The organism is Sedimentibacter sp. (assembly GCF_038562225.1).
GTDB lineage: Bacteria > Bacillota > Clostridia > Tissierellales > Sedimentibacteraceae > Sedimentibacter.
Genome location: NZ_JBCFAS010000005.1, coordinates 114,552 through 172,222 on the forward strand (window position 1 = coordinate 114,552; position 57,671 = coordinate 172,222).

Annotated in this window: 53 protein-coding genes and 1 riboswitch (1 of these 54 only partly in view); of the genes, 4 read left to right on the plus strand and 49 right to left on the minus strand. The window is 37.9% G+C overall.

Annotated features, from left to right (window positions below; translation table 11 throughout):
• From AAGU76_RS17065 to AAGU76_RS17085, 5 genes are all read right to left on the minus strand, one after another.
• On the minus strand, positions 1–2,057 hold a 2,057-nt coding region (locus AAGU76_RS17065), incomplete at its 3' end, for an InlB B-repeat-containing protein (RefSeq protein WP_342486733.1).
• Between the two features lie 188 nt (positions 2,058–2,245).
• Positions 2,246–2,331, minus strand: a riboswitch (cyclic di-GMP riboswitch).
• Between the two features lie 161 nt (positions 2,332–2,492).
• The gene (locus tag AAGU76_RS17070) at positions 2,493–4,313 is read right to left on the minus strand and encodes an S-layer homology domain-containing protein (RefSeq protein ID WP_342486734.1); all 1,821 of its coding nucleotides are present in this window, start codon (positions 4,311–4,313) and stop codon (positions 2,493–2,495) included.
• 177 nt (positions 4,314–4,490) lie between these two features.
• A complete protein-coding gene (locus tag AAGU76_RS17075) occupies positions 4,491–5,702 on the minus strand; it encodes a bacterial transcriptional activator domain-containing protein (RefSeq protein ID WP_342486735.1) in 1,212 nt (403 codons plus the stop codon).
• Positions 5,703–5,825: 123 nt separating this feature from the next.
• Positions 5,826–7,703, minus strand: coding sequence for an ATP-dependent helicase (locus AAGU76_RS17080; protein WP_342486736.1), 1,878 nt, complete (start codon positions 7,701–7,703; stop codon positions 5,826–5,828).
• Positions 7,704–7,718: 15 nt separating this feature from the next.
• Complete coding sequence (locus tag AAGU76_RS17085) at positions 7,719–8,141, minus strand: C-GCAxxG-C-C family (seleno)protein (RefSeq protein WP_342486737.1); 423 nt, start codon at positions 8,139–8,141, stop codon at positions 7,719–7,721.
• A 324-nt stretch (positions 8,142–8,465) separates the two neighbouring features.
• Between AAGU76_RS17085 and AAGU76_RS17090 the strand changes: the two genes are divergently transcribed.
• On the plus strand, positions 8,466–9,338 hold the full coding sequence (locus tag AAGU76_RS17090) for a hypothetical protein (RefSeq protein WP_342486738.1): 873 nt from the start codon (positions 8,466–8,468) through the stop codon (positions 9,336–9,338).
• 68 nt (positions 9,339–9,406) lie between these two features.
• Here the strand turns inward: AAGU76_RS17090 and AAGU76_RS17095 are convergent, their stop codons facing one another.
• The 30 genes from AAGU76_RS17095 to AAGU76_RS17240 form a co-directional block, all read right to left on the minus strand.
• Positions 9,407–10,744 carry an MATE family efflux transporter gene (locus AAGU76_RS17095; protein ID WP_342486739.1) on the minus strand — a complete coding sequence of 446 codons (1,338 nt, stop codon included), beginning with the start codon at positions 10,742–10,744 and terminating at the stop codon, positions 9,407–9,409.
• Positions 10,745–10,862: 118 nt separating this feature from the next.
• Positions 10,863–11,207, minus strand: a complete 345-nt coding sequence (locus tag AAGU76_RS17100; RefSeq protein WP_342486740.1) for a CD1247 N-terminal domain-containing protein — start codon at positions 11,205–11,207, stop codon at positions 10,863–10,865.
• A 10-nt stretch (positions 11,208–11,217) separates the two neighbouring features.
• Complete coding sequence (gene efp, locus AAGU76_RS17105; RefSeq protein WP_342486741.1) at positions 11,218–11,775, minus strand: elongation factor P; 558 nt, start codon at positions 11,773–11,775, stop codon at positions 11,218–11,220.
• Between the two features lie 47 nt (positions 11,776–11,822).
• Complete coding sequence (locus tag AAGU76_RS17110) at positions 11,823–12,254, minus strand: type II secretion system protein (RefSeq protein ID WP_342486742.1); 432 nt, start codon at positions 12,252–12,254, stop codon at positions 11,823–11,825.
• Positions 12,255–12,397: 143 nt separating this feature from the next.
• The gene (locus AAGU76_RS17115; RefSeq protein ID WP_342486743.1) at positions 12,398–12,946 is read right to left on the minus strand and encodes a prepilin-type N-terminal cleavage/methylation domain-containing protein; all 549 of its coding nucleotides are present in this window, start codon (positions 12,944–12,946) and stop codon (positions 12,398–12,400) included.
• 12 nt (positions 12,947–12,958) lie between these two features.
• Positions 12,959–13,504, minus strand: a complete 546-nt coding sequence (locus AAGU76_RS17120) for a hypothetical protein (RefSeq protein WP_342486744.1) — start codon at positions 13,502–13,504, stop codon at positions 12,959–12,961.
• Positions 13,505–13,632: 128 nt separating this feature from the next.
• On the minus strand, positions 13,633–14,031 hold the full coding sequence (locus tag AAGU76_RS17125) for a prepilin-type N-terminal cleavage/methylation domain-containing protein (RefSeq protein WP_342486745.1): 399 nt from the start codon (positions 14,029–14,031) through the stop codon (positions 13,633–13,635).
• Complete coding sequence (locus AAGU76_RS17130; protein WP_342486746.1) at positions 14,024–14,593, minus strand: hypothetical protein; 570 nt, start codon at positions 14,591–14,593, stop codon at positions 14,024–14,026. Before AAGU76_RS17130 ends, AAGU76_RS17125 begins: the two co-directional genes overlap by 8 nt.
• Complete coding sequence (gene pilM, locus AAGU76_RS17135) at positions 14,580–16,055, minus strand: pilus assembly protein PilM (protein ID WP_342486747.1); 1,476 nt, start codon at positions 16,053–16,055, stop codon at positions 14,580–14,582. The genes AAGU76_RS17130 and pilM overlap by 14 nt, the downstream gene beginning before the upstream one ends.
• A gap of 13 nt (positions 16,056–16,068) precedes the next feature.
• On the minus strand, positions 16,069–16,818 hold the full coding sequence (locus AAGU76_RS17140) for a prepilin peptidase (RefSeq protein WP_342486748.1): 750 nt from the start codon (positions 16,816–16,818) through the stop codon (positions 16,069–16,071).
• A gap of 360 nt (positions 16,819–17,178) precedes the next feature.
• Positions 17,179–17,565: a type II secretion system protein gene (locus AAGU76_RS17145; RefSeq protein ID WP_342486749.1), complete on the minus strand. Its 387-nt coding sequence runs from the start codon at positions 17,563–17,565 to the stop codon at positions 17,179–17,181.
• Between the two features lie 82 nt (positions 17,566–17,647).
• Positions 17,648–18,856: a type II secretion system F family protein gene (locus tag AAGU76_RS17150; RefSeq protein ID WP_342486750.1), complete on the minus strand. Its 1,209-nt coding sequence runs from the start codon at positions 18,854–18,856 to the stop codon at positions 17,648–17,650.
• Between the two features lie 20 nt (positions 18,857–18,876).
• On the minus strand, positions 18,877–20,553 hold the full coding sequence (locus tag AAGU76_RS17155; RefSeq protein WP_342486751.1) for a GspE/PulE family protein: 1,677 nt from the start codon (positions 20,551–20,553) through the stop codon (positions 18,877–18,879).
• A gap of 324 nt (positions 20,554–20,877) precedes the next feature.
• Complete coding sequence (locus AAGU76_RS17160; protein WP_342486752.1) at positions 20,878–21,258, minus strand: hotdog fold domain-containing protein; 381 nt, start codon at positions 21,256–21,258, stop codon at positions 20,878–20,880.
• A gap of 111 nt (positions 21,259–21,369) precedes the next feature.
• The gene (locus AAGU76_RS17165) at positions 21,370–22,431 is read right to left on the minus strand and encodes a hypothetical protein (RefSeq protein WP_342486753.1); all 1,062 of its coding nucleotides are present in this window, start codon (positions 22,429–22,431) and stop codon (positions 21,370–21,372) included.
• Between the two features lie 41 nt (positions 22,432–22,472).
• Positions 22,473–22,802, minus strand: a complete 330-nt coding sequence (locus AAGU76_RS17170) for a DUF192 domain-containing protein (RefSeq protein ID WP_342486754.1) — start codon at positions 22,800–22,802, stop codon at positions 22,473–22,475.
• Positions 22,802–23,734, minus strand: coding sequence for a type II secretion system F family protein (locus AAGU76_RS17175; protein WP_342486755.1), 933 nt, complete (start codon positions 23,732–23,734; stop codon positions 22,802–22,804). Before AAGU76_RS17175 ends, AAGU76_RS17170 begins: the two co-directional genes overlap by 1 nt.
• A gap of 12 nt (positions 23,735–23,746) precedes the next feature.
• Positions 23,747–24,691, minus strand: coding sequence for a type II secretion system F family protein (locus AAGU76_RS17180; protein WP_342486756.1), 945 nt, complete (start codon positions 24,689–24,691; stop codon positions 23,747–23,749).
• 8 nt (positions 24,692–24,699) lie between these two features.
• Entirely contained in the window at positions 24,700–26,058 is a 1,359-nt protein-coding gene (locus AAGU76_RS17185; RefSeq protein ID WP_342486757.1) for a CpaF family protein, read from the minus strand.
• 17 nt (positions 26,059–26,075) lie between these two features.
• Complete coding sequence (locus AAGU76_RS17190; protein ID WP_342486758.1) at positions 26,076–27,290, minus strand: AAA family ATPase; 1,215 nt, start codon at positions 27,288–27,290, stop codon at positions 26,076–26,078.
• Positions 27,291–27,307: 17 nt separating this feature from the next.
• A complete protein-coding gene (gene cpaB, locus AAGU76_RS17195) occupies positions 27,308–28,051 on the minus strand; it encodes a Flp pilus assembly protein CpaB (protein ID WP_342486759.1) in 744 nt (247 codons plus the stop codon).
• Between the two features lie 29 nt (positions 28,052–28,080).
• Positions 28,081–29,076: a TadE/TadG family type IV pilus assembly protein gene (locus AAGU76_RS17200; RefSeq protein ID WP_342486844.1), complete on the minus strand. Its 996-nt coding sequence runs from the start codon at positions 29,074–29,076 to the stop codon at positions 28,081–28,083.
• A 48-nt stretch (positions 29,077–29,124) separates the two neighbouring features.
• Positions 29,125–29,571, minus strand: coding sequence for a TadE family protein (locus AAGU76_RS17205; RefSeq protein ID WP_342486760.1), 447 nt, complete (start codon positions 29,569–29,571; stop codon positions 29,125–29,127).
• 90 nt (positions 29,572–29,661) lie between these two features.
• Positions 29,662–29,826, minus strand: coding sequence for a Flp family type IVb pilin (locus AAGU76_RS17210; RefSeq protein ID WP_342486761.1), 165 nt, complete (start codon positions 29,824–29,826; stop codon positions 29,662–29,664).
• 272 nt (positions 29,827–30,098) lie between these two features.
• The gene (locus tag AAGU76_RS17215) at positions 30,099–30,263 is read right to left on the minus strand and encodes a Flp family type IVb pilin (RefSeq protein WP_342486762.1); all 165 of its coding nucleotides are present in this window, start codon (positions 30,261–30,263) and stop codon (positions 30,099–30,101) included.
• A 23-nt stretch (positions 30,264–30,286) separates the two neighbouring features.
• Positions 30,287–30,952: a prepilin peptidase gene (locus AAGU76_RS17220; protein WP_342486763.1), complete on the minus strand. Its 666-nt coding sequence runs from the start codon at positions 30,950–30,952 to the stop codon at positions 30,287–30,289.
• 131 nt (positions 30,953–31,083) lie between these two features.
• Complete coding sequence (locus tag AAGU76_RS17225; protein ID WP_342486764.1) at positions 31,084–32,562, minus strand: hypothetical protein; 1,479 nt, start codon at positions 32,560–32,562, stop codon at positions 31,084–31,086.
• Between the two features lie 15 nt (positions 32,563–32,577).
• Positions 32,578–33,492: a glycosyltransferase family 2 protein gene (locus tag AAGU76_RS17230; RefSeq protein ID WP_342486765.1), complete on the minus strand. Its 915-nt coding sequence runs from the start codon at positions 33,490–33,492 to the stop codon at positions 32,578–32,580.
• Between the two features lie 41 nt (positions 33,493–33,533).
• The gene (locus AAGU76_RS17235) at positions 33,534–36,506 is read right to left on the minus strand and encodes a CapA family protein (RefSeq protein ID WP_342486766.1); all 2,973 of its coding nucleotides are present in this window, start codon (positions 36,504–36,506) and stop codon (positions 33,534–33,536) included.
• A gap of 26 nt (positions 36,507–36,532) precedes the next feature.
• Positions 36,533–37,867 (minus strand): O-antigen ligase family protein, encoded by a 1,335-nt coding sequence (locus AAGU76_RS17240; RefSeq protein WP_342486767.1) that lies wholly within the window; start codon positions 37,865–37,867, stop codon positions 36,533–36,535.
• Between the two features lie 509 nt (positions 37,868–38,376).
• Here AAGU76_RS17240 and AAGU76_RS17245 point away from each other — a divergent pair.
• A complete protein-coding gene (locus tag AAGU76_RS17245) occupies positions 38,377–40,086 on the plus strand; it encodes an LTA synthase family protein (RefSeq protein ID WP_342486768.1) in 1,710 nt (569 codons plus the stop codon).
• Positions 40,087–40,176: 90 nt separating this feature from the next.
• On the opposite strand, the gene dnaJ is transcribed toward AAGU76_RS17245, so the two are convergent.
• The 13 genes from dnaJ to AAGU76_RS17310 form a co-directional block, all read right to left on the minus strand.
• Positions 40,177–41,319, minus strand: a complete 1,143-nt coding sequence (gene dnaJ / locus AAGU76_RS17250; protein ID WP_342486769.1) for a molecular chaperone DnaJ — start codon at positions 41,317–41,319, stop codon at positions 40,177–40,179.
• Between the two features lie 272 nt (positions 41,320–41,591).
• A complete protein-coding gene (dnaK, locus tag AAGU76_RS17255) occupies positions 41,592–43,439 on the minus strand; it encodes a molecular chaperone DnaK (protein ID WP_342486770.1) in 1,848 nt (615 codons plus the stop codon).
• Between the two features lie 182 nt (positions 43,440–43,621).
• Positions 43,622–44,215: a nucleotide exchange factor GrpE gene (gene grpE, locus AAGU76_RS17260; RefSeq protein WP_342486771.1), complete on the minus strand. Its 594-nt coding sequence runs from the start codon at positions 44,213–44,215 to the stop codon at positions 43,622–43,624.
• Positions 44,216–44,219: 4 nt separating this feature from the next.
• Positions 44,220–45,281 (minus strand): heat-inducible transcriptional repressor HrcA, encoded by a 1,062-nt coding sequence (hrcA, locus tag AAGU76_RS17265; RefSeq protein WP_342486772.1) that lies wholly within the window; start codon positions 45,279–45,281, stop codon positions 44,220–44,222.
• A gap of 236 nt (positions 45,282–45,517) precedes the next feature.
• A complete protein-coding gene (locus AAGU76_RS17270) occupies positions 45,518–45,655 on the minus strand; it encodes a cyclic lactone autoinducer peptide (protein WP_342486773.1) in 138 nt (45 codons plus the stop codon).
• Positions 45,652–46,224, minus strand: coding sequence for an accessory gene regulator B family protein (locus tag AAGU76_RS17275; protein WP_342486774.1), 573 nt, complete (start codon positions 46,222–46,224; stop codon positions 45,652–45,654). Before AAGU76_RS17275 ends, AAGU76_RS17270 begins: the two co-directional genes overlap by 4 nt.
• Positions 46,225–46,277: 53 nt before the next feature.
• On the minus strand, positions 46,278–47,642 hold the full coding sequence (locus AAGU76_RS17280; RefSeq protein ID WP_342486775.1) for a GHKL domain-containing protein: 1,365 nt from the start codon (positions 47,640–47,642) through the stop codon (positions 46,278–46,280).
• A gap of 3 nt (positions 47,643–47,645) precedes the next feature.
• Positions 47,646–48,356 (minus strand): LytTR family DNA-binding domain-containing protein, encoded by a 711-nt coding sequence (locus AAGU76_RS17285; protein ID WP_342486776.1) that lies wholly within the window; start codon positions 48,354–48,356, stop codon positions 47,646–47,648.
• 345 nt (positions 48,357–48,701) lie between these two features.
• The gene (hemW, locus tag AAGU76_RS17290; RefSeq protein WP_342486777.1) at positions 48,702–49,835 is read right to left on the minus strand and encodes a radical SAM family heme chaperone HemW; all 1,134 of its coding nucleotides are present in this window, start codon (positions 49,833–49,835) and stop codon (positions 48,702–48,704) included.
• Between the two features lie 142 nt (positions 49,836–49,977).
• Complete coding sequence (locus AAGU76_RS17295; protein WP_342486778.1) at positions 49,978–51,216, minus strand: dicarboxylate/amino acid:cation symporter; 1,239 nt, start codon at positions 51,214–51,216, stop codon at positions 49,978–49,980.
• A gap of 274 nt (positions 51,217–51,490) precedes the next feature.
• A complete protein-coding gene (locus AAGU76_RS17300; RefSeq protein WP_342486779.1) occupies positions 51,491–52,228 on the minus strand; it encodes a 16S rRNA (uracil(1498)-N(3))-methyltransferase in 738 nt (245 codons plus the stop codon).
• Positions 52,229–52,236: 8 nt separating this feature from the next.
• Positions 52,237–53,208 (minus strand): 50S ribosomal protein L11 methyltransferase, encoded by a 972-nt coding sequence (prmA, locus tag AAGU76_RS17305; RefSeq protein WP_342486780.1) that lies wholly within the window; start codon positions 53,206–53,208, stop codon positions 52,237–52,239.
• Positions 53,209–53,240: 32 nt separating this feature from the next.
• On the minus strand, positions 53,241–53,660 hold the full coding sequence (locus AAGU76_RS17310; protein WP_342486781.1) for an OsmC family protein: 420 nt from the start codon (positions 53,658–53,660) through the stop codon (positions 53,241–53,243).
• A 179-nt stretch (positions 53,661–53,839) separates the two neighbouring features.
• On the opposite strand from AAGU76_RS17310, the gene AAGU76_RS17315 reads away from it, so the two are divergent.
• Positions 53,840–54,199, plus strand: coding sequence for a hypothetical protein (locus AAGU76_RS17315; RefSeq protein WP_342486782.1), 360 nt, complete (start codon positions 53,840–53,842; stop codon positions 54,197–54,199).
• Positions 54,200–54,285: 86 nt separating this feature from the next.
• Here AAGU76_RS17315 and AAGU76_RS17320 read toward each other — a convergent pair whose 3' ends face one another.
• Positions 54,286–55,428 carry a M20/M25/M40 family metallo-hydrolase gene (locus AAGU76_RS17320; RefSeq protein WP_342486783.1) on the minus strand — a complete coding sequence of 381 codons (1,143 nt, stop codon included), beginning with the start codon at positions 55,426–55,428 and terminating at the stop codon, positions 54,286–54,288.
• Between the two features lie 236 nt (positions 55,429–55,664).
• Here AAGU76_RS17320 and AAGU76_RS17325 point away from each other — a divergent pair, with 236 nt between their 5' ends.
• Positions 55,665–57,671, plus strand: the 5' portion of a protein-coding gene (locus AAGU76_RS17325) for a transglycosylase domain-containing protein (protein WP_342486784.1). The gene runs 999 nt beyond the window's last position; only the first 2,007 of its 3,006 coding nucleotides appear in the window; it begins with the start codon at positions 55,665–55,667; its stop codon lies beyond the right edge, outside the window.

Genomic DNA, 57,671 nt, shown 5'->3' on the forward strand with positions numbered 1-57,671 from the left:
CCGTCATACACGTGTTTCACTGTCAAGTTGTTGCTGTCTCTCGTGTATGTGAAGGTGATAATCACTGACGCATTGGGCATATTGCCTGTAACCGTTCCTGCTGTTATGTTTTCATTCAGCAAGTCCGGTTCTGTTGTTATTCCCGAGAACGTGAAGCCAGTCTTGTCAATCTTGCTCTTGCTTACTGCAGCTTCGTATGGTGTTGATACTGTCGTCGTAAGCGATGTGTCCTCGGTTCCGTCATACACGTGTTTCACTGTCAAGTTGTTGCTGTCTCTCGTGTATGTGAAGGTGATAATCACTGACGCATTGGGCATATTGCCTGTAACCGTTCCTGCTGTTATGTTTTCATTCAGCAGGTCCGGTTCTGTTGTTATTCCCGAGAACGTGAATCCTGTCTTGTCAACCTTGCTCTTGCTTATTGCAGCATCGTATGGTGTCGATACTGTTGTTGTAATCGTTGTATCCTCTGTTCCGTCATACACATGTTTCACTGTCAGGTTGTTGCTGTCTCTCGTGTATGTGAAGGTGATAATCACTGACGCATTGGGCATATTGCCTGTAACCGTTCCTGCTGTTATGTTTTCATTCAGCAAGTCCGGCTCTGTTGTTATTTCCGAGAACGTGAAGCCCGCCTTGTCAACCTTGCTCTTGCTTACTGCAGCATTGTATGGTGTCGATACTGTTGTTGTAATCGTTGTATCCTCTGTTCCGTCATACACATGTTTCACTGTCAGGTTGTTGCTGTTCCTTGTGTAATAGAATGTTATCGTAACAGCAGATAACGGCATTTTTCCGGTCACATTTCCACCAGAAATATTTTCATCAGTCAGATCAGGTGATGTTGTTACGTTGCTGAAAGAAAATCCAGTTTTATCTATCTTGCTTTCATTAACACTTCCATCGTATGGGACATTTGTTGCAGTTCTTAAATCAACATCTTCGGTTCCGTCATAAACATGCTTTACAGTAAGCACAAATGCTTTCGGAACATAGTAAATATTGATATAGTCATCCTTGCCGGTCAAATAAATCTGTGTTGGCTGACCTGCTTTAACTGTATAGTTGGCCGACGTCGGATGCGGCGGAAGATCAACCCATCCTGTTAAAAAAGATGTTTCCATGTCAGGATTTGGTGATATGTCCGGCACCCTTGTTTCAGTACCGTCAATATAGTAATTAATCATATATCCGTTAAGAATGCTGACAGGCACAGAATCAATGCCATGTCCTCCGGTTGCTTCAGTAATTATGCTGAGCGTAAACGGACTTGTGAATGTAATGTCCGAACTCAGGCTGAATCCTACAACTATCCAATAGGAATTGTCTCTCTTGGTAGGCGGATCCAATCCATCAACATAGTAAGGTACTGAATCGATTACCAGAGGCACGCTTCTGTCTGATGCGCTGTAAACGTTGAAGGCACCTACATCCACTCCGTTAAACTCAATCCGCGTTATATCCTTCAGGTAACCTATTGTTGCAACATATATGATGTCATTATGTACCCAAAGCTTTCTGACTTCTGTCTGACCATTCGTGGAATATCCTGTGGTCATTAAAACATCAGTATCAGCATCTTTTGAGAATTCAAGAGATGTACTTACAAAAGACGGCAGCATCAGAGGTGCCATAAGTATGCTTTCGGCTTCCCATTGAGCAAATAGAGTCACATCATGATCAGGCATAATCAATATATCGCCTGGTTCATAGCCATCTCCTTCTCCATCCGGGGAACTATTCCATCCGCTGAAGCTGTAACCTTCGTTGACAAACGTGTTTTCAACTACAGTTACTTCTTCTCCTTCATGGTATGGACCCTCAGCTAGTTCCGGAATATCAAATCCGGTATTGTCATTATACAAAACATTATAAGTAATTGCTGCTGGCGTTGTGCTTTCAGATGAAAAGCCGGATTCAAAATCTGGCGAAATTATCATCTCATCAGCGTCTGCTTCAATTTCCTGTGCACCTGCCATATAGCCCGGCGTTGCAGGAAAAATCATCAACAAGGCAATTACTGCACTTATTAATTTTTTAAAATAATTTTTTTTCATACTCTTTCCTCCTTTCCGAATAATTTACATAAATTTTGTGCTGAGTACTAGGTACTATTGTAATTCATTTTCCCCTCCTTCATAATTCGACTATAGTTGATTTTAGCCTAGTAGCATTTTCCATTAGTTCTTTATCAACACTTTTTACCTGTTTATAAACGAAAAGGCTGCAAAATAATTTCAAATTATTTTGCAGCCGAACCGTCATAGCATTAATACTTTAGACTTCTTAGCTTTGCGTCCTTATTTTTCAATAAGTTTGCCAAATATTAAGTTGTAGTTTGAGTACTTTATTAATTTATACCCTGAAAAAGTCGTGGTAAACAATATTTCACAAATATTAACATCACAGAGATATTTTATTTATTTACTGCTTATATTATTCATACGAGGTAAAAAAAACCAACTATTATTCTAAATAGTTGGTTTTAAACGCTACGGCCATACCTTGTTTGCTTTCATACCTGTCCAAAGCTCGTCGCCGTCTTCTTCATATAAATAATCATGGCTGTTAGTTGCTTCCATTACATTTTCAAAATACCAGTCTTCTTCAGTAATATCCTGCCAAAACATTGCTTCCGGATATATGTTTTCTTTAGGAACCTTTCTTCCAAGAACGTTGTTGATAAGCGTCATGGCTTCTGCTCTTGTTATGAGCTGTTCAGGCTTAAACGTTGAGTCCGGATACCCTTTGACCCATCCCTTTATCTCTGCTGACGTTATGAATTTTTCAGCCCAGTGACCAAATATATCAGTCATCATGCTTTCACTGCTTAAGTCAAGGCTGTCGAATTTAGCTGCAATTGTTGCAAATTCTGCTCTCGTAATTGAATTTGAAGGTTTAAAGGTACCATCTGGATAGCCTTTGATTATGCCGGCATTGCTCAAGGTAGATATTGCGCGGTTTGACCATTCATGTCCTGCCATATCGCTGAAAGTATTCCCGTCGCTTAGCAAGCTGCTTCTGCTTTCATCTGTAAGAAGTCTGTAGAATATCATTGCCACTTCTTCTCTTGTTATTCTGTTCAACGGTCTCACATCACCTTCAGGATAGCCTATCACATATGCAAAGTGATCTGATTTCTCCAAGCTTGCAAGAGGCACTGCTGAATCTTCAATGGTTATCCCACCGCCGCCGCTGCCATTTCTGTCATTACTTTCTGTATCATCATCATTAGTATTGGTCTCACCATCGTTAGTACCGGTCTCACCTTCATCAGTATTGGTCTCACCATCAGCTAAGTCCGTTCCTGTACCGCCAGTTACTGAATCATCGTTGCCGCTGTTTTCATCATCTTCATCGCCGCTGTGTTCATCTTCGTTTGAACTGTCTTCACCGCCGCTTGAGCTGTTATCTTGTCCGCTGCTGCCTGTACTTGAATCTCCGGTTCCCGGGTCGCTGTTGTCAGAATCATCACTGCTTGAACCGCCGGCCGCTGGGTTGGTGTTTTCAGGATTGGTGTTTCCCTGGCCGCCATTGCCGTTATTAGAACCTCCAGCACCTTCATCAGTACCAGTTCCAGTTTTTGGATCTTCTTCATCTTCGCCGATTTCATCTGAATAATTCATTCTATAGTAAAGCTTAAGTACCAGTGATCCGTCTTCATTTACTTCTCCGCTGGCTGCGGTACCTTCAATGCTTAAATCGCATGTATACTCATCGTAATCCTTAGCCGTTGCGGTAACTGTCTGATTCACTTCACCCTCTAACTCTTCTGTTTCATACAGCTTGTATGTTTCTTCATCCTGTCTATAGTGCTCAACTGTATAGGCAGCTTTTTGTATGTTATTATTATTTCCGCTGTTTCCTTTTTCCTTGCTGAATTCATGGCCGTTTCCGCTGCTCACATCTATCAATATTTTAAAGCCGCTGTCATATTCGGTATTTTCAAAATCAGCAGTAATAAATTTGTGGTTCTTAGCCGGTGCTTCAATTGTTTCATTTCCCACCGTCAAAGTTGAAACATTCATTACATTGATAGCTGAACCGGTTACTGTTGTCGCATGTTCATCACTGTCAATATAAGTGATTGATACAATGTCTTTTGTTTGCAGAGCCGTAAATACGGCCTGAAGATTTCCATCCTTCTCCCAAAATGCCTGAAGTACGGTTTGTCCATTTGTAGATGAAATGTTTTGCATATAGACATTGCCGTATGTTTCTGCCGCATTCGCCATATATGCCGGCAATGCGGGTATGCTCATTATAAATGCTGTAACCAGGCAGATAACCTTGGTAAAAATATTCTTATTCATTGCTCCCTCCCAAATTATGTCGTTTATTATGTTAATTTGTAATTTACTGTTCTTGATATCATTATAATTTTGCGAAATTACATATCTATTATTTACTGGTGTAATTTCAATTTCATTTCAATTACAAATGAATTACAGACATATAAAAAACAGCCCTTAATTTTGGCTGTTCTTAGTCTAAAGCAATGTGTTTTCCGACACGAGAGGCTGAAATATCATACTGATTTCATTGTCATGCAACATTTGATAATTCTTCAGGTTTGAGAATATTCGGTTTTCAATGACTTTTATTCCGTCACCTTTCACCTCATGAAGCATTATCAATATCTGGCTGCTGTTCCAGAACGTAAAGACATCGCCCTTCCTCAGGGTTTTCTGCAGCAATGATGTCCATTCACGTGAAAGCTTGCTTACTTCTTTTGCATCCAACATATACCCCTTGCTGCTGTAATTGATTATGCACAAATAATCATATTCGTTGTTTCTGAGAGATTTCCTTTTTTGAAGGTTAAAAAGGAATTTAAAATATTCAAAGTTGCAGAATAATGCTCCATCTGAAGTGTCTTCTTCCAGTTGCATCTTTATGTTTGAAATATCAAGATCGCTGTTTCTGTGCGTACTGTTTTGAATCTTTTTATTCAGTTCGGTAAACCTGGAGGAAGGCTTCGCATCCATTTCCTTTTCGATAAGATTAGCCGCATATTCATAATGATTCATGGCAGCCTTGCTCTGTCCGATCCTGAGCATGGCTTCCATCATACTTATGTGTATCTCTTCTTCAAAAGGTTCTATCAGCAGCGCCTTTTCACAGAGCATTATGATTCTTTCATTCTCATCGATTCCCCTCAAGAGGTCAAAAAGCTTGTACAATGTTTTCAAATACAGCCTTTGATAATAATTTCTTGTGGGAACCAGCCAAACCTCATAGGCGTTGTCTGACAGATACAAACCTTTATATAAGCTTATGGCTTCTTCATAAAATTCTATGGCGCTTCTGACATCAGTATTCCTGTCGGCATCTCCCTGACGAATGAGTCTTTCAAATTCGTCTATATCTATAATTGTGTTCTCTCCAATTTCAAGACAATAGTAGCCGTTGGTAAAATTTATGTTGATGAAATTGCTGTCGTCCACATCTTCTGGAAGCAGCGACTTGATTATCTTCCTCAGTCTGAATATCTGGGTTCGAAGCATGTTCTTAGGATCATCCGACTCACTTTCCGACAGCAAATTATCAATTATTGTATCCGGCAGCAGCTTTTTGTTCCTGAAGGTAAGAAAGTACTCGAACAGCTTGTAAATCCTGTATGTCCGGCTAGATTCCCTGAGTACGGATTGACCGTCTGATTTTATATCAAATTCTCCTAACGTATTAATGTAAAGTTTCATACCAGCGTCCCCCATAAAATTCCAACTTACATTATGTTACATTATACATTTTTTTATGATATTTTTCAATAAAAATTAAATCAGAAAATATTTAACTTTGCAAAACTTTTTTCAAAGGCGCTTTTAAATGACATTTTTCTTGTTTGATTGTATAAGTTCATTCACAAAAAGCGATGGCTTACCGGGTATAATTATGTTTAAAACCTTTTTCGCCCTGGTCATACCCACATAAAAAATCCTTCTTTCCTCTTCTATCATCTTATGGTACTGTTCATCCGGCATATTCCTTCTATCTGACAGAAACTCTCCTTCAATGTTGTCAATCATGTATACGCAGTCATATTCAAGACCTTTTGCGCTATGGATTGTTGTCAGCGTAACACTGGCATCAGTATTTTCTGAAGCTGTCTTTATAACATCCTGGAGACTGTTGATCTTATCTATAAATTCCTTTAGGTTGCTGCAATAGGAGCCTATTTCCTCAAGAATTTCAAGGATGTGTACAGAATTTGAAAGATTATTCCTTCCTTCTTCCTGCATTCTTTCAAGATAGTTTATATACTCCATCTCCATTTTTATGAATCTGATGGCATCTTTCGGCCTAAGCTTGTTCAGATAATTTATGTCCATCTTAAACCTATGGATTTTGTCATATACGTAATGGTCGAAATACCTGTAGTTATCCAGGATATCAAACACCGTCAGGTCTTCCCTGGGACTGTCCATTACAATTTTGCACATACTCTTGTTGAAGTAGGTGTAGCTTTTGTAATAAATCCTTGAAAAAGCATCCCTGTCCCTTGGATTAAGCGCCAGTTTTAAAAACGAAACCATGTCGTAAAGTACAGGGTTGCTGAAAAACTTGGTCTTATCTTCCTTGATATAGAAACTGATGTGGTTTTCATTTAGGTTGTTAGCCAGAATCATGGCAGACATGTTGTAGCGGTACAATATACCCACCGTGCGCTTTCCTGCTTTGGCAAGCTCGTCTGTTATGAGTTTAGCCTGTTCAGCTCTGCTGTTTACCTTTATTATGTTAATTTCACTTTCTCTGGGATTTTCAGTTTTTATAGACTTCGCATATCTTTTTTTGTTCCGTTCGATGAAATTTCTGGCACCCTCCACGATATTCCTGTCAGACCTGTAATTGTTGTCAAGGTGAAAAATCTTTCCATCTCTATATATGTCTTTAAACTCAAGCATAAAATCCGGATAGCTTCCTCTGAACGAATAAATAGCCTGGTCATCATCACCGACCATAAAGAGATTGCCGCCGGTTATGAGTTTGATTATCTCATGCTGTATTTTTGATGTATCCTGCATTTCATCAACCTGAATATACTCATAGGAACTTTTTATGTACTCTTTGTAATAATCGGACCCTGAGATAATTTTATATGTATATGAAAGCATGTCGTCGAAATCGATGAGCCTGTTTTGAGACTTATATGCTGCATACGCTTCATAAAGTTTGTCAAATCCCTTAATTTCAATTCCGTGTTCCCTGTACTCAGCCGGATTTATCATCATGTTGTTCACAAAACCTATTGAAGAAGAAAGATTTTCGATTTCTTCATCGCTGACATAGCTGAAGAATGACGTGGAGTAATAAGACTTGAGAATTTCACCAAGTATGTGATAATTGTTTGTAAGCAAATCAAAATCAATGCCTTTTCTCTTGTAAAAACTTCTTACAATCTTATAAGAAAAGGCATGGATGGTAGAAAATTCAGTTTTAGATTTATATACGCTGCCAAAATAAGATAAGAATCTGTTTTTCATGTCATTGGCGGCCATTTTGGAAAAAGTTATTGTAAGAACCTTTCCGCCGCATCTGTTCTCATACAACAGTTTTCCGGCACGCGCAATAGTTACGGTAGTCTTACCTGATCCTGCAGTTGAAAGAACCAGGGCATTTCCCCTGTCAAAGGAAGCCGCCGCCTTCTGCTGATTGTTGAGCTCAACGCCAACTGTTTCTTTCAAATAGTCAAAGTATTCCATTTTACACCTTTTTGATCATTCATTGACAACTTTTTCAAACACCTGTGCTGCTCTGATTTTCACAGGAGCGCAGCCTTCAGTTTCGCTTCTGTGAATGGCCTTTATGCATGTGCAGTCCAAAGACCCGAATTCCTTTTCAAATTCTGCAACCAGAAGTTTTGATTTTTCCTTCATTCTGTCATTTGTTGTAGGTCTTTCTTCTGTATACATGAGTCCCAATGCAGCCAAAGCGCCTAACAGAGCTCCGCATGTTTTTTCAGTTTGAAGGCCACCGCCATACGGACATACAGCTTTAAAAAATCTGTCGTCAAGTCCAAGGTTGTACTTCTCATTTGCAGCCATCAGCAGTATCTCGGCACAGTTCTTGTGATACAATGGCTGCTCTTCCAAAGGATGTGCCAATTCCTGCTTGTTCAGTTCATCAACTATTTTTTTCATAATGTTCCTTTCTAGAAGAAATATATAAGCATGCTCATAAATGTCGTAATTATCATACCAAAGGCCAGCACCAGACAAATTGCCCTTTTTAAATTGCTTGCTCTTTTATATTTGTTCATTTGAATTCCTCCAAACTATAAATGATAAATATTATACCATAGATATTTTATAATTAACAGCTTGAACTTTCCATAATTTTTGCTTAATTGAAGAAATATTTTCCCATTGTAATTTTCGGTTGTTGTTATATAATTGATATATTGAAGAATTTTAAACTCATAGCTTATGATTGATCAACGAAATTTAAAAATCGGATTGGATAACATGACAAAACTAAATTTAAAACAAATCAAGCATAAAAAGTTAATAATTTTTATTTGTGCAATATTACTGATTGCAGCTGCCGTTACAGCTATGGAAGCTCTGATCGAGCCATCAGGTTACATCCGGCCGGATTATCAAAAAGAGAACCTGACTGAAGTGCTTAACAAGGAAACATTAAGCGATGAAGATTACAAGAAACTATTCTATCAGACAGGACTTGGAAAATCTGCAGTGGATGAACTTTTGTCAAGAAACGGCGGTAAAGATGAAATAATCAGTTTTCAGGATAACTTTTTCAGGAATAATGATGTTCTTTGTGAATCAATCGGAATAATAACAAGCCAGGAATCATTCGTCAATAATGATGGAAAACCAATGTACGGCTTCAACTTGGCACCCTACGAAAACGGGTATGTTCTGGTTACAAAAGCAACTCACTCTCTTGGCTGGAGGCACGGCCATGCAGCTATAATAACAGATGCAGAAAAAGGCGAAACTCTTGAAGCCGTAATTCTCGGAACGAACACAATGCTTCAAAACATTAACAAATGGAGGGTATATCCGTCATTCATGATGCTTAAACTCAAGGATACATCCCCGGAAACTCTTGACGAAATTGCCAAATTTGCAAAAGCTAATCTAAACGATGTTCCCTATGGTTTATTTGTTGGCCTCCTCAGCAGCAAGAATCCATCTCCCGGCCAATTAAGAAGCACTCAGTGCTCGCACCTTGTGTGGTATCCGTTCATGCAGCACGGTTATGACGTTGATTATGACGGTTCATGGCTGGTAACCCCAAAGGATATAGCCAACAGCGATCTGTTTGAAGTGGTTCAGATTTACGGAGTAAACCCTGAAGAGATCTGGCCGTAAAAATTATGTACAGCACAATAAAAGGCAGCCGAACCGGCTGCCTTTCTCATGTGATACCGTTAATACTACTAATTCTTAACTCTTAATTGCCTTTCGAATATTCCCGAAAACATATCATCGCAGTGCAGCTTGATGAAAATCAGTGTTGCTCCAGCCAAACAAACAACTTCGGAAACAACCGATGACATCCATATACCGTTTGGTCCAACCAGTTCAGTCATCAGCATCAACGATGCTGACATGACCACCAAACCTCTGCCTATGGAAATAATCATAGAATAAACAGGTTTTTCAATAGCTGAGTAGAATCCTACAAATATTATGTTAAACCCTGCTAGCAGGTATGTAGGTGCAAAAGTTCTAAGTGCCCTTACCGAATACTGCAAAAGCTCTGTTTCTTCGCTTCTAATATAGATTCCGGCAATTTTTTCGGCAAATATCATGCATACTGCATATACTGCCAGAGATACCAAAGCAACAGTCTTGACTGATGTCTTAAATATATATGAATATGATTTTTTTTCATCTTTTCCGTAGTAATAGCTTGCCAGCGGCTGTGCTCCCTGAGAAATTCCAGCCATTGTCATGTTAACAAAACTGTTCAGATAAACTATTACCGTATATGTTATTACACCTATTTCGCCTATGTTTCTTATTATGGTCCAGTTGAACATAAATGTGATAAAGCCTGATGAAAATTCAGTAATGAAATCGGCCAGACCCAATCTCAATGTTCTTTTTATCAAAGATAAATCAAGTTTGAAAGATACAAATTTAAGCTTTGAATTTCCTTTGATAAAATGAACCAGATAAAATATGGTAGATGCACCGTAGGATAGCCCCGAAGCCAAAGCAGCTCCCTTAATGCCCAAATTCATCCTTATTACAAATAAGTAAACCAATGAAATGTTCGTTACTGCTGAAATGCCTACACCAATTGTGGCAAGCTGCGGATGACCGTCAGTTTTCACCAATACCTCAAAGTAATACGTCAGTACCGCAAAAACACTGTATAAGGACATCAGCCTCAGATAGTCCCTTACATATACAATTGTTTTGTCTGTGGCACCCAAGAAATACGATATTCTATCCAGATTTATAAGTACCGCTGCAGTTGCTGTGATACTTATTACTGTAAGAATAACTGAATTCATTGAAAAGATTTCACTGGCCTTGTCAGTCTTTTTATTACCCAAGTTTATTGATGCAATAGTCGATGTGCCAACTGCAAACAAAATTGCTAATGCGAATACACCATTTATGAAAGGCATGCTGATGCTTAATGATGCAAGAGCTATTTCATTTATTCCCTTTGCCACAAAAATACCGCTTGCCATTGTGTAAAGCGAATATATCCACATAGCTGAAACCGAAGGTATCACATACATAAGAAATTTTCTTTTCATGTTCCTCACCTCTTGCCCATAGTATAAACTATGGTATGATACCAATGTCAAGTGCTAAGGTTATATTTTTGAAGGCAAATAAAAAAGCATTCCACAAGGAAATGCTTCTTTCTGCAAATTATTCTTCTTCTTCGCAACCACAGCCACAATGCTCTTCGTCATCGTAGTCGTCGTCGTAATCTTCATCGTCAAAATCGAAATCATAATCATCATCGTCATAATCATCTTCGTCGATTTCATCGCCGAAAACTTCATTTTCAACTGCTGATAAATCTTCATCCAATAAATCTAAGTACTCGTTAACTTCGTCTTGCTCTTCAACTATGTCATTCAATCCGTCAGCAATTTCTTCGATAACATCCATCAACGCATTAAATAATTTGCCTTCCTTAGTATCGGCTTTAACATCCAAACCGTCTGCTAAGCCTCTCAAATAAGAAATTTTTTCGTATAAAAAATCCATATGTTACCTCCTATACTCTTGATAGATATTCACCGGTTCTGGTGTCAATCTTCACTCTATCTCCTATCTCAACAAAAAGCGGCACATTTATTTTAGCGCCGGTTTCAGTTATAGCAGGCTTGTTTGCACCTGTAGCTGTATCACCCTTGAATCCAGGCTCAGTTTCAGTGATTTCCAATTCAACAAAGTTTGGTGCGGATACTTCAAATGGCTTTCCTTCATAGAATCTCATCTGTGCAAAATCATTTTCTTTCAGGTAGATGATAGCATCCTCAACCGCGTCATGATTCAATGGAATCTGCTCAAATGTTTCAGGATCCATGAAATAGTACAATTCACCATCATTGTACAAGTACTGCATATCCTTTGTTTCAATACGTGCCAGCGGGAATTTTTCAGTTGGGTTGAAAGTTTCCTCTCTGATAGCTCCAGTTATGATGTTTTTTAATTTACTCCTAACAAACGCAGCTCCTTTTCCAGGTTTAACATGTTGAAAATCTACTATAAGCCATAATCCATTATTCCATGATATAGTAATGCCCTTTTTAAAATCACTTGCTGTAATCATTGTTAGTGTCTCCTCCTTTATGTATATTATAACCAGCACATTGCTGCTTATTCTTTAATTATAGTTCTTCCGGTGGTGGGAACTATAGATATTTCCTTGATTGCATTTGTTTTGGTATCGAAAATCGAAAACGTGCCCGCATTTACAGGCATGCCTTCATAAGTAAATCCGATCGCATCCATATTGGAATTTGAGTAATTAATTTTATATCTTTCCTTGAACTTTACCAATTTGACCGTCGCTGCTTCTTTTTTGACATAGTAGCAGTTTTCAGCTCTATTGATGCTGATAGTATACTCAGTTCCCGGCTTCTTCATGCTTTCCATCTGTACCCGTCTTAAATCCATGGCAAATTCATTAGCCATTTTGTCCATATAAGCAAAATCATAATCAAGCATCGGAACAGCTAATGTCAGCAAAAGCATTAATATAAAAATAGTCACGACAGTTTCAATTAGGGTAAACCCGCATTTACTCATAGTCCACCTAAAATATACCATAGCTTATTTTATAAATTAATTCAGTATTTGTCAATGTATTTATTTATTTTCATCTAGTTTGAGCCTTACTTCTTTTTATAATACCATGGCTTGAAACGACGTTCTGCTGTATCTGCGAGCATTCATTGCTGAATGCTGTTTCTCATATACACAATCTGCCTTGTTTCGTATGACTGTCCGTCTTTCTCAAGGATAAGACGGATTCTAAGGGCGTTGGCATTCCCAAGACTGTCATTTTTCAGCAGTGAAATAAACATATTTTTAACAAAGCTTCCCAGTTCAACCGTGGGTTTTATATCCCTGCCTCCCAAGCCGTACCTAATGTTTCCGTTTACAATGTGGAATACATAATTATCATAAGTGCTGTCTCCAAAACGAAAGGAAATTTTAACTGTATTCATTTCAGTGTCTGCGGTTCTTTGAACACTTAGAGAATAATCTACAACTTCATCTCTTCTGACAAGGGAGATGTTTCTTGATTTCATTATTTTCGCAGACATGAAGTTAAGTATGTACTGTGACTGAAACTGAAGCTCAGCTTCAGTATTAATTTTTCTGTAATTGTTTACGTTAACAACAAAAAAGGCTATTACCAAGGAAATAACCACAGCTGACAGTCCCAACGCCGCCATGAGTTCAACAAGTGTAAAACCTCTGTTGTTTTTTATCATCGCAATATCCTTTCAATAATTTGTCCAGTTTGCAAATTTCACATAGTCTTCTGCTTTAAATGTTTCACTGCTGATACTGCTAAAGGTTGGAACTAATATTACAATTTGGGCATCAATTTTTCTATCGATCTTTTCAGCACTGAAAACAGACCTTAAATTTGCCGTAAGGCAGTCACCATAAAATATCAAGACAGTGTTTGTTACAGCAACAGCCGGGTTTGATGAACTTTCCACTCTGCCTTTAAAATTGCTGAGTATGTATGATTTGAAGTTTGCTGAGAAGACAGATTCCGCACCTGCTTCATCTTCTGGAAATGACACAAGATATTCCTCTGCTTTTGACTTTGAGAAATTCCTTGCTTCGATAACCAATATATAGGCTTCTGAAAAAGCTTCATTCAAACCGGTTTCTGCCATATAAAATGCTTGTCTGGCTTCAGTGTTAGTTCTTTTTATATTGTATTGTATCATGGCAGTGCTTAAAATTGACACACCAAGCGCCGCTATAACAGCTGAACAGATGACCATAAACACCAGAACCGAACCCTTTGTATTCATATGTTTCCCCGTTTCTTGTATTGCCGGATTTGTCATCCTGAGCGAAGCGAAAGATGCCCTAACCCTATTTTTCAGGTTCTTTTCTGAAAAATAGCGGTAGGTCATTCACAACTGTGTGATCTCCCTTTTTATTCAATTAATATTCTGCTGCCGTTTAAGATACATATGGTTTCTCCTTCATGCCTAATGTAAATAATGATGTAACATATGATTCCTTCCTGACAGATTACTGCTTCTACACCAAAATCATTTTCTGTCTCAGGTACAAACAATTCATATTTTCCCGTCAAGCTATTATACATATACTTATCCCGGTCAAGTCCATCCATGGCTTTGAGTTGTTCCACGTAAGCCTGGGCTAGCATGACCGCTTTAAATTCCTCATGGCTTCTTGAGTTTATTCCGGATGCAAACACAAACATACCCATAAGCGGCACAATAAAAATTCCGGCCACAGCAACTGTAACTATTATTTCAACCAGCGTGATGCCGCGATTGTTTCCTTCTCTAGATTGTTTTCTATTCATAATACTCATCCATGGTCAGAACGTAAAAACAAAGATTCGCTTCCCCAAACACATCATTTTCATCCATATTCAACTGAACCTTTTCAACTGTAAAGCCCATTTGACTTTCCTGGATAGCATCCATAAACTTAAGCACGTTGACATAGTTTGACGTAAACTTAAGATTAACTGAGACTTTCCTTGCTTCATTTGACGTGTTTTCGTTTAATTCTTCACCTCCAACATGAATGATTTGCGGCTGGGAAAACAGGATTTCGAAAGCCTCTATGTCGCAGCCGGATAAAATTTCATCCAGGTTGCCTAAAACCTGTTCCTGTCTAATATCTTCCTTGACATTTAAGCTGCTGATCCTTTGCATCAAGTCTGACATCTCGTTTTCATAATTTTTTTTATTTCTGATATTATCAAACATGTTTTCATACTGGGAACTCAAAAGGATATATTCATCTTCGGTTTTTCCGAACATACCATAAGCCTTAGGCAGGTTGTTTATAAGCATGAAAATTGAAGCAGACGCTGCTGCTATGATAAACATCAGTTTTAATACATTATTGTTCCTCATTTTCAACACCTTTCAAAATGCAAGTTACCTGATAATCGCAGCCCTGTTTATACATATCCCTGCTGATCTCTATGTTTGCTATGTTTATATCTTCAATGAAATCAACATTCCTAAGGTTCGCTGCAAACAACGTAACCTCTTTTAACGAATCCGAGCTACAGCTGACTACAGATGTAAAACAATCTGAACTGATAGATTTTATTTTTGTTCCTTCGGGAGCACAGCTTCTGATTTTTTCAAACAAGTCAGAGCATATCAGTCTGTCTTCTCCGAATTCATCCTTTATTTTCAATGCTTCCTTGTAGTATTTTTCTAGATAATCAATTCTGCTTCTTATATCACTGATACGGCTGTTTATTGCGATATTATCCTCGTCGGTAATGAACATGTTCATCGCATTCAGCTGACTGTTCTTTATTTCATTCCTTAAGACCCTGTCAACGCTAAAATAAGCAATAACAGCAATAACAATCACACACAAGGACATGACAGCAAGAGCCGCATTAAACCTTAGCTTGTGAAGATTTTTTTCATCCGAAAGAAAGTTTTTATCTTTTTTATATGTTTTCAATGATACAAGCAGGCTTATAAATTTACATATGTCAGCCTCATGAATTTTTTCAATGCCGCTTATTGCTGGCAGATCCTTGATTTTTTCTGATGATGTTTTAAGTTCATATCTTAATTTTTCCCTTGTCTTTTCGTCTGACGCTTCTCCGTACATATAGGTTGCTGCTATAGGAATATCCTTGTTGGAAGATTTATAAAACCGAAAACATTTCAGCACTTCATTCACGCATTCCTCTGATGAACTAAATGATTTAAAATTCTTATGAAATACCGCTGTTCCGTTGGTGGAAATGCAAAGTGAAGCTCCATTTTCTTCAAGGCAGATAAATGCAACAGCATATTTTTCTCTTACACTGCCTGTCATGTCTTTTTTTTCATCAATCCTTGATATGCAGTTCGATGAAACATCCAAAGATTTCAGGTCCATCTTCAGGCTGTCTGCAAGGTTTTTGTAATGATCGTACGTTTTCCTGTTAATGCCATAAACCACATGCGTTGCCTTTTTTATCCCATTGCTGTTATACCAGCCGACGGTTTTGTACATACACTTGTACCGGTAAAAGAACGAAGGCAGAAGTTCCTGGAGCTTGAAGTTTAACATCTTTTCTGTTTCCTTGGCGCTCTTTACATGGGGCAATTCTATTTTTCTTATTAATACCGCATTGGAATTAATTAAAAAAACTGCCTTCCTTGATTTCAAGCCATGTTCCGATAAGGCACCTTCAAGCAGCTCCTTTAAAGCATGGAAGTCTTTAATCGCACCATCATCTAGAATATTTGGCTGAAGCTCAATATACCCATGACTGATAACTTTTAGTGATTTCTTTGTAGCAGTGCCTTCCACAAAATTGATTTTTCCGTCTCCGAATTCCAGCACCAACACAACATGCATCTTTTCACCTGCTCTACTCAACCATTTGCATTACGAAATTTATATAACTGTTTACAATTTCAGCACCCGTGAAAATGTACAGGAATGCTGCCGCACATATAAACGGGCCAAATGGAACCATGTCCTTCATTTTTTTCATCTCTAGAATTATCATAGCCAAACACGACACTGCTCCTAAAACAAATGACAATATTGTTATGAACAAAATGCCCTCAATTCCAAATATAAAACCCATAACTGCCGAAAGCTTTACATCTCCGCCGCCCATTGACTTTGTAACGTATGCAATACCCATAAAGATACCAAAACCGATTAAAGCTCCAAACATCCTATCAAGGATTAAGTTGCTGTTATTCATCATTAAGGCTGTTCCTAACATCATTCCCACAACATTGAGGCTGTCCGGTATTATCATGTGTTCTATGTCTATAACGCTGATAGTTAACATCAGGCTTGACAACAGGCAGTAAATTACAAAAACGAAATTTAAACCGTATTTCAAGTAAATTAAAGCATATATTGCAGCATTAGCCGTCTCCACTATAGGATGCTGAACAGAGTATGAAGCATTGCAGTATCTGCATTTACCTCGTGAGGTTACATAATTTAAAACAGGAATCATGTCCCTGAAATAAAGTCTGTGACCGCAGCTTTCACAGAAAGAATAAGGACTGACAACCGATATTCCTTCTGGAATCCTGCTAATACATACATTGGCAAATGATCCTGTTATTAACCCGTAAATAAAGACAATCACTAACATACAAACCTCTTTCTACATTTTTTGTTTTCGGGAGGGCTGCCTGACTTCAGCCCTCCCAGGAAACAGGGATTATGAAACAGACTACCAATACTGATACCACACATAAACTTATAACGATGCTGTTCTGAAAATAGTGAAATACTTCTACGGTTAGCTGCGTCATCCTGAGCGAAGCGAAAGATGCCCTAACCCTATTTTTCAGATTCTTTTCTGAAAAATAGCGGTAGGTCACTCACAACGAATTCCCAATATATGCGACCATAGGGAGCTAATATATTGGTGAATGAGACTGTGTGATCTCCCTGGTTATTCGTGTTGAGCTCCTTCGGCTTCGCCTCAGGATGACAAAGCTCCATTAAATTAAGAACCTGAAGATCTTGGATATAAATAGTCAGTATCGGTACCATCGCTAGCTACTACAGTAACATTGCCAGTACCCTCAAAAGTTACCTGAACTTGATCAGCAGTATAGTCTTTGAATGTTTCAGACTTAAACTCAATACCATTAATATAATTAGCAGTCACTAATTCGCTAGCCAACACCGGGCTAACTGCATCTTCTTCCTTTGCAAAATACAATTCAGCGGCTTTAGCAATCATTGCACCTGTAGCATAATCCGCATCTTCTTTTGCCTTATCCTGTACACCAATAAACCTCGGGACTGCAATTGCAGAAATTATTGCAAGCACAGCCATAACAACTATCAGTTCCACCAGTGTGAAACCTTTTTCATTTCTTTTTTTCATAACCTTCTCCATTGCTTTATTTAATCTTTAAAGCTTCTGTGCGCACAATTTCGCTTCAAAAAGATTATTCAAAACTATATCATCATTGAAACGTATTTATCATTTCAAACATGGGAGATAACATGGCAAGCATTATGAAACCAATGATTGCTGCCATTGCAACTATCATTACAGGTTCAATAAGTGCAATCAGCTTCTGGATAGCATTTTCTACCTCATCATCAAAAAAATCAGCGGTCTTGTCCAATACCTCTTCAAGCTGGCCCGCCTCTTCTCCAATCTGAATCATGCTGTAAACCATCGGGGGAAAAATATTGTTATCCCTTATTGAACAAGAAAGAGAGGAGCCCTTGCGAACATCCTCTCTTGCATTCAAAATATGATTGCTGATATATTCATTTCCAACTACGGTAGAAACAGCCTCAAGGCCGGAAAGCAAAGAAACTCCGCTCTCTATAAGGGTTGACAGCGTCCTTGCAAACCTGGAAGCAGCCAGCTCGATCTTCAGTGTCCTGTACAGAGGAATTCCAAGCTTGAACCTGTCAATTCTTAACCTGATGTTTTTATCCTTAAATAATCTTGCTGCTGCAAAAACGCCAAAGATAACAGTGACAGCAGCATACTTCCACGCAATTTGAAGGAAGCTGCTCAATTTAAGCATTGCCCTTGTCGTCAATGGCAGTGCAACTCCTGAGCTTTGATACAAATCAACAAATGTGGGCATAACATTCAAAAGCAGAAATATTACGACAAAGGTGGATACAACCGCAAGCACAGCAGGATAAGTGAGAGCAGACTTAACCTTGCTTTCAATCTTATGCTCCCTACTGTAATGCACTGACATTCTTTCCATTACCTTTTCCAGGTTTCCGCTTAGTTCTGCGGCTTTTACCATCGAAACAAACATCGGTGGGAAAAGCTCGCTGCAACATTGAACTGCTTCAGAGAATGTGCTTCCTGTCAATAGTTCTCGGTATATTTTCACAAGTACTGACCTGAAGTTTTGGTTTTCAGCCTGCATACTTAAAATTTCAATACACTTAACAATGCTTATGCCGGATCTTAGCATGGAATTAAGCTGCCTGCATAACAATGACAGCTCCTTTGCCTTAATCTTAGCAGTTATATGCATTCTCCTATCTTCAAACAGCCTTGAGTGTTTTCTGATATCAGCAATTATGAAATTATTCTTTCTTAAATCTGCAAGTATGTCATCTTCGGAAAACCCTTCTACTTTAAATACAAGTTTCTCTCCGGAACTGCTGAACACCTTGCATTTGTAAACAGCCATTTCTTCCTCAACTTTCTTTATCAAAGTTTATAAACCAACTGTGAGTATTCATCAACAGACGTTATACCACTAAGAACCAGCTGCCTGCAGTTTTCCTTAAGCGTTGTCATTCCGTTCCTTTCAGCAGCTCTTGCCAGTTCATCAGCTGATCCTCCCCTGTATATTATGTCCCTTATGTCTTTGTCAGCCTTCATGACCTCATAAATTCCTATTCTTCCGCTATATCCTGAGTAATAACACACAGCGCAGCCTGTACCCCTGTACAAAGCTGTGCTTTCTTTTAATTTCAACAATTCCATTTCATGTTTACCTGTCTCATATTCTGTTCTGCAGTTTGGACATATTTTCCTTACAAGCCGTTGCGACACAACTCCCCTCAGGGATGCAGCCGTAAGAAACGGCTTGATGCCCATGTCATGAAGCCTTATGACTGTAGAAGGAGCATCGTTTGTATGTATGGTGCTTATGACCAGATGTCCGGTAATTGCCGCTCTTACCGCCATACTTGCAGTCTCTTCATCCCTTATTTCTCCAACCATTATTATGTCAGGATCCTGCCTTAGGATTGACCTCAATCCTGATGCAAAGGAAAGTCCAGCTCTTAAGTTAACTTGTACCTGGTTTATACCGTGAATCTTATATTCTACCGGGTCCTCAACGGTGATGATGTTTTTGTTCACTTTATTAAGCTCATGAAGATACGCATAAAGGGTTGTGGTTTTGCCGCTGCCGGTAGGTCCGGAAATCAAAATTATTCCGTTTTGGCATCCCATGATTGAATCTAATATCATAAGGTCTTCCGTTGTAAATCCTAGTTCATGCTTAGATTTGATAAAGCTGCTCCTGTTCAATATCCTCAGCACAATCTTTTCACCGCAGACTGTCGGTAATACAGATACTCTCAGGTCAATTGCATCATCGTCGATATTCAGTTCGAACCTTCCATCCTGCGGAAGCCTCTTCTCTGCAATGTTCATTCTAGCCATGACCTTTATCCTGGTAACAATGGCAGAATGAGACTTCATTGGTATGTTCAGCACTTCATGAAGCTCACCGTCAACTCTGAATCTTATCCTGATTTTTTCATCAAATGGTTCTATATGTATGTCGCTGGCCCCCATTTTAACAGCCTGCCTAATAAGTGAATTAACAAGCTTTACAACAGGTGAATTGTTTACAAAGGCATCATTTTTTTCATCACTAACAGAACCTTTTTCTTCTGAAGCATCCCTGCTTATTTCGGCTGCCGCTTTCTCTGTGTTTCGGCTGCTCATATACCTTTCAATTGCATCAAAAACCTGACTTTTCAATGCAAAAACTGCTGAAACCTTAATTCCGGCTTCAAGCTCAATATCTTCAACATCAAATATATTTAGCGGGTCCGACATGGCAACCAACAGCTTTTCCCCTTCATACCCGAGAGGTATTGAGCCCGTTCTCCTTGCCAGCCTTTCGGAAATCCTTCCCACAGCATTTTTTTCAATTTTGCAGCTGTCAACGTTTATTATCCTTAAACCGGTCTGACATGAAAGCATTCTGAGCACATCAATTTCTGAAACATAACCTTTCCTGACAAGTATGTTCCCGAGTTTTTCATCAGTTGAGCCTTGTTCTTCCAACGAAAGCTCCAGTTGCTCTTCGGTTATTTTCATTTTTTGGAGAAGTAATTCTCCCAGTCTTGATGAATTCTTATTCATACATCACCTGAAAAATAGCCACCACAAGATACTTTCAGCCTGTGAATCTATCCCATTACTGTCATCCTGAGCGGCAGCGAAGGATCTTCTTTTATATAAGTTGTTTTTGAGTGTATTTAAATTATAAGCACATGACATTCCAAGGTCAATTATTTTATTATTAATAATTTTTCTTCTCTATTTATTAAAATCTTATTAAATATAAAGAATAATATAAATGTATATATATAATTTAATATTGTTATAAAATTAAATTAAGGATATTTTTAATACAAAAAGGACGATGGCTTTAACACCAACGTCCAATGAAATACAATTGTTAAATTATTTTCTTTGTTTGTCCTTTGGCACTACGCATGTACCTGATGCCCTGCAAACAACTATAGGTTCTTCTAAAAAGTCACACGCAGATTCGTTAATGTCCTTTCTTGGAACAATTACTTTTCTCGCCTCAAACATCATTTTTCTGGAAGAGTTGCCCACAGAAACTATTTCACCTTCTGCTTCGATGTAATCACCTGCAAATACAGGTGCAAGGAATTCTACTTTGTCATAAGCACAAAACAATCCTTCGTCTCCATCATGTTTGATTAAAAGTTCTGTAGCGACATCCCCGAACAATCCCAGCATCCTGGCACCATCCACCAGTTCTCCGCCGTAATGAGCATCATGTGCACTCATTCTCATCCTAATTAATGATTTCATTTCATCCTCCAATTTTTGCCCATATCACACGCCCAATGTGACAACATTATCATAGCATTAAACCGAAGGCTTGTCAATTTTATTCATCTTTTTTATATTTAAAACGTAGCCCTAAACATTTCCTATAGGCTCTGCTTTGTGTCTGTTATCTTCCATTTTGTCATGCAAAATTATTATTTCTTCAGATTTTTTTACCTTCAGCAGCTGCATTTCAAGTGAAGTAATTTTAGCTTCGGCAACACTCAGATTTTTCTGAGCTATCAGTTTGTCAATGGCCAAATTAGAATTATCATTGATGAGATTTATTGATTTTTTGTATTCTTCCTGCAGCTTCTGCTTTAGTGCCTCATTAGCTACAAGCAGCTTGTCATTTTGCGTGTTCGATTCACTCAGAGATTTCTGAAGCATTGTAAGCTTTTGTTTTAGCATGGCAATTTCATCATTCAAGGAATCTACGGTTTTTTCCTTGAGTTCATTGTCAAGATTAAGCTTTTTGACAACATCCGTCATGGCCACAATCTGAGTGCTGAGTTCCCCTATTTTAGAATTCAGTTCTGCATACTTGCCGTCTGTCATTGTGCCCTTAAGGTACTTAATCTCGTTTTTTTCCTCTTCCAGCATGCGTGACAGGTCTGCAACGGTATCCCTCTGTTTTTTTGTTTCAGCTCTTTCAGCCTTAAGCATGACCTTCTGAGCTTCTGTTTCCTGCATTGAATGTTTAAGCTTTATATGAAGATTGTTTATTTCATTGTTGAGGTGCTCAACTTCCTTATCCAGGTTTTTCTTATCCCTGTTTGCTATCTTTACTTCTTCTTCTAAAGACACAACGCGATTTTTGAGCATAACAACATCTTTGGCAGAAAATTCAGTTGCTTCAAGCCTTATGTTTTTAATGGATTCAGACAAATTGTCATACTCGGCAGAAAGCTTGTTGTATCTTGCCAAAAGAGTTTCATTGTTCTTCTTTATTTTTTCTTTTTCTTCAAATAGATCCTGGAGGTTTCTCGAAAATGTTTCCTGTGATGTTTGCTGCTGCTTTCGCAATAAAGCTAAATATTCATGAACTGACTTTTTTGTATAACCGCCGAACGAACTTTTCAAAATGCTGTTCAAATCATATTCTTCTGTTTTATCACGCAGCATTTCAACTATATTTTTGTCGCTATCTTTCATCATGTTCCTCCATATTCTTATATGGAAACATTATACAACAGTTATTCTATAAATTCAATAACATCACCAACAAAAATATTATCAGATGCACCTTCATGAAGCTCAAGAACATGTCTGCAGTTTTTAACGATCTTACCTACATGCCATGGTTTTACAGTTTCTTTATACAAGACTTTCATTTCCTTAGATAGATACACTGCATCAATGGTGAATTTCATGAAGAAGCAGTGAATGGAGGAACAGTCTGTCAAAAGCAAACCTTCATCCATATTTATTGACTTTTTATTCAAAAGACCGACCAGTCTTGATTTGAATGAGTCGGCCTTAATAACTTTATTAATTGTTGAAATATCCTTGATTCTAGCCTCCATTATTGGCCACCAAACACTTCCATGATAGATACGACTGCAGGCCCCATCAATACTATGAAAATAACGGGGAAAATGAATATAACCATCGGCAGCAGTATCTTGATAGACATCTTGTGGGCCTGTTCTTCAATTTTGCTGCGGTGGCTTTCTCTTATGGCATCTGCCTGTGTGTGAAGGATGTTTTTCAATGAAATGCCTAGTTTGTTTGCCTGGATAACCGAGCCGGTAAATGATTTAAGGTCATCTATGTCACAGCGTTCTCCCAACAGCGTCAATGCATCCTTCCTGCTCCTGCCCATGGTCATTTCTCTGTATGTGATGTTAAGTTCATCTATCAATGGTCCTTCAAAATGCTCTATGACATGAAGCATTGCCTGTTCAAAACCAAGTCCTGCTTCCACATTGACGCTGAGCATGTCCAGAACATCCGGCAGCTGGCTTTCCATCTTCTGTTTTCTTTGAGTTATTCGACTCACCAATCCAAAACGCATTACAGCAAATGCAGCATAAGCCCCTAGTACGGGCATCAATACCACATAATAGTTATCCATGTTCAAAATAAAAGAAAGCAAGAAAAATAATACCGAAGTTCCTATTACTACGATTATCCTGATTGCGGAATATTCGCTGGGCATAAGGATTAGACCTGCCTGACGAAGCATCCTTCTTAAGTTCTCCGACTTTTGATTGTCTAAATCCATGTCTGGAACCAACTTTCCCAGGGATTTGACAATCGATGAAACAAGCGGACTTATAAATCTTTCTGCCAATGACTTATTCAGCTCATCATCTATTACTACAATTTTCTCCTGGGTCTCCAGTCTGGAGAGCCTGTTTTTTACTCGGTCTGAGTTTTCCCCAAAACTGTTAAGTAAAATAACAACAGCAGAAAATATGCAAATAGCAAACAACAAGGAAATATAAAGAGCCATCAAACCACTTCCTTACATTTTAATATTAACAATATTATTTATAACAGCGAAACCAGTTATCTCTAGTACTAATGAAACAACCACTAGTATCTTACCAATATCTGATTCGAAAAAGCCTGCAAAATACCCGGGACTTATAACCATTAAAGCTAAAACAAGAACCAGAGGCAGCAACCCTATAATCAGTCCTGACACTCTTCCTTGTGCTGTCAGTGTTTTAATTTCCAGCTTTATCCTGATTCGATCCCTAATTGTTGCTGATATGGTATCCAAAATTTCTGACAAATTGCTTCCAACCTGAGCAGAGGTCAGCACTGCTGAAACTAACAGTTCCAGGTCCCTGTTCTTGGTTCTTTCCACCATGCGATTGAGAGCATCTGTCTGCTTAACACCATAATGAATTTCCCTCAGCACCCTTGCAAATTCTGTTGATATGGGAGGCTGCATATCCTCAGCCACGCTTTCCATTGATTGCAAAAACGTAAAGCCGCCCTTGATGCTGTTTCCCATCATAACTGTTGCCTGAGCCAATTGAGTATTGAAAAGGTCATCGCGTTTCTTTCTGGCATTGTTTATGATGAACGGAGGTATGGCAATTCCTATGACTGCCAATGCGATACCGGTGACTATGCTTCCTCCGAAAAGTATTACCAAAATCATTGGAACAAGAGTAAGCATAGCCCAAAACATAATGAATTCATTGGGCTTAAGCTTTATACCTGAGGAAGCAATGTAGCTTGAAAATTCCTGGCTGGCAAGCTTGAATCTTTGTTTTTTCTTTTTGTTTTCTTCTTCTGTTTTCTCTCTTATGAACTGTTCCTGAACATCATCCATGTTGTTTTCCTTAAAATATCTGGAAACCCTATGTCTAACCTGTTCCTTGTTGTTCTTTGAGAGACCTGTGTAAACAACAATATATATCAATACAGCAATTAATGCAGAAATAACAATCTCCATAATACACCTCAGTTCGTAAACCAGTCGTCTCTGACCAAAATACCGCTTGAAGTAATCTTTTCCAGGAAGTTGGGACGTATTCCTGTAGAAACAAAGCCTCCTTTAATCTTGCCGTAACTATCCACTCCTTCAATCCTGTATACAAACAAGTCCTGAAGGGTAATAGTATCTCCTTCCATCCCAACAACTTCAGTTATGTTGACAACCTTTCTGGATCCGTCCCTGAGCCTTGACTGATGAACTATCAGATTCAGGGCAGAATGTATCTGCTCCCTGATGGCTCTTACGGGCAAATCCATCCCTGACATAAGCACCATTGTTTCAAGACGTGACATAAGCTCTCTTGGTGAGTTGGCATGGGCTGTAGTAAGTGATCCGTCATGGCCTGTGTTCATCGCCTGAAGCATATCCAGCGTTTCCCCTGAACGAACCTCGCCGACAATTATACGGTCAGGACGCATACGCAGTGAGTTGCGCACCAAATCCCTTATGCTAATCTGACCGGAGCCTTCCAGGTTAGGAGGCCTGCTTTCCAAAGTAACCACATGATCCTGCATAAGCTGAAGCTCTGCAGCATCCTCTATGGTCACTATTCGCTCATTGTTTGGTATGCAGCTTGACAAGACGTTAAGAAGTGTAGTTTTACCACTGCCTGTGCCTCCTGAAACTATTACATTTAATTTTCCCTTAACACATGCCTCCAGGAAAGCTACCATCTTCGGAGATAGAGAGCCAAACTTAATCAGGTCGTTGGCTGTATAAGGCTTTTTAGAAAATTTACGTATGGTCATGGAAGGTCCTATTAAAGACAACGGCGGTATTACTGCATTAAAACGAGAACCGTCGGACAAACGTGCATCAACCATAGGGCTTGATTCGTCAATACGTCTGCCAACAGAAGATACTATACGGTTTATTATATTGAGTACATGGGCATTATCCTTGAATACTACATTGGAAAGCTCCAGCTTTCCTTTTCGTTCAACATAAACCTGGTAAGGCCCGTTAACCATTATTTCAGATACTTCATTGTCATTAAGGAGAGGTTCCAAAGGCCCTAATCCCATTACATCGTTGTATATTTCCTTAAGCAAACGTGAACGTTCAGTTCTTGACAAATTCGATGTCTTGGATTCCACAATGGACTCCATGATCTTGAGAAGCTCCTGTTCACGTTCTGCGTTAAGATTAAAGAGATTCACATCCTGTTGATTTACAATTTCGATAAATTCCCTGTGAACGCGGCTCTTTAAATCCGCATATTCATCCTTGAACACCGGTTTGTTGGCAGCAGAAACCTCCACTGTTTTTTCTTCTCCAACAGCAGCAGCCATTTTTTGTTTTTCAAGGCGATCAAGCAAACTCATGTCAAATCACCACCTAGCTATTGTTTTTTCTTGAAAGAACCTATTTTTTTACCGATACTTAATGTCTTCTTATTCTTATCCAATATGTCAAAATTAGATGACCCGCTAACCAAAATATTTGCCAAAGATGTAATGGACTCACTAAGCTTGCTGCTGGGCGCTCCTACAACAAAAGGAACACCTCTGTTCAAGGCATTTACGGCAACCTTGTAATCGCTTGGAATCTTTGCCCAAATAGGATAGCCTATGATTTTCTGAACATCATTGACGGTTATGGAGTTCATGTCAACAGCCCTGTTTACTATGAGTCTGATTTTATCCATCTGCTGCAGCGATTCCAAAATAGAAACACTCAATTTTGAATTTCTAAGTATTGAAATATCCAGTCCGGTAACGAAGAAAATAATCGACGAAGCTTCCAATGCAGTCATGGTAGATTCTGAGAAAGAAGGTGAAGTATCTACAATAACATAATCGTAGTAACTCCTTAAAAGGCTCAATAAACTCTGTACCTTTTCAGGAGATACCAGCTCTGAGTATTCCGGGCTCTTGGGAGCACATAGCAGGTGAACCCCGCTGGAGTGTACAGTCATATAACTTCTGACCGAGTCAATGTTTGGCGTTATAACATCCTGCACCAGTTCAATGATCGTATCCTTAGGCTCAATATCCAGGAAAATATGCAAGTCCCCAAACTGCAGGTCTAAATCTATAAGAGCTACCTTTTTTCTTTTTTCTGCAAGCTTAACAGCCAGATTAGCAGCAATGGTGCTTTTTCCAAGACCTCCCTTAGCTCCAAAAACTGTTATTACCGTAGAAGACCATAACAGAGCTTCTTTTTCACTAAGTGATTTAATCCTAATTGACTCGTTGTGATAAACAGATTTTATGTATTCAGCAAATTCCTTGGGCGTCTCCGGCAGCTGAGTTATGTTATGACATCCTGCCTTCACGGCGCTTTGCATTGTTTCCACATCAAGATTTTCCGTAACCAGTACTACAAAGGACCGCGGTCTGTGAAGGATAATCCTTTCGGCAAGACTCAGTACATCCGTATCTCCTGCGCCCAGAGTCATAAGAATAATATCCGGAGATGTGTTTTCTATCTTGTCAAGCGCTACAGACCCTCCCACAGTATCTCCGATAATCATTATATCTTCATCGTCTATCATAGACTTAAGAGCACCGATGTTTCTTTCCATTTTGCTTATGATTAAAACCTTAATCTTCATATATGCCCCCTTGTCCATTAATTGATTATAATATCGTCAAATTTAATTGTTTTCTGATTTGTCATACCGTCATCAAGCGGAGACCTCATAATTAAGCGAATTTGTCCCTTGTATTCAGACATGCTTATTTCCATAGCTTGCGCTGGTGTTACCTGCAGAGTAACTGTCGTGTATGATATTCCCGTTTCTACATTTACAGCCTTTCCTTCCTGAGACAGCACGTCATCGACCGCCAGAACCTTGATGTTTTCGGCTATCATGGTAGTATAATTGGTTGTTTTCTCCTGTTCAGTACCTTCATTTTCAATCTTGTCAAACTGAACAATTAAATCAACTGTGTTCTGAGGCTTTATCATACCCACAAGACCGGATAGATTGCTAACTCCTATAGAAATGGCACGCATTCCCGGCTTTATGGAATACGCCAGGGTTCCGTCACCGCTGCCGCCTTCAGGAGAAATAAGTTTAGTTGATAATACCTGTTCTCCTGCTGTTATTTCATACTTGGAAAACTTTCCTACAGCAGCAGCTTCATTTACAACAGCCTCTGCATGAACTGCCTCCATAGGAATTTCTGTTATTTCAACCATATCCTCAGTGATGGTTGTATTAGGAGGTATATTGACAGATGCCGTCAAAACTCCTGTCTTTACAACTTCTGCCTCCTTTTCAGCCTTTTCACTAAGGGAACTCAAAAAATTATACAAAAGGACAGCAGCAATAACTGCCGTCACCAATGCCAATACCTTGACCTTTTTCATCTGCTCCTCCAATAATGTTAACTCTTTTATCAATAATCAACCAGTTTAGCAGCTCTTACACCGTAATCGTTCATTACTACTCCAGATGTTGAATCGCCTGAAACAATATAGTTTTTTACATAAGATGACGTTAAGATGCTTATTTTTTTGCTTCCTTCACTGTTACCTTCCAAATTTGTTATCTGGAAGGTTACAAAACCGACAACTCTCAACACACCATATGCATCCTTTTGCACAACGGGAACCGTTACTTCCTGCCCTATTACTATTTTGCCAGTTACATCCACAGGCATGGTTCCTGAGTTGGCTTCAACTGGATCACCGATATTTATAATCGAAGAAAAACCGCCGCTTTCCATGGCATTCTTGTAATCTCCTCCATCTAGTGTTTTTAAATCATCTGCAAGAAAGTTAATCGCTCCCCTCCATCCGCTATTTCCGGCTATGTCAAACTCATGTTCAAAATCGTCTCTCATGTCATCTTCAGCCAAAGCATCCACCTTTTGGGGTCCAAGTTTCAACGTGATATTTTGTCCCATCAGGCCTTCATTTTCTATTATATCCATTACAGCTTTGGGTAGGGCAATCGGCAGCAATCCAGACATACCGCTTACCTTCATCAATTTTGCAGTAGCTTCCTTATTTACATTTGTTGAATTTATTCCCAATATGCTTGCAAAATGATAATCAACATCAACGTTTCCTTTAACAGTGACACCGATTATTTTTCCGCTTTCATAAACTGGCAATATGTCGCTTGTATTCAAGTTATTAATACCGTTCAGTTCTGCATATTTTATCGCTGCTGCTTTTGCATTGTTCCACTGCGTTGATGCCTCACTGTTTGAAGGAAGCTCTCTGACTGCTGCCAGAGCAACACTGTCAAGTCCTCTTTGCAGCTTGGATGCTGAGTTATATGTCAGTCCCAAATCCAGAACAAAAGCAGCAAAACCGACGAGAACAGTCATGAACAATGCAACAAGAACAACTACTGAACCTTCTTCTTTCCGTAAAAAATTACGCATATTCTCCAAACATTCCCTCCCTTGTAAATATTATTTAACGCACTAAGCTTATTTTTCCACCCTCATGGTACATTCTGACTTAATTAAAAATTTTCCGTCACCGTCAGTATCAATAACTTTAGATAACAAAGGAGTCAATATAATTACATTCCCTTTAAATTTCACCTTTATCTTTTCACCGCCGTTAACGTCATCACTTTCAGGAGTAATTGGATCCACAAGCAAATCAGACATTGCAGTATAAGAGTTAATTATCTCTAATGCTTTTTCTTCAGCAGAACCTACTGCATAATCCGCCTTGCTGTCCATATCATTAAAATAATAGTGAATTGCTATAAAACGGGCTGCTTCCCTGCTAGCGTTATTAGCAGCCAGTTGGTTGTAAAAAATCCACCCGAAGTCGATTATTCCTGCAACAAACAGCAGTAGTATAGGGAGTACCAATGCGAACTCAACCATTGCCTGCCCGTTTTCTTTTTTTAGTTTAAGTTTCACAAAATCACCCCCTCAAAGTGTAAAGAGCACCGGACCCGACCATTCGGACGAGCCGGTGCTTTTAGCATTTAAACATTTTCTTGGCAACAATTAACTCATTTTGCCACTTACGTTGTTAAACGTTTCTGCTACTTTAGGTCCAAGAACATTTAAGGCAGCTATAACAACAACCGCTATCAGAGCAAGTATCAAACCATACTCTACCATTCCTTGACCACTTTCTTCTTCCTTAAGCCAGTTCATTAATTTTTTCATTTTTAACCCCCATGTTTAATAAGTTTTGCCTTATGAAATATTATACATCACAAGGTTTTCTATTTCAAGAATTATTTAACAATTCATGAACTTCATTGCAAAAATATTACTTAATAACTTTTTAATAAAATATCTAAACCATTAAAAGTGCCATCCTTCAACTATAAATATTTCAACATTCTAAATCTCATTATACTCATTAATGCATATATGTTCAAATATAAATATATTACAAATATCGACACGGTAATAATTATACTAAAATGAAATAATCATGGAATTTTATTTACAACTTCATTGTATAATCCATGCGTACTATTTCCCAAAACCTTTACAGAAACAATCACAACAATGGCAATCAAAGCTAATATCATTGAATATTCTACCATTCCCTGCCCTGCTTCCTCTTTTTTCATCCATTCAAAAGTTTTTTTCATTGGATGTATTCCCCCATATAGTATTAATTTAAACCATTATTGAGCACAAAATATACTAATGAAAACGCATAACCTAAAGACAAAAATGGTCCTAGCGGTAACATAGTAGACAATTTAATTTTCTTTAGTAAAAACCCTATCAAAATAAAGATAATTAATGAAATTGCCATTGTCCAAATTGCGGTAATAACCAAAGGATATCCCAGCGTAAACCCAATTGCTCCTGCCAGCTTAACATCACCCGCTCCAACCTTACCCATTCCCATAAACATTGCCAATGCAGTAAATACTATCATAATAAAAACCATGCTCATTATAGATCCCAGTATACCGTATAACCCGTATGTGCTTGTTTGAAAAATCATACCCATTGTTATTATAATTAAAACGATTTCATTGGGTATAATTCTTATGCTAATATCTATATATGATACAATCAATCCGACTGTAATTTGTGTACATATCAAAATTTGTAGCAAAAAATTGTCGGTGAATAATCCCGTTATTGCCCAGGCTGCTCCATTAAAAGCTCCAAGTAAAATTCTTAACATCATCGAATGCAAAAATACATTTTCACTTACTTCAAACTTACCTCTTTTGAATTTTATTAATTTATAAGATATGTTCTGAATGCCTAATCCAACAGCTAGTCCAATAATTCCAAATATCATTGATGTTTGTATATACATGCTTACTTATTCCCCTATTTTATATTTAGGAATCTATATATTATTTTAATACTAGAGAATTACATTTCCATTATTTTGCATTACGTTTCAATTACATTTTAATTTTATTTTAATTACATTTCAATTACAAGCTAATAATTTGCTTGTATTTTTAAATTTTTATATACATTATATTCTTCATTTTCATAAATAATTTCATAGTCTGTATCCCTATTGAGATAGGTATCCAGCAATTCACCTTTAGTAATTAACATGTGAGTAAATTTATACTTGTTTATTATGTCCTTATAATATATTTTCCCAGTTATTAAATCAAAGTACTCATTAAAGATGTCATCTTTACCGTTTTGCTTGATAAAGTATACTTCAGCCCTTGGATCAATGTATGTGCGAATGCCCCTGAACTGTACCAGGCTTCCGTCATTGAATCCTGTAAATAATTTAATATTTGATGCGTCATCACTTTTCAATAAATAATCAACAGCACTGTTTAGATCCGAGTAGTTTTTATATGTGCTGTTATTAATATTTCCAAAATAAATTCCAATAACTAATGCTACTGTTATAAGAGTTTTTAGTAGCAGCCTTAACTTAATAAATTTATTATTGATAGCATTATTTTGCCTAATACCTATATCCTTTAAATAATAAGCGATAGGAAAAGAAGAACATATAGCAAAATACGTTATATTTCTTATTGAAATTAATACCATGTATGTTGTACCTACTGTCAATAACAAGTATCTGATTTTGAATTTTCCTGTTCGATAGAAGATATAGATTAACACTATAGAAAAAATATAAAAATAAATTAGTGCACCAGGGATGCTGTTAATATAAGGAGGCTGCAGCTCCAAGATTTTTTTCATGTATGGATATCCGGATGAATTTATCAAATATGTCATTGCATCAATCCCGTAAGGATTTATAAATGCAACTATTATCATCGCTATTACTGATAATAACAAATGATTTATATTGTATTCATCCCTGACAAATGATACAAACTTAAACTGGAATGCTCCAACTATATATGGCAATATAAGAATAAATAATATCGGCCAAAGAGCTGCGTGCATATTAATCATAAACAACGATAATATTGGCAATATAAAAAGATATTTATAGTTTTTACTTTTAACATAACTTTCTAATGCATTCAATTCAAGTAAGACCAAAATTAGTGTTATTATAGTTGGTCGTGTAACCATGTATGTAAAAATTAAAATACTGGACACCATTGTGACAGAAAAAGATACCATAAAATTCCTATCTGAAATACTAATTGTCAAATTAAACATCAGGAATATTATGGCAGCATAACAAATTGTCACCAGCATAAACAGTCCCTGCTCACCAAATTTGTCATATAAATTCCAGAAAGCAACATCAGTGAGCCATTGCTGCATAACAAACTTCAAATTTTCGTGTATTGAAAACGGCTCAATATATGGAATGCCATGCTCCATAACATATCTGCCACTGTTTAGAAGGAACCATGTATCATTATCCAAAACTCTTCGAATTAAGAAGCATGGAATAAACATGATAAAAAGCAGCAGCTTTCTATCTCTTTTTTTATGATTTTCATTTAAAAAGTTTGTTTCCATTCTTAATCCACCTAATTAACCCTTCTTATTTAATAGTATTTCATACAGCTGTCTATGCTTATTAACTATAACTTCCAATATAATACCGCAAATCCACATCAATATAGATATAATATAAATCGTAACCGATACTATTAAAGTTGGAAATCGTGGCACTATTCCTGTACTTAAAAATTCTATAAAAACCGGTATAAACAAAAGAGAAGCAACAACTAACCCAAATATTGAAACAGCCGAAAAAAAAGCATAGGGCTTGTAATCCCTGAACAATCTTGCAATTGTTTTTAACACCTTAAAACCATCAGAAAAAGTATTTAGTTTTGATACGCTTCCAGCCACTCTATCCTGGTAGGCTACTGGAATTTCTTTTATTAAAAAATTCTTATCTAAAGCATGTATGGTCATTTCAGTTTCAATTTCAAACCCTTTTGAAATGACGGGGTAGTTCTTAACGAATAATCTACTGAATGCTCTATAGCCAGTCATAATATCACTAATATTACTATTAAAAAGTTTGTTTATCAAAAACCTTACCAGCCGGTTTCCCGAGTTGTGAAATAACCTCTTATTTTCTGAAAAATATGTAGATGACAGCCTGTCCCCAATCACCATATCGACTTTTTCATTCAATACATAGTTTACCATCTCTCTCGCACTTTCAGCAGAATACGTATTATCACCATCAACTATGAGATAACAATCTGCATCAATTTCCCTGAACATAGTTCGCATAACATTACCTTTTCCTTGCCTTTTCTCGTACCTAACAATAGCTCCTGCATCCTTTGCAATGTCTGAAGTTCCATCCGTTGAATTATTATCATAAACATATATATCAGCTTCAGGAAGTGCATTATGATAATTTCTAATTACTTCGTTTATAGTAAAACTCTCGTTATAACATGGAATTACAACTGCTATTTTCTCCATAAAAACTCCTTCAAGTCAATTTATTATTATACTACTAAATTCTATTTGTTTGAAAAGAAAATTTTTTCACTATATAACTTAATTCCATCTCCAGCATTAGGATGAATATGATCCAACATATATTTATCTGTTGTAAAATTCAAAAATTCATTATAAATTTCTGCATTAGCATCAACATATAAATATCCTTTTTTTTCACTATAAATTTTTAATTTTTGTCCATATTCTTTTAACATATCGTCTCTTTTTTCAACTTCCAACTTTGTATATGGGTCGTTGTCCAGGGCTAACCACGGAGCTACTAAGATAAAATTGGTATTGCTGTTTGATTCAGTTACTTTTTCAATAAGAGCATTAATGTTTTCAACATATACGTCAGCATTCATAGCACATGTTTTTTTATTTCTGTATCTTACATCATTTGTGCCAATTGCTATAACATATAAATCAGCTTTCCGTGCGGCAATTGTATCCGAATTATCCAACAATGTTAAAGTAGTCGCTGAATCCCAAGCCTCCCTCATAACAGTTTTCTCTTCAAAAGCTGCCATAAGAGGTTCATACCACCCATAACCACCATTCCTCGACCCAGCTGTTATACTGTCTCCGATAAAGCATATGTTTTTTGACTCATTGATCAATTTGTAAATTTCAGTATTTTTCATTTCTCCTGTTATATCTATTGGTTTTGTTGGTTGTCTGAAGTATCCTTCAGGAAACAAAAAATATTTGTCCTGCACTTGATCGAATGATAGTTTAGTTCCTAACATTACCGAGGTTACTATTTCGTTAACTTCTTTAACCCTTTTCATTTCAAATGGACTTATTGCATTTTTCAATTCATCATCATTTAATATATCATAAATTGGCAATGCTCTATAATTAAACTCATCTGTTGCTTGTGTGTACATCGGCACTATTGAAGCAGCAATGACTTTTTTTGAACTTGGGTCAATATAAATTTCTGCAATCGAGGTTGCATCACCGTCATGCTCCACATAGGAATTTGCAAAGTTTCCAGGACAATTTATTACTACAACATTTTTTTTGATACCATCTTTGTTTTCTGTCAATTTGAATTCTATTGGTTGAACAGCATGCGAATGGTCTCCTAAGATGATATCCGCACCTTCGTTTATAAAAATATCATTCCATGTTTTTTGATATTCATCAGTTTCATGCATAAACTGAGTTCCCATATGTGGTATAACCAAAATCAAATCCGGTGGATTATCCATCTCTTTTATTTTTTTAAAATCAGAAAGAACCTGCTTTTTTACCGTTGTAAAATATTTACTGCGAGGATCAACAATAATTGATGTTAAACTAGGATTTTCTTTTATGAAATATTCATCATCATAACCGTTGCTTGCAAATGTATATGCCAATACACCGATACGTACACCATCCTTTTCAACAATCATGACAGAATTCTTTTCAGTTGAGTTTCTGTATGAACCCACATGCATTAGCTGATTTTCATCCAATACATCAAGAGTTCTCAGCGCTCCCGGTTCTCCTTTATCTAAAAGGTGATTGTTGGCTGTGGAAACCAAATCTATTCCTGAATTCTTCACAGCCTTTGCAAAAGTATCAGGATAATTCAAATATAATGGAAGGCCATCATCATAGTTGCCTGAAGAATAACCTGCTTCTTCCCCTGCCATGGGTCCTTCAAATACACCAATTGCCAGGTCCGCCTCTGTCAGATATTTTTTTGAATGTTGAAACATGCGGCTAAACTCATATTCACCGGTTTCATTGTTATATGAGCCGTTTACTTGCTTTTGAAGCAGTATCAAATCGCCTACAAAGGCTATTGAAAAGGAATCTTTGATTGCATTTATCTGGTCATCAGACATTACATTATGTATGATGTCAGCGTTGTCCTTAACCGATGCTGTGCTGACTGCTTTAAATGATTCAGTAATAATAGGAATCATCAAATAACATACCACTAAAAGCATCGCAATAAACTTTCTTAGCTGAAATTTTTTATGTTCTTTTTCAATTATCAAATTATCTTTTATAAAATTAAAAATTTTGTTTATAATCATATGAAATTTTTCATTAACAGCGTTTATTCCCAATATTATCACTGTTCCTGTTGAGGCTAAAATTCCATACAATATATATATATTACTATAATCATTCGCAGGTAATGCTTTAACAAATGCAAATGTTATAAATCTATGTAATACAAATATGGATAGAGAATTTTTTCCCCATTTGCTTAATAAAGGTACATGTCTTTGAGGAGTCAGATTAAGGATAGCTATTATCATGACCATAGCTATCATTAAAATAATCAACCGTATAAACAAATCATATATTGAAGCATAGCTTCCCATTGTTAAGTGGTTCAAATTAATGTAATTAATTCTAGACACACTATATATTGATAAGCTTGCAGTTAGCAAGAGTATTAATGCCTTAATCATGTCTTTCCTGTTTTTACGTTGAAGCATATCAGTAATTTTTTCTTCTGATAATTTGTATCCGGCAACAAAAAATGGAAAAAACACTATTATTCTGGCGATTGAAAAGACATTTGAAACATCGCTCCAGAATCCTACAAGCAATGAAGCTATAACGCTTACATACAATATATCTTTATACTCTTCAATATATTTAATAGTTACTCTCCAAAAAACCAGTGCTATCAAATACCAAAAAGAATAATAAGGAGTAATTAACTGGTAGTTCACGTCAAATAAAACCGTACTTACTATCATTATCGCAGTGTTAAAAACCAAATAAATCAATATTATTTTAGCAATGGATTTACTTGCCCTGGCGCTTTCATTTTTGCTAAAAAAACCGGAAACAAAAACAAATGCAGGCATATGAAAGAAATAAATAAAACTGACTACATATTTGGCATATCCCATATCTATGTAATCCAACAGAAAATGGCCCAAAACAACTAGAAAGATTAGAATGCCTTTAATATTGTCCCAATAATAAATCCGTTTCTTATTTATGTTATTGTAATTCAAATCAAATTCAGACATTTATTAGCTCCAGCCATGCTCATCTTTTATATTTTTAAATTATTTGATGCTGCCATTCCAAGGAAAACCCAGTAAACATATGCAACGGATGTAACACTAATGTTAAAAAATATAGCTGCCAAATAGCCTGAGATGCTTGGTAACAAAATTAATAACACAGGATTTTTAGCATTACTTAAGCCCTTCTTTAATACTGACAAAACAAAAATCAGATAGACAATTAATGAAGGTACCCCCGTTGTTACAGCAATATTTAAAAAGTCATTGTGAGCCTTATCCACGTATCTTATTTCGCCCCAGAATTCAAACATATCATCTTTGAAATATCTCAAAAATGTTTCACCTAAGTTTTCTATTCCATATCCCGTAAGAGGTCTGTATTTTATTAGTTGTATAACCCTTTTCCAGATGAATCCTCTGTGTGAACCTGCATAATCAGAATTTTCGCCGTTCTTTAAAAATTCCATCATGTCCGATGAAATAGATGTAAACCTGTTAATTAACACACCTTCGCTGAAAAAATCAAAAACAAGAATAACAATTAGTGAAATAATTATTAATGTAATATATCTTTTAATATAGTTTTTAATATTCTTGTGATAGAAGAAATGTAAATAGACTAAACATGATATAGATAGAATTGTTCCAAGCCAAGCGCCCCTTGTTCTCGTACACAATAGACAAAAAAACAAGACCACATAACTTAAAAATCCAGATTTTCTTTTCTCGAAAATATAAAAATATAAAGAGACAGGTATCATTAAAACAAGATATGACCCCAAAAAATTTGGGTTGCCCATAGTTGAAAAGGCACTTCTTCCATAATTGATAGATCTATAGTTTCTCGGAAAAGGATCAATCCCAAAATATTGAAGTATTCCGTAAATCGCTACTATGACTGCTGTAGCCATAACAAATTTAAAAAAATTGTAATTTATATCTTTTATATATCTTCCCATAAAAAACAATATTAAATACATTGAAATCGTTACAAGGCCTTCCGACCTGTCCGGTCTGCCAAAAACAGATATCGATATATTATCCGTAAAAAATAAGGATAAAACCAGCAGACCATAATATACAAGTAAAGCCTTGTTTGTTGTGTCTTTTTCTATAAAGCTCTCAATTTCTTTGTAATGTAACATAAACATTATAGAAGAACTTAGAACTAACAAAAACATTACTATAACCTTTGGCAAAAAAAATTGGTCAAAATTTCCTTGGCTTATATCTAAAGGTACAAAGACCAATGGAATTCCAGCGAGTACTAATAATAATGTTATCCTTACAATATTTTGAAACTTATCTGCTTGCATACTTTCTTGTTCTAATTTTTTGATACCAATTTTATCCTTTTTCAACTTATCCTCTATTTTTTAAAATGTGTTCTTTTATTTTTTGAATCTTATATTATATAAATTTAATTACTCTCTCTTTATTTGCAGAGATACCTCAACTCTAATCTAATGCTTATTATATCGATTTCCTAAAGGTTTCATATATATTAGTATAGACAGGCTTCCTGATATTGTCAACAATTTACTAAGTCTTACAAATTAAAGGTGCCCTAGCTTGATGCGATACCTATAAAATCAATTTAATTATATAGTAACTATTATAAAAAATTGTAATTTAGTAAAGTACAAGTTGCTCATTATCGATGAATAGCTTTTGATTAAACTGGCAAAACCTAAATCAGAACAGAACCATTGAAACATCCTTACAGGTTGGTTATAAGCAGATAGGGTGGAACTCACATCTCAATATTGATATTATAGCATGTTTAACTAATAATAATATTTAAGTTGTAATTCTTAGTGATTTAAAGTAAAATTAACTATGACTTTATTTTAGAAGGTATAATTAAATAATGAAAAAAATAACAATTTCTTCATTTTTTTGGTTTTTAGTTTTCTTTTTTATAATTATCAAGTCTAGTTTTTTGCTTTTTGATTTATATTCTTATAATCTTGATATTATCATAAGTTTTAGTCTCTACGGATGTACACCAACTCTATTATTAGTTTCATTCTCATTCGTTCTTAAAGGTAAAAAACAATATTTATATTTGATTTTGATTGATTTTGTTATATCCTTACTTTTTTTTGTTGATATTATATATGCAAGAGCTTTTGGAAAATTAATAAGTATTTATATGATATTCTCAGAAGGAGTTTTAATAGACCTAGAGCAAAGTATTGTATCTCTAATTAAAGTAGCTGATTTTCTTTATTTTATTGACCTACCATTTCTGTTATTACTCTACAATAAAAAAACATATCGTAACATTAGCATAAGAAAAGTAATAATGTTCATTGTTACTTTCACAGCATGTATTATTACAATAGTTGCTCAATTTAATCAGCTTGAAGACACAAGAATGATTGGAAACATAAGAATGCATCCACTTATATTGTCACCAATCGGTAAGCATATGTATGATATCCTTAGTGTTTTTTACGAAAAAAATTATACGTTAGATGAACAGGACAAAAATGCCATAAGTTATTGGCTCAATGAGAATTTCAAACATAATACACCAGATATTAAATATCAATACTTTGAAGGGATAGCTTCAGGGAAAAATATAATAGCAATTCAGTTCGAATCTTTAGAAAATATAGTTATAAATCGTTTATATTTCAATCAAGAAATTACGCCTAATATTAATAAATTACTTAAAAGTAGCATTTATTTTAGTAATATTTATGAACAAGTTAATGAAGGAAACAGTTCAGATGCTGAACTTATGTTCAACACATCAATTTATCCTATAAAAAACGGAAGTACCTTTATACGATTTGGCAATAATAGATATTATTCTTTACCTTATATGTTAAGTTTAGAAGGGTATACTTCCATTGCTGTTCATGGAGATGATAAAGAATTTTGGAATCGTAACCGTGTTTTTCCGTCTTTAGGATTCAACAATTATATAAGCGAAGAACAGTTTGTATACAAAAAAATAGATGGAATGGGGATAGCTGACGAATCATTATTTCTGCAGTCATTTGATGAACTGCAGAAATTGAAAAGCCCCTTCTACATGTTTATTATTACATTAACATCTCACATGCCTTTTAATATTTCAGATGAAATCAAATATCTTAACTTACCATATAATGATTACTCGTGCAATTATCTTCAGAGCATTCATTATACTGATAAGGCTTTGGGTGAATTTTACAGCATGTTAAAAGATAATGGCTATCTTGAAAATTCAATTTTGGTAATATATGGTGATCATGAAGGGATACACAAATACTATGATACCTATCTTCCTGAAAACAATAAAAAAATACCATACATAATTTACATTCCTGGAATTGAAGGTTTTGAAATTGATAATATCGGAGGACAAGTTGATATGATGCCAACCCTATCGTACCTGTTAGGCTTAGATAAGATTGAAAACACAAAATTTATGATGGGCAAAAATTTGTTTTCCAAAACAAGTTCCGCATTATTTTCTTCTGGAGAAATCATCGGCAAAACTTATGATGCTACGCATTTAACTTCTGCAAATTACATTGCAGATTTAATTATAAGAGGTGATTTTTTTAAAGAAATATTAAAATAAACAAATGTGTATAAAATTTTAAATACATATAAAATAAACTCTTGAGAAAAATCAGGCCGTGTTATAGTATTCTATAACACAGCCTTAATATTAATCCTTAAAAGCGTCCTTCATTTTGCCGAAGAAGCCTTTTTTGTCGGTGTCGGATTTTTCGCCCATTTCTTCTGCAAATTGTTCCAGTATGGATTTTTGCTTGTCTGTAAGTTTCTTAGGAACATCTATCTTTATCCTTACATACTGGTCGCCCTTGCCTGCTCCTCGCAGGTTCTTGATCCCTTTATTCTTAAGTCTGAACACTGTTCCCGGCTGCGTTCCTTCCGGCACTTCGTATTTAACCTTACCTTCAAGCGTTGGAACTTCTATGGAACCGCCCATTGCTGCCTTGGCAAATGATATGGGTATTTCGCACCATACGTCATTTCCGTCTCTTTCAAACAGCTCATGCTCCTTGACATTTATATAAACATACAAGTCTCCTGCCGGGCCGCCTCTTTCACCGTGGTTTCCTTCGCCTCGCAGCGGTATTACCGAGCCTGTGTCAACACCTGCAGGAATATTGATGGATAGCTTTCTTGATTTTTTCTCCTTGCCTGTACCCTGGCATGCTGCGCATGGTTCTTCAACAACCTCTCCCGTACCGTTGCAGGTCGAGCATATCTTTGTGCTTGCAAACTGTCCGAAGGGAGTTCTTTGTACTGTCTTTATACTGCCGGCTCCGTTGCATGTGGGACAGGTTTTCTTGCTTGTTCCCTTTTTAGCTCCTGTTCCGTCGCATACGTGACACTTTTCTATACGATTTATCTTAATTTCTTTCTTGGTTCCGAATGCTGCCTCTTCAAACGTGATATCAAGCTTTATCTTAAGGTCTGAGCCTGCCTTGGGGCCGGTTCTTTGAGCCCTTGTTCCGCCGCCGTTGAAACCTCCTCCGAAGAAATCTCCGAATATATCACCGAATATATCTCCAAAGTCGTTGAAGCCTGCTCCGCCTCCGCCAAAACCTTGAGTCTGGTCAAAAGCAGCATGGCCGAACTGATCGTACTTGGCTTTTTTGTCCGGGTCGCTGAGAACTTCATAAGCCTCGTTTATTTCCTTGAACTTTGCTTCTGCTTCCTTGTTATCGGGATTCAGGTCCGGGTGGTACTGCTTTGCCAGTTTTCTGAATGCCGATTTGATGGCTTTTTCATCGGCGCTCTTGTCAATGCCCAATATTTCGTAATAATCTCTTTTTGCCATAAGTTTCTCCTCACCACCTCTGTGCTGATAATAATATATAAGAATTCCTTTGTAAGTAAAAGATAGATCCTTCGTTTGCTCAGGATGACAACTGTCAAAGCTTGCGATGGCACTCTAGTTTCTTCTTACATTAACCAAGCTAAACCTTATTAAGATTTAGCTTGGCTGTCATGTTATTTTATATTAAGTTGCTTGCTTAGTCAATGAGTTTATGCAGTCTCGTTCACCAATTTACTTGCTCGCTGCCGCTAACATAAATTGTTTAGGGCTTCTTATTTGTCGTCGTCGTGGATTTCTTCGAATTCAGCGTCTACAACATTGTCATCAGGTCCCTGTGAACCCTGGCTGAAGTCTGCTCCGCCCTGAGGACCAGCCTGCGGGCCTGCCTGTGCATAAAGCTTCTGAGCCAAGTCATTGAATACTTTTGTCAGCTTATCAGTTTTATCTTTCATCTGAGCTGTGTCGTTGCTTTCAATAGCTTTTTTCAGTTCATCAGCTGCCGCCTGAGCAGATGCTTTTTCTTCTGCTGAAATCTTGCCTTCCAAGTCTTTCAGTGTTTTTTCTGTCTGATAAACAAGAGTGTCTGCATTGTTTTTAATTTCGATGTCTTCTTTTCTCTTCTTGTCTTCTTCAGCATATTGTTCAGCTTCTTTAACTTTCTTTTCTATATCAGCGTCTGACATTTTTGTAGAAGCAGTGATTGTGATTTTTTGCTCTTTTCCTGTTCCTAAATCTTTTGCACTTACGTTAACTATGCCGTTGGCATCTATGTCAAATGTAACTTCAATCTGTGGAATTCCTCTTGGTGCAGGTACTATGCCTGACAACTGGAATCTTCCCAGTGAAATGTTGTCATTTGCCATTTGTCTTTCACCCTGGAGAACGTGGATGTCAACTGCAGGCTGATTGTCTGCTGCCGTTGAGAACACCTGGCTCTTCTTGGTAGGTATTCTTGTGTTTCTGTCTATTAATTTTGTAAATACTCCGCCTAATGTTTCAATTCCCAGTGACAATGGAGTTACGTCTACAAGAAGGATGTCGTTTCCGAATTCTCCTGTCAATACTCCACCTTGGATAGCTGCTCCCAAAGCAACACATTCGTCAGGGTTGATTCCCTTGTGAGGGTCTTTTCCTGTAAGTCTCTTAACTGCGTCCTGTACTGCAGGGATTCTTGTGGAACCACCAACCAGCAGTACCTTGTCGATGTCGTTTGATGTGAGTTTTGCATCTGCCATTGCCTTCTTAACAGGTTCCACTGTCTTTTCAACAAGGAATGCTGTCAGTTCGTTGAATTTTGCTCTGGAAAGGTCCATGTTAAGGTGTTTAGGTCCTTCCTGAGTTGCTGTTATAAACGGCAGGTTGATTGCTGAAGTCATTGCGCTTGACAATTCCTTCTTTGCTGTTTCTGCAGCTTCCTTAAGTCTTTGAAGCGCCATTTTATCCTGTCTTAAGTCAATTCCGTTTTCTTTCTTGAACTGGTCTGCCAGGTAGTCGATTATTACCTGGTCAAAGTCGTCTCCGCCCAGTCTGTTGTTTCCTGCTGTAGCCTTAACCTCGAATACGCCTTCGCCTATTTCAAGGATTGAAACGTCGAATGTACCTCCGCCCAGGTCATATACCATTATTGTCTGCATGTGGTCTTCCTTGTCAATTCCATATGCAAGAGCTGCTGCAGTAGGTTCGTTTATGATTCTTTTTACTTCGAGTCCGGCAATTTTACCGGCATCCTTTGTTGCCTGTCTTTGGCTGTCTGAGAAATATGCAGGAACAGTGATAACTGCTTCCGTAACTGTTTCTCCTAAGTAACTTTCAGCGTCAGCTTTTAATTTTTGAAGTATGAATGCTGAAATCTCCTGTGGTGTATATGCTTTTCCATCGATTCTAACCTTGTGGTCGGTTCCCATTTCTCTTTTGATTGAAGCGATGGTTCTGTCAGGGTTTGTTACTGCCTGTCTTTTTGCTGTTTCTCCAACAAGTCTTTCTCCGTCTTTTGTAAATGCAACTATTGAAGGAGTCGTTCTTTTACCTTCCACGTTTGCTATAACAACGGCTTCTCCGCCTTCCATAACTGCTACACAAGAGTTTGTAGTACCTAAGTCAATACCTATAACTTTGCTCATTTTTTCCTCCATATATGATATTAATTAATATTTTACTATATTTGATGAGATTCTTCGCTTGCGCTCAGAATGACAACGCTGATTATTTTGCTTTGCTTACAAGATCCCGCAGTCTCGTTCACCAATTTATTTGCTCGCTATCGCTCGTGCAAATTGGGTCAAGTCATGCAGGGTTAGGGCTTCTACCTCCTGCAGATTTTCACCATTGCAGGTCTTACAAGCTTTTCGTTTACCGTATAGCCCTTCTGAAGAACGTCTAGAATGATTCCGTCTTCAAATTCATCGCTTGATTCGAAGGCAACTCCGTAATGCATATTGTGGTCAAAGGGTTTATGTAAAGCTTCAATTTCCTTCAGTCCCTTTTTGTTCAGGATTCCCAAAAGCTGGGTGTAAACCATCTGAACTCCTTCCTTGAGAGTGTTGTTTTCCGACTTGTCGGTTACAAGCGCTCTTTCAAGGTTGTCAACCACCGGAAGCAAATCCAGCACCACATCTGACACTGCATTGCCGTAGGTTGTTACTTTTTCCTTTTCAGTTCTGCTTTTATAATTAAGGAAATCCGCCTGCAGTCTCAGAAACCTGTTGTTCAGCGCTTCCAGCTCTGCATCTTTTGCATCCCTGGTCTCTTCTGTTTCCTTGGAGGCCTTGTTTTCTTCAGCCTTTTTTTCCTCTTCACCGCCGGAGGTTTCCTCTTTTGCCGCATCAGAAATTTCTTCTGCTTCCTTTTGCTCCTGATCCTTTAGTTTTTCATCATCATGCTTTTTAGCCTTAGCCATTTCTTCACTCCTTATCATCGTCAAAGTTTCTGTTGATTATTTCATTCATAGCCTCGGACATGGATTTAACTGTTGATATTACCTTGCTGTAATCCATTCTGGTGGGTCCTATGACTCCTATTTTGCCTATGAGCTTACCGTTGAACTTGTAGGTGGCTGTTATAAGGCTGCAGTCACGAAGAGCCTCATACTGGTTTTCATGGCCTATGGTAATGGCCATGTCATTTTCACCCACAAACTGCAGCAGTCTGGCAATGCTGTCCTTGTTTTCCACAAATGAAATCAATTCCCTTGCTTTGACCACGTCATTATATTCAGGCAAATCCAAAATATTTGTTATGCCGTCGGAATACACATTTATATCTTCCAGGCTGCATATTTGGTCCATGAGATATGGCAGCAGCTCCATAAGGGCTTCGCCGCTGGATTCTCTCACATGATACAGCTGGTGTATTAATATATCCTTAATAGCTTCCACATCTTCGAGTTTATAGCCGAACAGCTTTTCCGAAAGTGCTGCGGATATTCTCTCCATCTGGTCTATAGGTATGGGGCTGTTCAGTTTCAGTGTGACCTGCTTTACTATATTGCTCTGCAGTATAAGGAGAAGAAGAATCTTAGTATCGGTTATGGGCACAAGCTGTATTCTCTTTATTACTGATTGCTTAAGCTGCGGTGCAACTATAAAAGATGTATACTTTGTAAATTGCGACAGTATCCTGACTGAATTTCTGAAAACGGAATCCAGTTCGTTTGATTTGTCCTCTATTATATTCTTCAACTGATCCATGTTGGAATTTGGATCTGATGAATCCAAAACCTTTTTCCATAAATCGTCCACATAGTATCTGTAAGCTTTGTCAGTTGGTATTCTTCCAGCTGAAGCATGAGGCTGAACAAGAAAACCCATTTCTTCCAAATCAGACATTTCATTTCTGATAGTGGCAGGACTGACGCCAAGTTCATATTTCTTTGAAATTGTCCTTGAGCCGACAGCTTCTGCGTTATCTATATAACTGGAGATAATCGCTTTTAAAATCTTCACTTTTCTCTTATCCAAAGACATTTCATCACCTCATTTTCTTTGTTAGCACTCAACGATGTCGAGTGCTAAACCATAGTTATAAGATACTACTTAAGTTTTATTTTGTCAATAGTTAATATTAAAAATTTTGTCGTTGATTGCATTACAATTGCAGGTTTTTAAGCTAACTGAAAGCTTTGGATTATGTTAGCTGATTGCTCTGAATCCAATTAATCAGGTAAACTTTTGCGCAAAAAAACAGCAAGGCGTATGCCCTGCTATTTTGATTTATTAAGCATTTTTGGTTCCTTAGGCTGATATGCCAACCAGTAAGACGTTACGCCCGCAGCTCCGAACGCTGTGTTCTTGATTTGCTTGGCGGCCAGCTTCAGCACTTCGTTCTTGATATTCTTCATTTGCAGCTCCCCTTTACTTTGATTTTTATTAATACGGCTACTGAAAACATGGTAACTATAACAGTATAAAACGATTGTACACCCGTTTTATACATAACCATCGCAATTAAGTAAAAAGCAATCATTAGCACGACAGTGACTGTTCTGTTTTCTTTTTTCTTCTTTTCATCCAGCCTCTTATTCTCGTTGTCAACCGGCGCATACCTTAAAACCATACAGACGGTGTACGCAGCCATTATAAAAGACAAAATTCCACTATAGCCAGGTGGTGTGTATGTAACAGCTCCAATCATGCCCATGTAAACTGATATAAGCGTAATATTGCATTTCAAATAAGAATTGGCGTGATAACCTCCGGAATACATTCTTAATATAATGAAAGTAACCAGGAAAATTATTGTATCAGTCAACCTGCCCAATGCAGCTCCAATCATCAGGAGTACCGAAACACCTAAGAGCGAAGAAATTATGAGCTGCAATCCATACACAAGTATTTCCTTCTCATCTTCCTCTATTATGTCATTGGAATAAAAAAAATCAGTTATGCTAATTGATAAAGATTCAATCATTGTTTCCTCCAATAATGAAGTTTATCTATTACTAATATAACTGATTTTATTTATTAGTCAACAAGCTGGGGACGTTTAGTCGAATTCGGATACATTTTGCTGTTTTTTGTACTGTTCTCCAGCAATAGCACGCTGCTAACAAAGACATTTCCCTGTTCGGTGTAATTGATAATGCCTTCATACTTTTGGACGACGTTTTTTATGCTTTTCACACCCAATCCGTGATGGATTTTATCCATCTTTGTGGTGATTAAATCCGGGTTTTCTGTCAGTACTGATTTTTCTATGGTATTTTTCACTTCGATGAATATGTAGTCTCGTTTTTTATCAACCATCAGCGAAATTTCCTTTTCTCCCACCGCCTTTTCGCAGGCTTCTATGGCATTGCTCAGCAAATTGCCGAAAAGTATGCTTATGTCGTTGTCTTCGATCTTTTGGTCTATTTCATAGTTTATGAAATAGCTTGTCTTGATCTCTTTGGCATTTGCTTCGGAGAACTTGTTGTTTACAATGGCATTGAACATATCATTCTTGGTGAATACAAGTTTTTTAGTTTTTTCAATGTCCTGAATTATACCGTTTATATAGGTCAAGCCCTTGTTTAGGTTGTCGTCTTCCAAAAAGGACTTAATGCCTATAAGGTGATTTTTCATGTCATGCCTCATAGTCTGGATTTCCTTGTAGAGCTTCTTAGTCTCAAAGCTATGGTTTCTCTGCAGATTGATGTTCTGTTTTAAAAGTTCGTTTTCAGTTATAATTTCAAATTCTTTTCCTGTTTTGATAAACAGGTAGTAAAACAGAATGTTCATTATTATAAGGCCGATGATGGACAATATCAGATAAAAGGTTGTTCTGGGGTCGCTGATACTGATTGCAGACTCAGTGATTACGACCATTATGAATATGGTCAGAACCGGTATGATTGTTATGAGAATCCACGAAGAAACCGGGGCATTTTCATACTGCCTTATTTTTAATTTTAGGATAATTCTTGATATGTAGAATAAGGCTATTTTTGATGTCAGCAGACAGGCAACGCGGTATATTCCGAATGTTGTGACCATAGTCTCCACGTCAACGCCGTAAATCAGTCCGAAGCCGATTACAGACAGGCTGTTGACAACAATCAGCAGCACGGTGAAAAGCACGCAGCTTAATATTTTAACCGTCACCTTGCCGTTCAATGCAAAAATACAGTACAACACCATAACAAGCAAGGCTATGTAACTGGGAATTTCAACAAAGGTTTCCAGGTAATTTGATATTGTAACATTTACAAACAATATCAATACTGACAAAGCATAAAGCATGTTCCTTTTTAAGCCAGTAAATTTAAAACCGTTGAATCTGGAAATAAAATCAATCATCAAAAATGATTCAATAAAATTAATAGACAACTCAAACAAAAAAGATTCCATATTTCACCTCAAATATTCCAGTAATTTTTGCTGCACATATTGTTTTTTCGCTCTGCTGATTGGAATTCTGCTGTCATTTCTGATGATAACATCATTTCCGTCAATCCTCTGTATATACTTTTGATTTACCATGTAGCCTGAGTGAACCCGTATGAACCCGTAGGGTTCTAGTTCCTCCTCAATGGTGCTGATACTTTGCTTGTACCTGAACTTTTTTCCGCTGAAGGTATTGACGGTGATATAGTTCTTATCGCTTTCAATATAGGTTATTACACCCACGTCAATTTTGTACAGCTTGTTGTCTATTTTGATCGTAAGCTTGTATGAACTTCTTTCAATCAATTTGTAAGCTTCTGAAACTGCCTCTGAAATTTCTTCCATCAGTCTTGATTTCCTGATGAACCTGAAAGGCTGCGTCTTGATGGATTCAAACACCAGTTCATCCCTGCCTGTAATGAATATGATGATGGTATTGGGGGTGCCGTGCTTTATGGCTGCCGCCGCTTCAATACCGTTTGTACCCGGCATATCTATGTCCAGAAAGATTATATCGTAGTTTACTTCGCAGTTTGAAAGTATAAGGTCTTTGCCGTTGGTAAATTTGCTGAGTTCATAATTGCATTTACATTCAGAGAACTTGCTTTCAACCAGACTGCTGATCCTGTCAAGGGTTGATGCTTCATCATCACATACGGCAATTTTCAAGTGGTTCAAGTTGTTCCCCCCTGTCTGTGTGATTAATTGTCAATTCAGACATATTATAGATTAATTTTGACATCAGGTCAACTCTTTGCAACAAAAAAACAGCCTCCTGCGATCGGCAGAAGACTTAACCATTAATACCCTTTTTGCACAAATATGCAGTTCACAACTCCCCAGTTGTTCCAGTGCTTCCGTTCTCGCCGGAAGTGAATCACCTGACACTAATATATTGCTTAATTGTTCAAAAGTCAATAGTCTGGGGACGATTGGTCGTTATGGGAAACATTTTGCAAGGGTATCTGAAATTTTAATTCATTATTCCCATTTTGTTATTTCGGTCTCTGATTGTTTTTTACTCTACTCCATAAACTCCTCAAAAACATAATTTGAAATATCCATTCCTCTGTGAGTCAGCCTTACCATATTTTCGGAAATCTCAATCAGCTTGTTAGCAGTAAGAATTTCAAGCTGCCTTTTATATTTTTCGAAAAAGTCAATACTGTATCTGCCCTTGAACTTTTCAGTATCTAATCCTTCCGTAAGCCTGAGCATGAGCATAATGTACTCAAACATCAAATCTTCCATGTCCATTTTTTCCTGTATTGTCCTTTCAAAGGCCTTTGTTCCCATGCAGTACAATTTAAGATCAGAAGGATTGCTGTACCTTGTTCTGTCTAAAAAGGAATGGGCTGACGGCCCAAGCCCCAGGTATTCATCCTGGTTCCAGTACTTCAGATTATGAAGGCACTGTTTGCCGTTTGCTGAGAAATTTGAAATCTCGTACTGCATAAGGCCCCCTTCTTCCATGATCTCCCTGCCCCTGTAGTACATCTCCCGCTCAGTATCCTCTTCCGGCATGGTGATAAGCTTTTTTTGTTCCATGAGGTACAATGGCGTTCCCTTTTCAAGCTTTAATGAATAAAAGGAAATGTGCTTAACGCCTTTATCCATGATTCTCTTCAGAGTATCCTCTATGTCTTCCACTGTCTGCCCGGGTATGTTGAACATGACATCTGCGTTAATGTTTTCAAAGCCGCAATTAATTGCCCTGTCTATGGCATCCAGGGCTTCACGGCTGTTGTGGAGCCTTCCAATCTTTTTCAGTATATCATCGTTGAGCGATTGGATTCCGATGCTGAGCCTGTTGATTCCGGCTTTTTTGTACTCCTTCAGATTATCATCCGTCAGAGTGTTAGGATTAGCCTCCATGCTTATTTCTGCATCTTCTTCTATTTTACTGAATTTTTCTACGCTGTCTGCAATTTTCTTAATGTTCGACGGCTTGATTATGGTTGGTGTTCCCCCTCCGAAGTACAGGGTATCAACCTTGTAGCTGCCATCCAGAACTTTTTTGTATTCTTCTATTTCTTCTTTCACTGATTCAACATATTTATGTTCAAGTTCATCATCCCACCTGACGGAGTAAAAGTCGCAGTAGCTGCACTTTTTTCTGCAAAATGGTACGTGAACGTATATACCTAGTTTTTTCATAGTGACCTCTTTCTCGAATAAGCATTAGCAGGTTCAGAATCATCTGTCTGTTTCCCGGGAAATGAAACCCGTTTTCAGCAATTAAAAGGAGCTGAATTTCAGCTCCAATTATATCATTTATTATATTTTATTACAATTTTAATTACTTTGCTGCATTGGCTCTTTTTTCAAGTATGGATCTGTCAAGCTCGCCTTCGGTTGCAGCTACTATAGTAGCGCATGCAGCGTCGCCTGTTACGTTGATGCAGGTTCTCATCATATCAAGTACCCTGTCAACTCCTGCGATCAATGCTATACCTTCTATAGGAAGTCCTACAGACTGAAGAACCATACCAAGCATTATCATTCCGGCGCCTGGAACTCCTGCAGTTCCGATTGAAGCCAATGTTGCAGTGAGGATTATTGTAAGCTGTGCCGATATTGGCAGGTCAACTCCGTAAACCTGAGCTATGAAGAATGCGCATATACCCTGGTATATGGCAGTTCCATCCATGTTGATAGTTGCTCCCAGCGGAAGAACAAAGCTTGCAATCGGCTTTGAAACTCCCAGGTTTTCCTGAGCAGATTTCATTGTTATCGGCAGTGTTCCGGAGCTGCTGGCAGTTGTAAATGAAAACATCATGGCCGGAGCAATTCCTCTGAAGAACCTAACCGGGTTCACTTTTGCGAAGATGCTTACTGTCGTTGAATAAGTTAGAGCAGCATGAAGTATGCAGCCTGCATATACAACAATTATAAGCTTCAATAGAGGCAGCAGTACGGCTGGTCCGTTAACTGCAACAACGGGAGTGATGAGTGCAAATACTCCTATTGGAGCAAACTGCATTATTACAGCTATTATTTTGTACATAACTTCTGCAAAGGCATCAAAAAAGTTGAACAGCACCTTTCCTTTTTCGCCTACGCCAACTATTCCTGCTCCTATGATGAGGGCAAATGCAATGATCTGAAGCATGTTTCCATCAACAAGAGCTTTTAAAGGATTTGAAGGAATGATATTCAACAATGTGTCAATTACTTTTGGAGCCTCTGCAATTTCAACCTTTGCATCAACAGGAATGCTGAATCCTCCACCTACGTTTGTTACGTTTGCCAATACGAGTCCGATTGTAACGGCAAATGCTGTAGTGAGCATGTAGTATGCTATTGTTTTACCGCCTATCCTTCCAAGTTTTCTGACGTCTTCCATTCCACATGCGCCTACAACCAGCGAAGAGAATACCAACGGCACTATAACAAGCTTAATCATGTTAAGGAACAATGTACCGAAAGGTTTAATGTAGTTTGTTGCCACGGCCGGGTTTGGCTGAAGAATAATTCCGACAATAATACCTAATGCCAACCCGATAAAAATTTTTGTTGTCAGTTGAAGCTTTTTCATCAACAAAAATCCTCCTTATTATTTATTATTATTTTGATAACCTAACTATATTATAACTGATTTTTGACATTTTGTCTCTACAAAATTTCACTGATTATCATATTTAATACTTCATTATTCAACATTTTTCCAATAAATAACATAACATTTCCATTATATGTTACAATATTTCCTTTTTATGTTATATCACAATTGAATGCTGCCATTATCCGAAAATTTCGTAAAAAAAGAGCTGCTTTAGCAACTCCTTAGGTGACCTGTGTCTTCAATTTCTTTAATTCATTTCTCCGCATGCGTACATCACAACCGATGCTGCAACTATTCCTGCTGTTTCTGTCCTCAGAATCCTTTTGCCCAGTGTCACAATGTGGGCTCCGATTTCTTTGAACATCTCTATTTCCTTTATATCAAAACCTCCTTCAGGACCGATGACTATATAGTAATCCTGCTTAGGTTCAGAGAGCACATCCTTCAGCATCTTCATATCTTCAAGTTCATAGGGAACTATGATTTTTGCGTCTTCGTTTTTAAGCCTCTCCACAAGCTCCTTTACCGTAACTATATCCTCCACCTGAGGTATGATGTTACGTTTGCTTTGTTTAGCGGACTCCTTGGCAATCTTTTGCCACCTATCAAGCTTCTTTTGCTCCCTGTCCTTGTCGTTGAGCTTTACCACTGTTCTTTCGGTTATGAGCGGAATAAAGCTTTTAACGCCAAGCTCCACATTTTGCTGAATTATAGTTTCCATCTTTGTCTGCTTAGGAATTCCCTGGCACAGGGTTACGTTAATTCGTGTTTCGTTGTTTCTTTCTATTTTTTCTTCAAGGCTGCAGATTATGTCATCCTTTCGTATTTCTTCAATGCGTGCTCTGTACTCGTCGCTTTCTGTCACTACGGAAATTTCATCGCCCTCCTGTGCCCTTAGAATTGTCTTCAAATGCCTGGCATCGCCGTCGGTTACTACTACCCTGCCATCTTCAATGCAGTCATCTGCACAAAAATATCTGAACATGCCGCCTCCTAAAGTTTTTTTGCTGTCACGCAGACCCACTCTTCGCTGTCATTGATCTCCAGGATTTCAAATCCCAGCTCCTTGAAATTGTCCGTAACATCCTGCAGATATTTCTTAATGATTCCAGATGCTATTACAAGACCGCCTGACCTCAAAAATTTTGGGAATGTTGAGCTCATGCCCATTATTATCTGAGCGATGATGTTTACGGCAATCATGTCATAGCCGTTTCCTATTTCATTCTGCAGATTTACGTCGTTAGTCACGTCTCCGCAGTATACGGTGAAGCGGTCTGCAAAGATGCTGTTAAGCGCAGCATTTTCACCGGCAATGCGCACTGCGTTCTCATCAATGTCAACGCCCACGCAGCTATTAGCTCCCAGCAATATTGACGCTATGGACAAGATTCCGCTTCCGCAGCCCATGTCAAGAACCTTCATTCCTTGTTCCATATGCTTTATTATCTGCTCTATGCAAAGTCTTGTGGTGTGATGCTGTCCCGTTCCGAAACTCATGCCCGGGTCTATTTCAAGCACTGTTTTTCCGTCTGACGGCTGGTCCAGTTCTTCCCATGAAGGTTTTATTATTATTTTGTCAGATACGGTGAATGGTTTGAAATACTGCTTCCAGTTGTTGGCCCAGTCTTCATCGTCAAGCATTCTTGTTTCAATCTCAAGCCTTCCGAAGTCAATACCGCTGTATTCCTGGCGTATGTTTGATATGAACGTCTTAATTTCACCCAAGAGACTGTTGCCCTGGCTGTTGTCTGCCAGATAAACCTTTATGCAGCTTTCGCAGTCCTTCATCCTGGCAAGACCTTCATCGTAATAGTCCCAGTTGAGAGTTTCATTGTTTAGAAAGTCGTCAAAAACACTGGCATCTTCAATGACCGCATCGTTTATGCCAAGCTTCATGAGAGCTCCGTTTATTATTTCTATTCCGTCTGTTGTTGTGTAAATTGATGTTTCAATCCAATTCATGTTTTTCTCCTGTTTTTCATTTAAGGCTGTTGTTATACTTCAATTTTTATCTCATATGTGATTGGAACGGCCTTTTCCAGCATCGCTGCCACACCGCAGTACTTCTCCATGGACAGCTTCACCGCTCTTTCCAGCTTGTCGAAAGTCAGATCCTTTCCCTTAAATCTGTATATGACCTTTATGTATGTGTATATCTTTGGATCCTCTTCCCTTGCTTCGGCCTCTATATCCACTTTTACATCCTCAATTTCAACCCTCATCTTCTTGGTTATGGTCATGATGTCGATTCCCGAACATCCAATGAGACCTGCCAGCAAAAGTGCCTTCGGACTTGGTCCCAGACCGTTTCCTCCATTTTCAGCCGTTGCATCCGTCGTTACAGTATGACCGTTGATATCCATCTCAAAGGCCATGTTTCCCCTTAAATTTGCGTGTATATTAGTCTTGCCCATGATTTCTCCTATCTATAATTAAATTTCATTTTATTATAATTTGTTAAATTATATCATATATTTAACATTAATATAACTATTTTTTGTTATAATGTAATAAGCATAATGTTGGAATTCTTGCTGAAGTAACATAATAAGAAACAATAACAGAACATCAAAATAATGAAGGTGGTATTGTCATGAAGGAATCCATTAGGTCAAATCTAGTAGGTAGTTTAATAACAATTGCAGCAGGAGCTTTGCTTGGTTTTTTCGGGGTGTTTGTGTCGGTGTTTTCCGACGGTCTTGTTTTTGAAAGACTTGTTACAATACTGATTGTGCTCATAATTTACGGTGTCATAAGCATCATACTGGGGCTGCTGAAGCCGGGCTTCACAATTCTTTACATGCTTTGCCTCAGCCTTCCCGGCGTAGTCATACTTCTGATTTACACAACCAGGGAATTTAATTTTCTTTATGTGGTTTACATGATTTTAATTCTTCTCTTTTCATACTTTGGAACGCAAAGCGGAAAATCGCTGAAAAGGAAAAAGAAATAATCATCTGATAAACGAGCCAAAGAATCCCTCCCTATGAGATTCTTTGGCTTTCATCTTACTATAATTTAGGCTATGTATTTATAAAATTATCTTTTAAAATATGAAAGAACCATGGCCATGCTTATTTTCATGCCAGTTTCCACTCCGTCAATTTCAATCCATTCTCCCCTGGTATGGGCTCCGCCTCCTTTTGTTGTCCCAACAGTGTTTGCCGGAACTCCCAGTGACAGCGGTATGTTGGAATCGGTTGAACCTGCTTCCAGGTCCAGTTCCGTGTCATAGTAATACCTGATAATTTCCTTGTTCTTCTCCGTGAAGCTTTCTAATTTTTGTTCATCAATGTCTCCGCTGCATGGCCTCATGCCCACAACTTCAACCGAAACACCTATGTCCATTTTTCTATAGCTGTCAAGCACCGCCCAGAAAAAGTCCTCCATCTGCTTAAGACATTCCTTGTCCAGCGATCGGAATTCATAAAGCATGGATGCTTTTTCAGCAATTGTGTTAACCGAAGTTCCTCCGCTTATAATTCCCACATTGTATGTGGTCTTTTCCTTCTGGGGTGCCTTAACGGCATAAAGAGTCTGTATCATGGAAGACAGATAGTAAATGGCATTTCTGTTTCCGAAATCAGAATAGGAGTGCCCGCCCTCGGTTGTAACGGTTACCTTGTACCTTTGGGAACCTACCGCCTTTGATACACACGATCCTATGTGGCCGTCAAGGGAAACAAACTCCTTCACCCTTGAGCCGTAATCTTCCATTATTTTTTTGCTTCCCTTAAGGTTTCCGAGACCTTCCTCGCAGGAATTCATTACAAACAGGAAACCATTTTCTGGCTGCATCTTGTTTTGCGTCACATACTTGGCGCACATCAACAGGTTAACGACGTTGGCTGTGTCGTCGCCTACACCCGGCGCAAACACCTTACCATCCCTTACCTGCACATCAAATTCTTTCTCGTCTTCAAACACCACATCCGTGTGAGCCATGAAGACTGTTATTTCTTCGGCGTTTTCGCAGTTTACTGGATAAACCACATTCTTCGCCTCATCGATTGTGACATTCCTTGCTCCGTTATGTTCAAGCCACTTCTTGCAAAACTCGGCACGCTTGTCCTCCTTATGGGAAGGAGCAGGTATTTTCGCCAGTTCAATCAAAAGATTCAGCCACTCCTGATTGCTTTGCGAGATAAATTCCAGTTCTTTTTCATTCAATGCATATTTCATGATAAATCTCCGCTAGTAAATTCTGTTAACAATTTTGTCTGAGATTAATATATTGAATATGTTATCCCTCACATTATTATCATCTGGTTAGTATTATAATCTAATAAACTTTCCCGTGCAACTGTGCTCTGGTATTTTTTGCAAATTTTCAATCATATGCTGTAATTTAGCTGTATAATGAATAAACTTCGTATTTAAGGGTATAAAATCCTTAAGTGCAGAATGGCGGTGATAAAATGAAAGAAGATAAAAATCAAGAAAAGAATCATGCACCGGAAAAAAAGAAAAAGAATTTGTTTCTGCGGGCAATATTTGTGCTGTTTTTAATTTCAACAACGGCTGTTGTTGCTGCAGGCGGATTTGCATCCGGTGTGGTTGCAGGAATCATAAAAACAGCTCCTGAAATAGACCCCACAAACATACTTTCAACCCTTTCCGAAAGCTCCGTCATAGTTGACGAAAAAGGAAGCATAATAGAAAAAATTCATGATCCCAACGAAAACAGGGACATAATAAAGCTGGAGGACATTCCTAAAGACCTGGTAAACGCCTTTATTGCCATAGAGGATCACAGATTTTTCGACCATATGGGTATTGACCCTCAGCGTATTGCCAGCTCGCTTTTATACAACTTTCAGGTGGGAGACCCTACGGCTCAGGGTGCAAGTACCATCACCCAGCAGCTTGTGAAGAATCTTTACCTTACAAACGAAAAATCCTGGGAAAGAAAGGTTAAGGAAATTTACCTGGCCGTAAAAATCGAAAGGGTTCTTTCTAAGGAGCAGATACTGGAAAACTACCTGAACACCATTCCGCTGGGCCAAAGCTCCTATGGCGTGCAGACAGCCGCACGCACTTATTTTTCAAAGGATGTGAAAGACCTTTCACTGGCAGAATGCGCACTTCTGTCCGGTGCTGCAAAAAGCACGGTTGCATATGCACCCTTTAACCGTTACAGCATGGCTGACTCAGTCAACATTCCCAAAGAGGACATCGTAGGGTATGTGGTTATAGGTTCAGTTCAGTACGCCTGCGTCTTCAACCAAAAAGCCGTAGACAGGCAGCGCCTGATTCTTGACCAGATGCTCGAAATTGGATTCATAGATGAACAGGAGCATAGAGATGCCATTAGTCAGGATATAAGGCTTTCTTTGAATCCAGGCCAGACCAAAATGGAGGAAATATCCACATTGCCCACGGACTACGTAAAGGACAGGGTAATTGAGGATTTGATGGGTAAAAAAGGTATGAGCCGACAGGAGGCTGAAAGACTCCTTTACAGGGGCGGTTTGACTATAACAGCAACAATCGACGTCAATATGCAGAAATCCCTTGAAGAAGCCTACAGAAACTTCTCCATAAACTATCTGGGAGAAAAGTCTGAAGGTGACAATCCCGTGGGTGAGGAATGGAGATACTTCAAATGGGTCGACGGCAATTCCGTTGGAAGTCTGGACTCTTACAAAAACGTGCTTAACGAATACGGTCAGACCATATTTTACAAAAAGGAAAACATTCTTGACGAAGCTGGAAATCTGTATTTAAGCTCCGATGAATTTTACCGGGACGAAAACGGATGCCTGGTTCTTCATACGAAGAAGTTTGACATTTACTCCTCTTCTGTTGATATAGTGGATTGTTACACCATAAATGAAGAAAACAATTTCGTATCCCACACCATGGGTTCCCTGAACATAGGCAGCAGCCTGGAGGTTCTTGAGAAGAAGGGGACTAAGGGAAAATTTCTGATCACAAAGGACTTTCTGGACAAAAACCCCGATGTGTTCAGTGTCGGAGACGATGGTCTGCTCAGAGTTTCAAAGGATTTTTTCTATTATCAGGAAGACGGAATAGTCCAGCCCCAGTCTGCAGCAGTTATACTTGACTACCGCACAGGAAAGATAAAAGCCATGTTCGGAGGCAGAAACATTGAAGGAAGCAAAACCTTTAACCGTGCTGCGGATGCAGCAAGACAGCCGGGCTCCACTATCAAGCCTCTGTCTGTCTACCTGCCTGCTCTTAACATGGGATACTCGGCAGCCTACATACTGGAAGACCTTCCCCGTACCAACGAAAAAGGTGAACGGTGGCCTAAAAACTGGTATGAATATAAGGATGTTAAGTACTGGGGCAAAATGACTCTTAGAAAATCCATAGAGCAGTCAGTGAATACAAATTCTGTCAACATGCTTGAAAAAATAGGGCTTGATGCTTCAATACAATCACTTGCCAGTCTTGGTTTC

What these genes read in the sequence shown, in the direction of transcription:
- efp (WP_342486741.1), bottom strand. Translation starts at nt 11,775, where the DNA reads ATGATTACAGCAAGTGATTTTAAAAAGGGCATTACTATATCATGGAAT.
- AAGU76_RS17070 (WP_342486734.1), bottom strand. Translation starts at nt 4,313, where the DNA reads ATGAATAAGAATATTTTTACCAAGGTTATCTGCCTGGTTACAGCATTT.
- hemW (WP_342486777.1), bottom strand. Translation starts at nt 49,835, where the DNA reads ATGAAAAAACTAGGTATATACGTTCACGTACCATTTTGCAGAAAAAAG.
- AAGU76_RS17180 (WP_342486756.1), bottom strand. Translation starts at nt 24,691, where the DNA reads ATGGAGATTGTTATTTCTGCATTAATTGCTGTATTGATATATATTGTT.
- AAGU76_RS17150 (WP_342486750.1), bottom strand. Translation starts at nt 18,856, where the DNA reads ATGGCTGTTTACAAATGCAAGGTGTTCAGCAGTTCCGGAGAGAAACTT.
- AAGU76_RS17160 (WP_342486752.1), bottom strand. Translation starts at nt 21,258, where the DNA reads ATGAAATCATTAATTAGGATGAGAATGAGTGCACATGATGCTCATTAC.
- AAGU76_RS17130 (WP_342486746.1), bottom strand. Translation starts at nt 14,593, where the DNA reads ATGAGGAACAATAATGTATTAAAACTGATGTTTATCATAGCAGCAGCG.
- AAGU76_RS17095 (WP_342486739.1), bottom strand. Translation starts at nt 10,744, where the DNA reads ATGAAAAGAAAATTTCTTATGTATGTGATACCTTCGGTTTCAGCTATG.
- AAGU76_RS17165 (WP_342486753.1), bottom strand. Translation starts at nt 22,431, where the DNA reads ATGAAAGATAGCGACAAAAATATAGTTGAAATGCTGCGTGATAAAACA.
- AAGU76_RS17115 (WP_342486743.1), bottom strand. Translation starts at nt 12,946, where the DNA reads ATGATAAAAAACAACAGAGGTTTTACACTTGTTGAACTCATGGCGGCG.
- AAGU76_RS17085 (WP_342486737.1), bottom strand. Translation starts at nt 8,141, where the DNA reads ATGAAAAAAATAGTTGATGAACTGAACAAGCAGGAATTGGCACATCCT.
- AAGU76_RS17110 (WP_342486742.1), bottom strand. Translation starts at nt 12,254, where the DNA reads ATGAGTAAATGCGGGTTTACCCTAATTGAAACTGTCGTGACTATTTTT.
- hrcA (WP_342486772.1), bottom strand. Translation starts at nt 45,281, where the DNA reads ATGTCTTTGGATAAGAGAAAAGTGAAGATTTTAAAAGCGATTATCTCC.
- dnaJ (WP_342486769.1), bottom strand. Translation starts at nt 41,319, where the DNA reads ATGGCAAAAAGAGATTATTACGAAATATTGGGCATTGACAAGAGCGCC.
- pilM (WP_342486747.1), bottom strand. Translation starts at nt 16,055, where the DNA reads ATGCATGTTGTGTTGGTGCTGGAATTCGGAGACGGAAAAATCAATTTT.
- AAGU76_RS17220 (WP_342486763.1), bottom strand. Translation starts at nt 30,952, where the DNA reads ATGTATATACAAACATCAATGATATTTGGAATTATTGGACTAGCTGTT.
- AAGU76_RS17125 (WP_342486745.1), bottom strand. Translation starts at nt 14,031, where the DNA reads ATGAATAGAAAACAATCTAGAGAAGGAAACAATCGCGGCATCACGCTG.
- dnaK (WP_342486770.1), bottom strand. Translation starts at nt 43,439, where the DNA reads ATGAGCAAAGTTATAGGTATTGACTTAGGTACTACAAACTCTTGTGTA.
- AAGU76_RS17230 (WP_342486765.1), bottom strand. Translation starts at nt 33,492, where the DNA reads ATGGAGAAAATAGCAGTTGTAATTCCATGTTATAACGAGAGTTTTACT.
- AAGU76_RS17275 (WP_342486774.1), bottom strand. Translation starts at nt 46,224, where the DNA reads ATGATTGAATCTTTATCAATTAGCATAACTGATTTTTTTTATTCCAAT.
- AAGU76_RS17190 (WP_342486758.1), bottom strand. Translation starts at nt 27,290, where the DNA reads ATGAAGATTAAGGTTTTAATCATAAGCAAAATGGAAAGAAACATCGGT.
- AAGU76_RS17270 (WP_342486773.1), bottom strand. Translation starts at nt 45,655, where the DNA reads ATGAAGAATATCAAGAACGAAGTGCTGAAGCTGGCCGCCAAGCAAATC.
- AAGU76_RS17210 (WP_342486761.1), bottom strand. Translation starts at nt 29,826, where the DNA reads ATGAAAAAATTAATGAACTGGCTTAAGGAAGAAGAAAGTGGTCAAGGA.
- AAGU76_RS17280 (WP_342486775.1), bottom strand. Translation starts at nt 47,642, where the DNA reads ATGGAATCTTTTTTGTTTGAGTTGTCTATTAATTTTATTGAATCATTT.
- AAGU76_RS17225 (WP_342486764.1), bottom strand. Translation starts at nt 32,562, where the DNA reads ATGGAAACAAACTTTTTAAATGAAAATCATAAAAAAAGAGATAGAAAG.
- AAGU76_RS17075 (WP_342486735.1), bottom strand. Translation starts at nt 5,702, where the DNA reads ATGAAACTTTACATTAATACGTTAGGAGAATTTGATATAAAATCAGAC.
- AAGU76_RS17215 (WP_342486762.1), bottom strand. Translation starts at nt 30,263, where the DNA reads ATGAAAAAAACTTTTGAATGGATGAAAAAAGAGGAAGCAGGGCAGGGA.
- AAGU76_RS17200 (WP_342486844.1), bottom strand. Translation starts at nt 29,076, where the DNA reads ATGCGTAATTTTTTACGGAAAGAAGAAGGTTCAGTAGTTGTTCTTGTT.
- grpE (WP_342486771.1), bottom strand. Translation starts at nt 44,215, where the DNA reads ATGGCTAAGGCTAAAAAGCATGATGATGAAAAACTAAAGGATCAGGAG.
- AAGU76_RS17155 (WP_342486751.1), bottom strand. Translation starts at nt 20,553, where the DNA reads ATGAATAAGAATTCATCAAGACTGGGAGAATTACTTCTCCAAAAAATG.
- AAGU76_RS17245 (WP_342486768.1), top strand. Translation starts at nt 38,377, where the DNA reads ATGAAAAAAATAACAATTTCTTCATTTTTTTGGTTTTTAGTTTTCTTT.
- AAGU76_RS17145 (WP_342486749.1), bottom strand. Translation starts at nt 17,565, where the DNA reads ATGAAAAAAAGAAATGAAAAAGGTTTCACACTGGTGGAACTGATAGTT.
- prmA (WP_342486780.1), bottom strand. Translation starts at nt 53,208, where the DNA reads ATGAATTGGATTGAAACATCAATTTACACAACAACAGACGGAATAGAA.
- AAGU76_RS17100 (WP_342486740.1), bottom strand. Translation starts at nt 11,207, where the DNA reads ATGGATTTTTTATACGAAAAAATTTCTTATTTGAGAGGCTTAGCAGAC.
- AAGU76_RS17185 (WP_342486757.1), bottom strand. Translation starts at nt 26,058, where the DNA reads ATGAGTTTGCTTGATCGCCTTGAAAAACAAAAAATGGCTGCTGCTGTT.
- AAGU76_RS17235 (WP_342486766.1), bottom strand. Translation starts at nt 36,506, where the DNA reads ATGTCTGAATTTGATTTGAATTACAATAACATAAATAAGAAACGGATT.
- AAGU76_RS17295 (WP_342486778.1), bottom strand. Translation starts at nt 51,216, where the DNA reads ATGAAAAAGCTTCAACTGACAACAAAAATTTTTATCGGGTTGGCATTA.
- AAGU76_RS17175 (WP_342486755.1), bottom strand. Translation starts at nt 23,734, where the DNA reads ATGGCTCTTTATATTTCCTTGTTGTTTGCTATTTGCATATTTTCTGCT.
- AAGU76_RS17320 (WP_342486783.1), bottom strand. Translation starts at nt 55,428, where the DNA reads ATGAAATATGCATTGAATGAAAAAGAACTGGAATTTATCTCGCAAAGC.
- AAGU76_RS17140 (WP_342486748.1), bottom strand. Translation starts at nt 16,818, where the DNA reads ATGTTAGTGATTGTCTTTATTTACGGGTTAATAACAGGATCATTTGCC.
- AAGU76_RS17310 (WP_342486781.1), bottom strand. Translation starts at nt 53,660, where the DNA reads ATGGGCAAGACTAATATACACGCAAATTTAAGGGGAAACATGGCCTTT.
- AAGU76_RS17315 (WP_342486782.1), top strand. Translation starts at nt 53,840, where the DNA reads ATGAAGGAATCCATTAGGTCAAATCTAGTAGGTAGTTTAATAACAATT.
- AAGU76_RS17080 (WP_342486736.1), bottom strand. Translation starts at nt 7,703, where the DNA reads ATGGAATACTTTGACTATTTGAAAGAAACAGTTGGCGTTGAGCTCAAC.
- cpaB (WP_342486759.1), bottom strand. Translation starts at nt 28,051, where the DNA reads ATGAAAAAGGTCAAGGTATTGGCATTGGTGACGGCAGTTATTGCTGCT.
- AAGU76_RS17090 (WP_342486738.1), top strand. Translation starts at nt 8,466, where the DNA reads ATGACAAAACTAAATTTAAAACAAATCAAGCATAAAAAGTTAATAATT.
- AAGU76_RS17170 (WP_342486754.1), bottom strand. Translation starts at nt 22,802, where the DNA reads ATGGAGGCTAGAATCAAGGATATTTCAACAATTAATAAAGTTATTAAG.
- AAGU76_RS17120 (WP_342486744.1), bottom strand. Translation starts at nt 13,504, where the DNA reads ATGAATACAAAGGGTTCGGTTCTGGTGTTTATGGTCATCTGTTCAGCT.
- AAGU76_RS17300 (WP_342486779.1), bottom strand. Translation starts at nt 52,228, where the DNA reads ATGTTCAGATATTTTTGTGCAGATGACTGCATTGAAGATGGCAGGGTA.